A 56,416-nucleotide genomic window follows, 5' to 3' on the forward strand; every position below is an offset into this window, starting at 1 on the left:
CGGCGACATGGGTGCGTCCCACCTCACCGAGGTAGCCGCCGGCAACCACGGCGGCCGAGATTCCCACCAGGTCCCCGGGCCCGACCCGCCCATCGCCCACTGCCCGTCGCCACGGCTGGTCGCGTGAGGTCACCCAGGCGACGTCCTGGTTCGCCGGAGTGCCCCCAGCCCCGGCCATCGCCTGCATCATCGCCCCGGCCAGGGCCGCCTCACCAACCCCGGGCTGCAGTGCGTCCACCGTTGCGGCCAGCGCCGACTCCGCGACGGCGATGGCGCTGCGCAGCGCGGTCAGCTCGTCGGGCGTCTTGATCGCCCGGGCCGCCCGCATAGCCGGTTCACCGTCGACGAGTTCAGCTTTGGGGAAGGCCAGCGGCAGCAGCTGGGCGAACAGCGGTGAGATCGCGTCGGTTCCGACCCGACGCGCGCTGAGAGCGCCCTCGATATGCGCCAGCGCGGCAATGATATTCGTTGGATTGCAGGAGATCTCGTAGAGATTGTCGTGCGGGATGTCGTCGGGGACACCGTCGTCCCAGCTGCTCAGCAGGTGGATGGCGCCCGTTGCGCGCACCAGCACGCAGTTGGGCGAGAACGGCCGGGTGCCGGCCATCCAGCGCTGCGGCGCGCCGGTGACATAGCGGACATTGGCCTGGCGGCCCAGTACCAGCACGTCGAGGTCATGGGCGGCCATCTGGGCCAGCGCACGCTCCCGCCGCCCGCAGCGCAGCCCGGCGACGTCGGCCAGAACGTCAGTGCTCATAGGGCGCAAACGGGTAGTCGGTCAGCGAGATGAAGCCGTCCTCGGTGATCACCACGACCTCTTCGCCGCGGTAACCACCGGTGCCGTCCTCCCACACGATCGGCTCCAGCACCAGCACCATGCCCGGCTCGAAGACGAAATTGCGGTCGAACTCTGCACCCAGGTCGGTGCCGATCTTGGGCATCTCGGTATCGGTCACGCCGATGCCGTGGCCGAGGCAACCGTGCGGCAGCCACGGCCGCACGCCGGCGTTGGCGGCGGTGGCCGCCCGGGCCAGCTCGGCGGCATTGCAGCCCGCGCGGATCACTTCCTGCATGGCCGAGATGATCTCCCGCCACCTCCGGAACTGGGCACGCTGGCGTGACGTCGGTTCGGATCCGGCGATCCAGGTGCGCCCGAGTTCTGAGCAGTACCCGCCACAGCTGATCGAGACCTGGCTCCACAGCACGTCTCCGGCGGTCAGCTCACGCCCGGTGGCCAGCAGTGGCAGCGCCAGCTCACCGTGGGTGGTCCACACCCCGGCGGACCTGCTGGCCGGCATCACTTGCCAGATCGGTTCGAACATGCTGGCGTCCGCGCCCAATTCGAACGCCCGCCGCAGGAAGTGCGCGGACAGGTCGAGTTGGCGGGCGCCGGGCGCCAGCATCGCCTGCGCGGCGGCCATCGCCTGCTCGGTGATCCGGCAGGCGGAGCGGATGTAGGACAGCTCATCGGCGGTCTTGATCAACTTGGCGTCGGAGACCACCTGTATCGCATCGATCGGCCGTCGGCCGGGAAAGAGGTGCTGCTGAGCGCGACGCATGGCACCGGTGCACTCGTCGACGCCGATTGCGGAGCCAGCCGGAATGAGTTCGGCGATCTCCTTGGCGAACTGCGCTACCCCTTCATCGAATTCGAGGTACACCGGCCCGTGCAGGTGATCGGCCGGCAGCTCCGGGTTCTCCGAACCGCCTCGGTGGAACGGCAGGAACAGATGCGGGTGGGGGTCATCGGCGAGGACCACCGCTACCGGTCGGTCCACGTGGGACAGTCCGGCGTCGCCGAGCCGCCGGCTGGTTCCGGTCGCGTAGGTGACGGCGTCGTTGCCCAGCAGCACCAGGGCGTCGATTCCGCGTTCGGTCATCGCCGCACGCAACCGGGCGCCGGTCTCTCGGCGTAACCGGGCGCGGTCCGGGACATCTGCGATCTCAACGCTGCCGGCCGCGGCCGGCAGCGTTGCCGCAGCCGGCCCCATCAGACCCCCAGAAACTTCTTGATGTTGGTGCTCACCACTTTTGCAGCATCCTCGGGCCCCAACGCGTTGACCACGCTGGTCAGTGACTTCTCCGAGTAGCCGAAGGTGCTCTCGTTGTGCGGGTAGTCCGACGACCACATCACCTTGTCCACCCCGATCTCGTCGATGAGCCGCAGGCCCAGCGGATCGACCATGAACGACGCGCTCATGTTGGTGTTCCAGTAGTGCCGGATCGGATGCTCCAACTGGTGGTTGAACATGTGCTGATAAGAGGCGAGCAGATGTTCGGCGTCCTGCAACGCCGAGGGCACCCAGGCGATTCCCCCTTCGAACCAGCCGACCCGCAGGCCGGGGTTCTGGTCGAGGATCCCGCCGAAGATGTACTTGGAGAACATCTCCCGGAACGAGTCGACATTGATCATCATGCCGACGACGACACTGTTGACCTCACACGGGGTTTTCGGCGGGGTCTCGCCGATGTGGTGGGTCACCGGCAACCCGGCCGCCTCGATCTCATCCCACACCGGGCGCATCGTCGCGCTGGAGTAGTCGATGACATTGCCGTCGTCGTCCTTGCCTGGGTTCAGCGGCAACAGAAACGTCTTGAGGCCCAGCGATTTCAGCTCTTCCAGGTTGCGCCGGGTGCCGACCGGATCCCACCAGTTGATCAGGCCGACCCCGTAGAAGCGGCCGCCGGAGCGCTCCTGCAGCTCGGCCATGTGCTCGTTGTAGATGCGGAAGACACGCTCCCGCAGTTCCTTGTCGGGGAAGTGAAACAGCGCCAGCACCGCATTGGGGAACGCCAGCTCCTTGTCGACACCGTCGCTGGCCAGCTCCTGGATCCGGGCCTCGATATTGCTGCTGGCGGCGCCGGCCAGGTCGTCGTACTGCATCAGCACCGCCGAGAAGTCGCCCGGCAGGAAAGTCTGACCCTTGCGCCCGACCATGTAGGCGCCGTCCTCATACCAGATCCGGGGCGCCTTGTCGCGCAGGTCCTCGGGAAAGCGCTGATAGAAGATGTCGTCGGCTATCGAGATGTGGTTGTCGGCGGAGAACACCTCGGTCCCGGCCGGCAGGCCGACATCGCGTCCGGCCTGCCCGCGGCGGTCCTTGGGCGCCCCGTAGCCACCGGGGGGATAGAACGTGGCGTCTCGAGTAGTTGTGCTGGACATGTCAATCCACTCCAATCGGGCGGTTACCAGGTGACGGGGAGTTCGTAGACGCCGTAGGCGAGGCGGTCATTCTTGAACGGGATCTCATCGACGCTCACCGCGAGCCGCAGCGTCGGTATGCGGCGGAACAGCGTGCGGAAGGCGATCACCATCTCGGCGCGCGCCAGCTGCTGGCCCACGCACTGGTGCGGGCCGAACCCGAAGGCCATGTGCTGGCGGGCCGGCCGGGCCATGTCGAGCAGCTCGGGCTCGGGGAAGACGGCGGGGTCCCAGTTGGCCGGCGCCAGGTCGATGATGATGCCCTCTCCGGCGCGGATGGTCTCACCGCCGATCTCGATGTCCTCCAAGGCGACCCGGCGCTGGCCGGTGTGGATGATCGACAGGTAGCGCAGCAGCTCCTCGACCGCATTGGCGATCGCGGCGTCGTCGTCACCGCGGAACACCGCGGTGCGCTCGTCGATCTTGTCGGCCTCATGCAGCAGGGCCACGATGCCCAGGCCGATCATGTTGGCCGTGGTCTCATGGCCGGCGATCAGCATTCCGGTACCGAGCTGGGTGGCCTCGCGTATCGATAGCTCCCCGTCTTTCACGCGCTTGCCCAGGGCGGAGACCATGTCGTCGGCCGGCTCGGCCATCCTGGTCTCCAGCAGCCGGACCAGGTACTTCGACAGTTCGGTGGCGCCCTCAGCGAGGTCGTCGGAGGTGGCGTTGCGGTCCACCCCCATGGTGGCGTGCTGCTGGAAGAATTCGTGGTCCTCGTAGGGAACACCGAGCAGTTCGCTGATCACCAGGGAGGGAATCGGCAGCGCGAATCCCTCGATCAGGTCGGCCGGTTGCGGGCCGGCCAGGATGGCGTCCAGGTGTTCGTCGGTGATCCGTTGCGCCACCGGGGTCAGCGCGTCGACGCGTTTCATGGTCAGGGCCGGGGACAGGATCCGCCGGTAGCGGATGTGTTCGGCGCCATCGGTGGTGAACACCGACTTGGGCCGGTGGTCGACGCTGGCGCGCATCATCTCGTTCCAATGCGGAAAGCCCGGCTGGTGGTCGTCGACGCTGACCCGGGGATCGGAGAACAGCGTGCGCACCGCCTCGTAGCCGGTGATCAGCCACGGCGTGCTGCCGTCCCAGATCCGCACCCGGCTCAGCGGGGCCTGCGCAGCCAGCGCCATAGTCTCCGGCGGCGGGGCGAACGGGCACCGGCCGTCCCGACTCATCGGGTACTCCGGCGTTTCGGTGGCCGCCATGGTGGTTGCGTCGGTCACGCTCTACTCCTCAACGATCTTGATTGCTCGGGACGGACACACTGCGACCGCCTGACGAACGGCGTCGGCCAATTCGTCGGGCGGGTTCTCATCGAGCAGGACGACGACGCCGTCCTCATCACGCTGGTCGAACACCCGGGGTGCCAGTGCGGCGCACTGCCCCGAGGACGCGCAGATGTTCTGGTCGGCGGTGACTTTCATGGCGAACCTCCCTGCACTCCGGTGACCGGCGCCAACCACAACCCCACGATCGCGTCGATGAGGCCGGACCCGGCCTCCGCCCAGCTGATGGACGCCGACGAACCCGACGCCAGCGCACGTTCATGGTCGGCGCAGGTGTGCATCAACAGGTTTCGGGCCATCACGTTGCGGCCCTGGCGGACCGGCACCGGAAGGTCCGGCAGGCAACGGTTGATGCCGTCGATGACCTGCACCAGCGACGGCGAACTGAGCGCGTCCTTCACGACGATGTCGTGGTAGGCCGGATCGGCCATCACCTGTGCGGCGAACCGCGCGTACCAGGTCGGGTTACCCAGCGCGGCAAGGTGGTCGGTGAGCGGCCGAACCAGGCAGGACACCCAGTCGCGCAGTTCGGTGGAATCGGCGGCAGCGGCGACCAGCTGTTCGCGCAACCGCTCGACGGGGGCCCGGTGCCGGCGTTCGATCTCGCGCACCAGGTCGGTCTTGGTGCCGAAGTGGTAGCCGACGGCGGCGTTGTTGCCCTGTCCGGCGGCCTCGCTGACCTGCCGGTTGGAGACGGCGAACACCCCGTGGTCGGCGAACAGCCGTTCCGCGGCGGTCAGGATCGCTTCCCGGGTGGAGTTCGCCCGCTCAGCCCGCACTGCCCTATCAGCGGTGGTCACGGCCGCCAGTCAACCCCGATCCGCCAATTAAGTCAAGTGATTGATTTAACGGGATTGATCGCTGCGGCGGCGAATGGCCTTGCCGGCGACGGTCCCGCCGTCGACCGGTAGCACCACCCCGGTGACATACCGGGATCGTTCGCCGGCGAGGTACAGCGCGGCCTCGGCAACATCGCTGGCGCTGCCCTCGCGCTTGAGCGGCCGGTCGGCGCGCATCGTCTCGCGGATCGCCGCTTCATAGCGCACGATGGCCTCCTCATCCAGATTCGCCGCGGCCGACGACGCCACAAACGGTGTCGGAATGTTGCCGGGGGCGATGGCATTGACCCGGATCTCATAGTGGGCCAACTCGATTGCCGCGGATTTGGTGAACTGGATGACCGCGGCCTTGGAGGCGCGATACGTCATCACCCCACCACCGGCTTGAATGCCGCCGATCGAGGTCAGGTTGATGATCGCCCCGCCGCCGGATTTGGACATCTGCCGCGCGGCGTCGCGGGTGCCGGCCATCACGCCGAGCACGTTGACCGCCATGATGCGGTGAAAGTCGGCCAGGTCGTCATCGAGGAAGCGGTTGTGCATGGTGCCCGATACGCCGGCGTTGTTGACCATGACGTCCAGCCCGCCGAACTTCGCAACGGTGGCCTCGACCAACGCGCCGACTTGGGCCGGGTCGGCGACATCGGCGACCCGGAACGTCGCATCAGCGCCGAGTTCGCGGGCCAGCGCCTCGCCGTGCTCGGGATCCAAATCGGCGATGACCACCCGGGCGCCCTCGGTGAGAAACCGTTCGGCGATGCCACGGCCGAGACCCGATGCTCCCCCGGTGATGATCGCCGTCTTGCCCGCCAGCTCGTTGACCATCTACAGCCCTTCGTCTCGGAGAACACCGCAGCGGTTCGACTCAACCCGCTTCGCCCCGATCAGTCAAGCGACTGCTTTAATTGGCGAATGCTGCTGCGGGTTGCGAAGGTCTGCGGCTCGTAGTTCTCGACCCGTCGGCGATTCGCCCAACCCAGCGCGGTGAATCTGCCGTTCACGTTATCGGCGGCTCCAGTCGCGATGTCGGCCTGCCCACGATTGAAGTTGTGGTCGTCTTCGGCGGCCGCAGTTGCTGGTGCGGCGGCTACAAGTTGTGCCCGCTCGGTGTGAAAAGCACGTTAACGGTTTCTGTGCCGCTGGGGTCAATGTCGGCCTGGCGGTACAGGGTTCCGACCGTTGTTCGCGCGTGGTCCATTCATCGCTGTACATCTGCCACTGCTCAACCGGTGCGCAGCGTTCGAAGACTCCGGAGTCAGACCACAGCTCGGTTGATGGCGGTGGCTCCCTTACTAGAGGCTGTCCGCTCAGCGGCGAAGGACAGCCATTAGCGGGTCGCACCAGGGTGTAGTCCCTGCGTGCGTGCATCGCGGTCACGTAGGTGTCGATGTCGGCTAGCGGGGCCTTGAAAGCCAGTGTGATGTGGTTGTCGGTCTCCATCGGCGCGTTGGTCTGGTGTGCGGTGGCTTCCAACGGGATCAGAGATGCTGGAAGGTGTGCCCATTAGCGGCACCGTTGATCTTCTGCACGGCGTCGTCGATGGGAATGTCTTGAGTGGACACTTTCGCGACGTTGTTGAACCCGCAGGCGGTCGGCACATGAGCAATGAGAAGCGCGACTGTGAGGGTGATCAGCCGTGTGGGTGGCATTAGCGCACCGCGCTTTCAGCGTTGACCGGCGGGTAATTGGTGGGGACAAGAAGGGTTTGAGTGTCGACTTGGGCGTAGCTGGCTGCGATCACCGCGGCACCGAGCGGCGCGGCGATGGCCAACACTCGCATCAGCGCGCCCCGACGGGCTGAAATGCGCACGCCCCGCGAGGACGATCGGGTCAGGGGCGGGGCTCCAAAGTTTCACTTTTCAGTGGCGTGGGTGGGCCCGGCGTTCCATCGACTGCGCGCGTTGCAGCGGTCGGCGCTGGCCGAGGTAATAGGCGGTCAGGTACACCAGAGCGAAGCCGCCAGCCGTGATGACCGACGCTACACCGAACTGTACGAACTGTCTGCGCGCTACCGGACAACGCCCGCTCGCGTCCCCGTATCCGGTGCCGGCAGCCAGCAATGCAAGCAGCGCGGCCACCGTTATCGCGACCCAAACCTCCCCTTTCCCGACCGCGAAGCCATATACGTTCCCGGCGGCGATTGCCGCTATCACCACGAGCATCCACCACATTGTTGCCGGCGTGAGGAGCCCGCTGTACGAATCCGGCGTCGGATCGGTTTCCGGCTCCGTGGAAACGTTCTCAGCGTGAGGCACGACTTCAGCGTCGGGGCGCTGCGCGCCGACCGTCAGTGAGTAAATCTTTCCGCCGATCTTGATATAGGGAGTGGCCACATAGGCCATCACCACCATCGCCGCCAAGGGCAGAATGCCCAGCGTGGCAGCGCCATCCCACGTCGGATACGTCGACATGGCGCCAGCCACTCCTGCTGCGCATGCACAGCTCCAGTAGAGACGCCGCTGCATACTTCTGCTGATGTTGAGGAACGAGAGCATGAATCCGGCAACGAAACACAGGGCCACTACCCAGAAAAGCAAATCGCTCATCATTGACCACCTAGGCCCAACGTCACGAGCTTCTCCCCACCAATACCGCCTGCGACCGCCCCTAGAAGTCCGACAATCAAAGTCCCCTCCGGCCCCACCAACGAGCCCCACGCCGCACCGGCCGCGAATCCTCCAGCGATTCCACCGAGGCTGCGTCCACCAAGTCTGGCAATTTCCTCGCCTTTCGGAGCCCCGTGCTCGATGTTGTCGAAAGTCAATAGAGCGTCGAGTCCGATGCCGGCGTAACCAAGCCGTCGACCGAACATCTCGAGGGCTTGAGCGTCCGCTTTCGACCACACCTGAGCGCTCCCCCAATGCCTGCCGTTCGGCAGAGCCGCACCATGGGACTGCGCGCCGCCGCCCAACGCGCCGCCCCAGCCGGCTGCCCCGGCTCCCGCCTCCCGGATCACCTGCCCGGGTGTCTTTCCGCTTTGCACTTCGTCGAGCGCACGCTGGATCCCGGGCGGAGATACGCCCGCCGCTTCCAGTTGACCGGCGAAACCGCGAAGAACCGTTTCCCGGCCCTGGACCTCAAGCCTGTCGACCATCTGGGTAGCTTGATCCGGCGTTAGTGGTGGGCGGTCTGAAAAGGCTTGCCCGGATTCCAAAAAATCTTGAAGCTGACGTCTGGCTTGGGCTCGGCTACGTGCGTCGCCTCCGAGAACAGGATCGATTGGCAAGTCACCGACGATTTGAGAGTTTCGCAAGTCGTCAAGACGTTCCTGCGCTAACTGCCGCGCCGTCGGGTCCGCGTCGGGATCATTGACGATCGCCAGATCGCGTTGCTCCGCTGGATCAGCAGGATCGGCACCGGCACGCGGCTGCCCGCCATTCCCGCCGTCGGCGCCCTCATCGCCGAAGCTGAACTCGTGCAACCCCGCGCTGGCTGTGGTGAGGTTGCGGGAGATGGCGTCCTCCTCGCCGACGAGCTTGTCGACCTTAGACATGAGGAAGCTCCGGTGGTCCTCAGCTGCCTGTTCGCGTTGTTGGAGTTCCGCGGCGGAGCTGTACCAGGTGATCCTGTCGGTCACCGACCAGTCTTCACCGACGGTGAAGTTGTCGTTCTCGATGTCGTCCACGGTGTCGAGCACCGAACTCTTGTTGCCGCCCTGAGCGTCAGCGCCACGCTCGGCGATCCCCGCGAGGGTGTCGGTGACATCGACGGGCGTGCGGATCTTCACCAGGTCGAGGTAGGCGCGGTCCTGGAATGCTTCGGCACCCGAACCGGTCCAGTCGGTCCCGCCGGGCCGCAGGGAGGATTGGTGCACCTCGGTGAACGCGGACTCCCAGGTGCGCCCGAGGTTTCGCCAGGCGGCGGCGTTGGTCCGCAGGTGGTCCCAGGTGGCAGCGCGGACCTCGGACAAAGTGGGTAGACCAGACATCGAGGGCTACCGGCCTATCCCGAACCCGCCGGCTGCGCCGCCATCGATGCCCGACCCGCGCGGGGCGAGCGGAGTGAAGCCGGGCGGCAGGTCGCCGGCACTGCCGTCGCCGACCGATCCGGCGGGCAGGTGCGAGCCCACCGCGGTGAGTCGCTGCGCGGCGTGGCCTTCCTGGTTCTCGTAGATGCTCGCCGCTTTGGTGAGCTCGGCCCCGTTCGCGGCCATCCGGGATTTGCAGGCGGTGGCGATGGTGTTCATCCCCGCATTTACCGCACTCGTCGCTGCGCCGGTGGACTGCCAGCCGGAGATGGTCACGGTGGACAGAGCCGGTGCGACCGTCGCCGCGAGGGCTTCACAACGCTGCGCCGCGGTGCGCAGACCTTCGGGTGTGACCTTGAGGGTGGGCGAGGTCATGGAGGAACTGTATTTGAAGGAGGCGACGCGGGCCACGTGACCGTCGTCCACGCGCGTGCGGTGCAGGTCGCGGGTCAGGCTTAATCGCATCGGACTCAGAGCTGTACGGTCCGGTCCGATAGAAGTACTCGCCGACGCAGCGTTCGACCGGTTCGCCGCGAAGTCCCCGGGTGTCGTGTGCCGCGGTGTGAAGATCTCTCCGCCGCGGCGAAGGCACCGACGGCCAATACCGTCCTTGACCCATGAGTTGCGGATGTCGTGATGGTGGCCGTCCCGCGTCGACATCTGCTGTGACAGTGCTCGGTTTCGAGGTCGCCTACCCGGATGGATCAAGGGCCTGTGCGCGACCAGGCCGTGTTCCGCCCGTTCTTGCGCATGGCGGTCGTCAGAATCTTCGCTCCGCCTGCGCTTTGAGCGCCTCCGGTATCACGGCACCTTCGGCTTGATCTCCTCGATCACCCACTGGGCATAGTCGAGGTATTCGTCGACGCCGCGCACGGCCGGCAGCGGCACAGCACTGACCGTCACACCCTGTTCGCCCAGCCAGCTCAACCGGTCGATGATCTGCTGTCCGCTCATGCCCGAGCGGGCGTTCGGGTCGTCACGGCGGACATGGCCTTCGCCGACTCGGGTGGTTGCCATCCCGTGCACCACCTCGAAGGCGCGCCCGTCATACTCCGGCTGGGATTTGATGAAGTCCACCCGTTCGCCGATCTTCTCCGGCGGGGTCAGGAAGCTCCACCATCCCGAGGCGAACTTCGCCGCCCGGCGCAACGCCGCATCCGCGTCACCGCCGATCCAGACCGGAAGATGGGGCCGCTGCACCGGCTTCGGCTCGAACGCCACCTCGTCAAAGGACACGTAGCGGCCCGCGAACCGCGGCGCCTCGTTGGTCCACAGCTCGATGATCGCCGACAGATACTCGTCGGCGATCCGTCCGCGTTCGCCGAAAGGCACACCGAGCACGTCGAACTCGCGTTGGAGCCAGCCCACGCCGAAGGTGACCATCATGCGGCCGCCACTGAGCCAGTCTGCGGTGGCGAGCGCCTTGGCGAGCACGATCGGCTGGTGCAGCGGTAGCACGGTGACGCACGAGTTCAGCATGATCCGGTTGGTCGCACCGGCGAGATAGGCCTGAGCGGTCGTCGACTGGAAATAGTGCGGCCCGGACAGCTCCACGTGCTCGCTGGGGATCACGAAGTGCTCCGGGACGGCGATCATGTCGTAGCCCCACTCGTCGGCGCACTTGGCCATCCGGGTTTGGTCGGCCCCGGTGACGTCGGCCTCCCACGGTTGCATCATGGCTTTGAGCCGCAGCATGTGGGGCAGGTTGAATACCAGCTTCATATCGCCGCTGACTCTACAACAGTAGAGACATTGCGGACTAGACTCGCAGAACCATGCGACGCAAGCCCAACCCAGATCAGCGCCGGCGCGAACTCTGCGATACCGCCATCCGGCTACTCGCCGACGACGGGGTCAAGGGGGTCAGCCATCTCAAGGTCGACCGCAAAGCCGGTGTCCCCGATGGAACCACGTCGTTCTACTTCCGCACCCGGTCGGCGCTGCTGCAGGCGGTGGCGGTCCGGGTGTCCGAGCTGGACCTCAAGGACCTGAGCGCAGCGGCGAACGAACCGTCCGGGTTGGCGGCCCTGGTGATGCGTTCGGCCACCGGAACGAGACTGGTCCGGACCAAGGCCCGCCAGGAACTGGCGTTGCAGGCGATCCGAGACCCGTTGCTCGACGAGGCGCTCCGCAGCTATCGCGATCGGTTCCTGGCACTGATCACCGATGCGGTGCTGCGATTACATCCCGCCGGGCATACGCCGGATCGGAGCTTGGCCGACCGGCAGGCCTACGTGGTGATGATGTTCATCGGCGGCGTGCTGCAGGGGTTCGCGGCCGGGGAACGCAGGATTGGCAGCACCGCCGAGCTGGAAGCCTTGATTTCGGGCATCATCGTCGGGCTCGCCTCTTCCGCTGCTCTACGTTCATAGAGTAGCGTGGCGTGGGACATCGGAAGGATTCAGAAGATGACTGCGGTGCAAGATGATTCGGGTGTGCTGGCCGGCGAAGAACGGATGTTCATCGACGGTGAGCTGGTCACCACCGGCAACGGTGCCACCTTCGAAGTCGTACACCCCGCCACCGAGCAGGTGGCCGGAACGGCCGCCGACGGCACCGTCGAGGACATGGAACGCGCGGTCGGCGCGGCCCGGCGCGCGTTTGACGCAGGCGACTGGGCCCACGATGTGGATTTCCGGCACCACTGCCTGATGCAGCTGCACGCCGCGCTGGAGGCCGAGAAGGAGCGGCTGCGCCGGATCCTGATCACCGAGGTGGGCTGCCCGGTCACCGTCACCGGCAGCCAGATCGAGAGTCCGATCGCCGAGGTGAAGCACTGGGCCGATCACGGCCGGAGGTTCGAATACCTGGTGGACACCGGACTGCACGACACCCCGCTGGGCCCGGCGCGCCGCAAACTGCACTACGAGCCGATCGGAGTGGTCGGTGCCATCACCCCGTGGAATGTGCCGCTGTACCTCAACATCGCCGAGACCATCCCCGCGTTGATGGCCGGCAACACCGTGGTGCTCAAACCGGCGCAGCTCACGCCGTGGTCAGGCAGCGAGCTGGGCCGGATCGTGGCCGAACACACCGATATTCCGGCCGGGGTGTTCAACGTCGTCACCTCGAACGCCAACGAGGTCGGCGCGGCGTTGTCGGCGGACCCTCGGGTCGACATGATCACCTTCACCGGTTCCACCGCTACCGGCCGGGCCATCCTGGCGGCCGCGGCACCCACCGTGAAGAAGACGCTGCTGGAGCTCGGCGGCAAATCGGCGCACATCGTGCTCGACGATGCGGACTTCAATTCGGCGCTGCCGATGGCCGCGATGATGGCCTGCGTGATGTCGGGGCAGAGCTGCGTGCTGCCATCGCGGATCCTGTTGCCCCGCAGCCGCTACGACGAGGGACTGGCGGTGCTGAAGGCGTCGATGGAGAACTTCCCGATGGGTGACCCGTGGACCCCGGGCAATATGCAGGGTCCACAGATCAGCGAAACGCAACGGCGCAAGGTGCTGAGCCTGATCGCCTCCGGTCTCAACGCGGGCGCGCGGCTGGTCACCGGCGGCGGCGTCCCGGAGCACCTGCCCACCGGCTACTACGTGCAGCCGACCCTGCTGGCCGACGTCGACCCCGACAGCCAGGTCGCGCAGGAGGAGATCTTCGGTCCGGTACTGACCGTCACCCCCTACGACACCGACGACGAGGCGGTCGCGATAGCCAACAACTCGATCTACGGCCTGTCCGGTGAGGTCAGCAGCGCCGATCTGGACCGGGCGATGGCGGTGGCGATCCGGATGCGTACCGGCAACGTCAGCATCAACGGCAAGAGCCACTTCGGCATCGACAGCCCGTTCGGCGGCACCCGCCAAAGCGGCCTGGGATATCGCAACGGCCCCCAGGGATTCACCGAGTACCTGCACATCAAGACCATCGGAATGCCGGAATGACGCCGGCCGTCCCGGCCGACGACCGGCTGGAGATCTCCGCGCTGCTGTACCGCTACGCCCGCGCGGTCGATACCAAGGACTGGGCGCTGTACCGGTCGGTGTTCACCGACGACGCCGTCATCGATTACTCGTCGGCCGGGGCCATCTGCGGTAGCCGTGATGAGGTGGCCGATTGGTTGGCCGCCGGCTTCACCGCGATCCCGATGTCGATGCACTACATCACCAACATCGAGATCCTGAACCACACCGGCGATTCCGCGCGGGTACGGGCGATGTTCTACAACCCGATGCAGCTACCGGGAATGGCCGAGCTCAGCTACTGCGGCGGCTACTACCACCATGACCTCGTTCGCGCCGCCGACGGCTGGCGCAGCCAGGGCCTGCGCGAGGAGAACCTCTGGTTCACCAATCCGCCGTCAAGACAGGAAGTCCAGCAGTAGTCCGTTGACCTGCTCGGCCTGCTCGATCTGCGGGCAGTGCCCGGCGGCCTCGACGACGGCCGCCCGGCCGGCAGGGATCTGATCGGCGATCTGCGACGCCCAGCCGGATGGCAGCAGCTTGTCGCAGCCGCCCTCGACCACCAGCGTCGGCACCGAGATGCGTTCGTAGGCACGGTTGCTCGACGCCGGCGGCGGGGGCGCGGCGCCCGGCCGGCGGAACCTGGCCGCCGCGATGGCCTCCCAGGCCCCGGGCGCAGTGCTCGATTCATAGCGCCGCCGCACGTAGTCCTCGTCGGCCGGATAGGCCGGGTCGTGGAACAACGCCTCGACGATCCGGCGCATCGCTGGCATCGTCGCGTCATAGTCGTAGAGCGCGGCCATGTGTTCGTTCTGCTGGATCTCGCCGCCGCCGCAGATGGCGACCAGCCGGCGTACCGGCAGCAGCGGTGCGTCCGACGTGGTGTCGACGAGCAGCATGATCGCGCCCATCGAATTGCCCACGAAATCCGCCGTCTCGACACCCAGCTGGGCGCAGAACCGCGCGACGTGGCGGATCCGCATCCCGCGACCGTCGTTGAAGTCGATGACCTTGGCCGAGTCACCGAACCCGAGCAGGTCCGGCGCCAGCACCCGATGGCGGTCGGCCAGCGCGGGAATGGTGCGTTCCCAGCCGATCTCGGCCCCCGCACCGAACTCCCCGCCGTGCAGCAGCACCACCGCCGGGGCGGCCGGATCCCCGGCTTCGAGATAGGAAGTGCTCAGGCCGTCCACGACGACGGTCTTACGCTCGATCGGCAACGTCGGCTCCTCAGTCCGGGATCAGCGGGCCGACCGGCCGGGTCGTGGTGGCGTGCACCAGCAGTTCGGCCAGTTCGGCGGGTCGGCTCAGAAACGGCGAGTGCGAGGCGTCAATGGTCAGCGGCTCGACCCCGAGCCGCCGGCAGACCAGGTCGGCGAGCCAGCGCGGATAAGCGCGGTCCTGCTCACAGCGAATGAAGCTGCGCGGAATATCGGCCGCCCAGAAGTTCGGCACCGACACCGGGGCGACCGTGGTATCGCCGAACCGTTCCGGGCCCAGCCGTTCGAACGCCCATCGCAGCGTGGCGTCGTCGCAGTCGTGGTAGAAGTATTGCCGCGCGCCATCGATGTCGGCGAACGTCATCGCCCCGTCGTCGGCGAAGTGCAGGTAAGACAGCATGTCACCGGCCGCGGTATCGAAGAACTCGGCTCCGTCGCTGCCCATCGTCATCGCATCGGTGTAGCTGCGTCCCTCCCGAGGCAGCGCCGCAGCGAGAAAGATAATGTGGCGCACCAGATCCGGTGCGCTGTCGGCGCCCAGCGTCGCATCGAAGCCGCCGCCGGAGTGGCCGACCAGGACGTCGCCGGGTTGTAGTACCTCTGCGACGGCCTCGCGCCGGTTGGCCAGCGTCGATTCCTCGCCGAGCCGGGCGCCGTGTCCGGGCAGGTCGATGGCGATCGCGCTGTGACCGGTGCGCTCCAGCTCCGCCATGGTGCGCTCCCAGCACCAGGCGGCGTGAAATCCGCCGTGGACGAAGACGAATCGCATGGGGTTTCCTCCGCCGGTCTATTTGATCGCGATCGGGTTCACCGGTGATCCGACGCCACCGGTCACCCGCAGCGGTGGAGCCACCAGTTGGAACTCATAGACGCCGTCCGCGGCGCAGTCGGCGGCCAGCGCGCCGAGATCCCAGTACTCCCCGAGCATCATCCCCATGTCACGCAAGCACAGCATGTGCATCGGCAAGAACGTGCCCTCGACCCCGGAGACCGGGTTCTCCACCATCAGGTTGTCGGCGGCCACCGCGGCGATGTCATGCTCGTGCAGCCAGGTGGCGCACCGCCAGTCCAGTCCTGCGCCCGGCTCGGCGCCGTCACCGGTCTCGGAAAACCTTTGCCACCAACCCGTTCGGACCAGCACGATGTCTCCGGGCTCGATCGTGACCTGCTGGACTCGTGCTACGTCGTCGAGTTCGTCCGGTGTGATCGGGGTGCCGAGCGGCAGGAATGTCTCCGCACCGCGGTGGGCGACCACGTCGAGCAGCACCCCGCGGGAGGTGATGCCCTTGCCGTCGACCTTGTCGATGCCGCAGTGGTAGGCGCCCAGGCTGGTCACCGAGCCTGCCGGGAAACCGTTGTAGAGCTGGTCGTCGTAGTAGACGTGGGACAGCGCATCCCACTGGGTGGCGGCCTGCAGTGGCATGACGACCATGTCGTCGTTGAATCGGAAGGGATTGTCGGTGAAGAACTCACTCACCTGCTGTGCCACGATGTTGCGGTGCCATTCCGGGCCGTATTGCGCCAGCGTGCTCACGTCGCCCCCATCCACGGTCATCACGTGAATCGGGTTGTGCCGGAATTGGAAAGCACCCTGCGGACCCGAGGATCCGAAGTCGACACCGAGCGGGAAGACCTTGCCGTGCCGCACCAGGGCCGCAGCCGCAGCGACTTTGTCCGGTGTGATGAGGTTCAGCGTGCCCAGTTCGTCGTCGTCACCCCAGCGCCCCCAGTTGCGCACCGCCTTGCCGACCCGGCGGAACTCGGTCAGGCCGGCCATGCACACGATCCGTGCGGAAGCGTTGCGGCGGTACGACTGCCGATGTTGCCACCGTCGACCCAGAGCACCTGACCGGTGATGTAACCGGCGGCCGGGCTGTTGAGGAACACCAGCGGTGCGGCCTGTTCGGCCGGGCTGGCCACCCGTCCGAGCGGTTTGGAAATGTCATCGAGGTAGCGCTGCCCGTAGCTGCTGCGCAGCTGATCCAGGATCGGGGTCTCGGTGACACCGGGGGCGGTGCAGTTGATTCGGATACCGCGACCACCCAGCCGTCCCGCGTTGATCATGCCGTAGAGGATGACCGCCTCCTTCGACAGCCGGTAGCCGCCGTCGGCTAGCGCCTCGGGATTCGCCCGGCACCACTGCAATCCGGCGGACATGTCGCCGGTGTGCAGCAGGCCGGCAGTGGTCTGGGCGTTCTCCAGGTAGGCCGCGGCGGCCAACGAGGAGACATTGGCGATCGCCGAGCCGGCCGACATCGCCGGCAGCAACGCCTCGGTGAAGTGGCGCATACCCAGGAAGTTGATCATGACGACCCGCTCCGGATCGCCGATGCCCGACGACACCCCGGCGACGTTGAACAGCGCGTCGACCCGACCGGCCGTTCGGATCGCCGCCGCCGCCTGATCGATCGACGCCGGATCACTCAGATCCAATCGGTGGAATTCGCTGACCGCCGCGGCGGGCTCGGCCAGGTCCAGACCGATCACGTCAGCTCCGAGCTCACCGAGCTGGGCGACCAGCTCCGCGCCGATACCCGACGCGCAGCCGGTGACCACGGTCCGTCGACCGTCGTAGCGCCAAAGCCCGGCCGGTGCGGTCATTTCTGCCCGCGGTCCCGCTCTTCTCGCCCTGCTCGCTCTTGCTTGGCCAACTGCGCAGCCTGCACCCGGCCCTCGTTCATCTCGGCCATCGCCTCGGGGATCTCGGTCGCGGTGAACTTACCACCGCGGCCGGTCGGCAGCCCGCCGAACGAGTAGGACTCGTCGAACTTCGGCGCGGTCGACTCTGTGCGGCGAGCCTCCAGCTTCTCCAGCACCGGCGCGAGCCGCTTGGCCTTGTCGGCGACCGCCTTCTCGTCGCGTTCGATGAACTCGGGCAGCACTTCTTTGCCCATCAGCTCGATGGCCTCCATCGTCGCCTCGTGGCTACGTGGGTTGAGCAGCAGGATGAGCTCGTCGACACCGCTCTCCTCGTAGCCGCGCAGGAACTCCCGCGTGGTCGCCGGGCTGCCGATCGCGCCGCGGCCCGGCCCGTAAGCCAGCGTCGGGTCCTTCTCGACCTCTTCGAGATAGCGCTCCCACACCCGGGTGCGGCCCGGGGTGTGCTCGCCGGTCATGTAGTAGTGCATGATCCCGAACGAGAAGAACCCGCCCCCCACGCCGAGCCGCTGCAACGCCTGTTCGTCGGTGGGGGCCACCATCATCGACAGGTCACCGCCGATGGCCAGGATGTTGGGGTTGACTTGTGGGGTGATCGGGACGCCGTTCTCCTCGAGCTCCTTGTAGTAGCCGTTGACACGTTCGGCCAGCGGTCCCGGGCCGGTGTAGGCGAAACTCAGTGCGCCGATGCATTTCTGGGCGGCCATCTGCACCGAGGCGGGCCGTGTGCAGGCCACCCAGACCGGCGGGTGCGGCTTCTGCATCGGCTTGGGGATGACGTTGCGGGCCGGCATCTGCACATGCTGGCCCTCGAAGCCGGTGAACGGCTCCTCGGTCATGCAGCGGATCGAGACCTCCAGCGCCTCTTCCCACTGGGCGCGTTTGTCGGCCGGATCGATGCCGAATCCGCCGAGTTCGGCGATCGACGATCCCTCACCGGTGCCGAACTCGACCCGGCCGCCCGACAGCAGATCCAAGGTGGCGATCCGCTCGGCCACCCGGGCGGGGTGGTTCACCACCGGGGGCAGGTGCATGATCCCGAACCCGAGCCTGATGTTCTCGGTGCGCTGGCTGGCGGCGGCCAGGAACATCTCCGGCGCGGTCGCGTGGCAGTACTCCTCCAGGAAGTGATGCTCGGTGAGCCACACCGTCGAGAATCCGGCCTTGTCGGCGGCCTCCACCTCGTCGAGACCATCAGAGAAGAGGATGTGCTCGTCGTCGTCGGACCACGGCCGGGGCAGTGCGAATTCGTAGAACAGTGAGATCTTCACGGGTTACCTCCTTGGGGTTTGGTTGCAGTCCGGGCGCCGAGAGGCCGGCGAGTCGCGTGAATATGCCGGGCGGCGACGTAGCCGAAGGTCATCGCCGGTCCGATGGTGGCTCCGGCACCGGCGTAGCTGCGTCCCATCACCGGAGCCGAGCTGTTACCGACCGCATACAGGCCGTCGATCACCGAGTCGTCGGCGCGCAGCACCCGGGCGTGCTCGTCGGTACGCAAGCCGCCCGAGGTGCCCAGGTCGCCCAGGATGATCTGGAACGCGTAGTAGGGCGGCTTGCCGAGCGGATACAAATTGGGGTTGGGCAGGGTCGGGTCACCGTAGTAGTTGTCGTAGGCGCTGTCGCCGCGATTGAAGTCGTCGTCGTGGCCGGATCTCGCCAGCTCGTTGAACCGGTGCGCGGTGCGCTCCAGCCGGTCGGGCGGGACGCCGATCGCGGTGGCCAACTCGGCGAATGACTTGGCGGCCTTGACCACTCCCGAGTCCAGCCAGGCCTGCGGGATTTTGCGCCCGGTGGGCACCGGGGCACCCGGAATCTTGGGGATCGGCAGGTGCCCGGCGACGACGTAGCGGTGGAAGGACCGCTGGTCGGTGATCAGCCAGCACGGGATGTGGGTGACGCCGGATTGCTGACCGGCGATCATGGCGTGCGCGAAGTCCATGTAGGGTGCGGCCTCGTTGATGAAGCGTTCCCCGTCGCCGTTGACGATGAACTGCGACGGCATCATGCGTTCGTTGAGCATGAACTGCAGCCGGCCGTCCGGCCAGCAGATGGCCGGGAACCACCAGGCCTCATCCAGCAGTTCGGTGGCCGCCCCGACGCGTTCCCCGGCGCGAATGCCGTCACCGGTGGCCAGCGGGTTGCCGAAGCTCCAGTCGTGTTCGAGCACCGGCTGGTGCTCCTTGCGCCACGCCATGTCGTGGTCGAAGCCGCCGCTTGCCAGGATGACGCCGTGGCGCGCGGTGATGCGCTGCGGCTGACCGTCGCGCTCGACCACGGCTCCGGTGACCGCGCCGGAGCCGTCGGTGACCAGCTCGGTCATCGGGGTGTCGAGCCAGAGCGGGATGTCGCGTTCGAGCATCGCCAGCCGCAGCCGGGCCGCCAGTGACTGGCCGATCGCCGCCATGCGGTCCCCGAAGACCCGGGCGCGGAACATCCGCCACAGCAGCTTGAGCAGCACCGCCTTGCCGCGCCAGGACTGCCGCACTTGGTAGAACAGCCGCAGATCCTTGGGCCCGAACCAGATTCCCTTGGGCGCCAATGCCAACGGCGCCAGCAGATTCTGCTCCTGATCACCCAGCTTGCGCAGGTCGATCTCCGGCACGTTGATGGTGCTGCCCAGTGCCGATCCGCCCGGCAGCTCCGGATAGTAGTCGGCATAGCCGGGCTTCCAGACGAACTCGAGCCAGCCGCTGGTCTGTTCCAGGAATGCCATCATTTTCGGTGCGGCGTCCACGTATTGCCGCAGCCGCGCCTCGGTGACCAGACCGCCGGTGATCGCGCGCAGGTAGGCAACGACGCCGTCGGGGTCGGGGGCGTAACCCTCCCGGCGCTGCGCCGGTGCGCCGGGCACCCAGATGCCGCCGCCGGACAACGCGGTGGATCCACCGAAGTGCGGCGACTTCTCCACGACCAGGGTCTGCAGGCCGCACGCGTCGGCGGCCAGCGCGGCGGTCATTCCGCCACCGCCGGAGCCGATGACCAGCACGTCGACGATGTGGTCGTTCTCGGTCACGGGCTCACCTCCGCCGGTTGCGCGGTGCGAACGGCGAATCCGGCGATCAACTCTGGGGCCGGCCGATAGTAGTGATTGGCCGTGCGGTAGGGCCCCTGCGCCGCCAACGCACCGAAAGCCGCTGCCCAGGTGCGGATCTCGTGTGCGGATCCCCCACCCGCCTCGCTGATGTACGGATTCGACCAGTCGGCCAGGTCGTCGAGCCGGCCACTGTCGAGCACGGACAGGAACCGTTGATCGAACTCCGGGTTCAGCGGCGCGAGGTCGCTGGTTCCCGCGGCGAAGTCGCGGGCCGCCGCCATGACCGTGTCCTGGCGGGCCTTCCGCTGCTCGGCACTCATCGGGGTGCCGTGCAGGATCCGGTCGCGGGTGACCGGTGGCGCGGTCGCCAGGGTGGGAATCGGCGGATCGTGCGACAGTCCGCCCGATCCCAGGATCAGCACCCGAAGATCCAGGGTGCCCAGGTAGGCACCGACCGCGGCGCCCAGGGTGCGGGCGCGGTGTATCGGCCCCAGCGGGGCGGCGACGGCGTTGATGAAGATCGGGATCACCGGGCATGCGGATGCGTCGCCGAGCAGTCGCTCCAGCGGTTGCACCATTGCGTGGTCGACAGCCATGTGAGCCGAAACTGCGACATCCACACCGTGTTCCAGCACCGCGGCCGCGGTTTCACGGGCGAGGTCGGCGGCGACGTTCAACGGGCCGGCGTAGGTGCCGTAGTCGCCGACACCGTGCGCGGCGGTGCCGATGCAGAACGGCGGCATCAGCTGCAGGAAGAACCCGTTGTAGTGGTCCGGTGCGAACACCACCGTCAGCTGCGGGTCGAAGTCGGCGACGAACGCGGCCGCGTCGTCGACGGCGGCCTCGATGTCGGCCATCAACTCAGGGGGTGGTCCCGGCAGATTCAGCAGCGGGCTGTGGGACATGCAGCACAGGGCTAGTGCCATCGGCGGTATCACCCCCTACGGTCAGCGTCAGGACGTCGGCGAGCCGGGCGCTCATCTCGGCGGCGCGCTGAGCAATGCAGGCCGCGGCGATGCAGCGGTCCGGGCGCAGGAACAACACCGACTCGGTGTGGCGGTCGAACCAGGCTTTCAGCTCTCCGGTGCGGTCGCCGACGATGGTGACGGCCGGGTCGTCGACCTGGCCTGTCGGCGTCCAGTGCAGCTGCGTCAGCGGCCGGACGGCGATGAAGCTCGCTCCCAACGCATTCCACCGCGCGAAGGCGTCCTCCCCGAGCAGGGCACGCGGATTGTTGTTCCAGGCCAGCACCGCGAACCCGGCCCCGATGACCTCGTCGAGGAGCAGATCCGTTCCGGTGCGGGTGTCCACGCGGGGCTGAATGAACAGCGTTCCGGTCGGCGAGTCGGGACGATGCGGCTGGTCGTGGACGACGGCACCGTGGTCGTAGCGCGGCATCGGCTTGAATCGCATCTCCAGCACATAGCGCTTGAGCGTCGGTACCGCCGAGGCGGCCCGGATCACCCGGTCGCGCACCGCGGCGACCCGGCGGTTGGTCGGCGAGATCACCCGGCCCACCATCGTGGAGAGGTCGATCATGGCGCGGGCGTGCTTGCGCCGTTCGGTGTCGTAGCTGTCCAGCAGGCTCGACTGCGCCTGCCCTTGCACCACCGCGGCCAGTTTCCAGCCCAGGTTCATCGCGTCGCGGATGCCGCTGTTGTAGCCCTGCCCCTGCCAGACCGGCATCAGGTGTGCCGCATCGCCGGCCAACAGCAGCCGGCCGCGGCGGAATGCGCCGGCGATCCGGGAGTGGTGGGTGTAGACCCGGTGCCGGATCACGTCGACATCGTGCGGATGCGGTAGGAACGGTGCCAGCATCGCCGCGACGAACTCGGGGTCTTCGGCCTGCTCGTCGGTTTCGTCGGCGTGGATCATGAACTCGAAGCGCCGGATGCCGTGGGCGATCGAGATGGAGGCGTAGGGCCGCGCGGGGTCGGCGCCGACCTCGCTGTTGGGGTGGCCCAGCGGATCGTTGGCGAGGTCGATGACCAGCCATCGGGTCGAGGATGTGGTGCCGTCGAAGGACACCCCCATCAGGCGGCGGGTGGCGCTGCGCCCACCGTCGCAGCCAACGACGTAACGAGCCCGGACGGTTGCCGGGAACTGCTCGTCGGAACCGCCGAGACTCACCGTGACGGCCTCGTCGGTCTCGGTGCACGCGGTCATCGGCCGGCCCCAGGCCACCTCGACGTGGTCGAAGCGCTCCAAGCCGCGCAGCAGTTCGGCGTCGACCAGTGGTTGGACGAAGCCGTTGCGCTTGGGCCATCCGAAACACGCGTCGGCAGGGGCCATCTCGGCGAGCAGTCGCCGGTTACCGTCGAAGAATCGCAGGATCTGGTTGGGCACGGTGTGCGGCAGAATGGCATCCACCAGGCCGATCGCCTGGAACGTGCGCAGCGATTCGTCGTCGAGCCCGACCCCCCGGGGATAGTCGATGAGTGTGGCGCGGTCCTCGACCACCAGGGTCCGGACCCCTTGCAGGCCGAGGATGTTCGCCAGCGTCAAGCCCACGGGCCCGGCGCCGACGATCACCACGTCGACGTCGACGGCTGCACTCTTTTCAGCGGTCACGCTAACGCCCCAGCAGGAATTCCAGGTGCAGGCGGTTGAAGGTCGCGGGGTCTTCGTACTGCGGCCAGTGGCCGCAGCCCGGCATCAGCTCGAACCGGGCGCCCGGGATCATCGAGGCGATCCGCTTGCCCTCCTCGACGTCGGCCGTCGGGTCGTCACTGGTCCAGACCACCAGCGTCGGCGCGGTGATCTTGCCGTAGTCCCCCGGACCCAGCAGATTGCGGGCGCGGATCTCGGGATCCTGCAGCGCCATGATGTCGCGCATCGCGTCGATGAATCCGGGCAGCCGGTAGATCCGCTGCCGGCTGGCCACGATGTCGTCGTAGCCCTTGGACTTGTCGGCCATCAGCCACTTGATGCGGGCCTGCACCGTCTCCCAGTCCGGGTTCTCCACCGCCGCCATCGACAGGGTGATGATTCGCTTCATCACCTCGGGATCGGCCTGGGAACCACCCGCGGTGTTGAGCACCAGGCGCTGCACCCGGTCCGGGTGGTCGATGGCGGCGCGCGCCGCCACCCAGCCGCCGAGTGATTCACCGCTGATGCTGGCCTGCTGCGCACCGATCGCGTCCAGCACATCCATCAGGTGCGCCACGTAGTGGGCAATCTCCAACGGATGACCGGGTTTGCCGGTGTAGCCGTGACCGAGCATGTCCACCGACCAGGTCCAGAAGTGCTCCGCGTGCGCGGCCAGATTGCGGACATATGCCTCGGCGTGCCCGCCGGAGCCGTGCAGCAGCACCAGGACCGGCTTGGTCGGGTCGCCCGCCCGGAGGTAGCGGGTGCGCACCCCACTCGCATCGAGATACCCCTGCTCGAACGCAACGCCCTGAAGATCACTCCAGATGCTCTCGAACTCCGGCACCGGCCACCTCTCCCTGCGCTGTCACGGAAATGCAGTTCTCATTTTCCGGTATTTAAACGTGCTTTTATCGCACATGGATGTACGTTATATTGAAGAGCATCACTCTCAAATGAGTGGATGTCAAGGAGGCCGAGCTGATGACCAGGCTGAAGCCCGACGGTGCCGCCGACGCCGCTCCGGGGTCGCAGACCCTGGCCCGCGGACTGGCCGCGTTGCAGGCGGTAGCTACCGCACCCGACGGGCTGACCATCCAGCAGGTCGCCGACCAGATCGGCGTCCACCGGACCATCGCCTACCGGCTGCTGAACACCCTGACGAGTCACCGATTGGTGGCCAAGGGCGAAGACGGCCGGTTCCGCTCGGCAGCGGCGCTGGCCGTCCTCGGCGCCTCGTTCGACAACAATGTCCGCCAGCTGAGCCTGCCGACGCTGCGCGCGCTCGCCGACGAACTCGGCACCACCGTGTCGCTACTGGTGGCCGAGGGCGACCAGCAGGTGGCCGTCGCCGTGATCGTGCCCACCCAGGTCGGCTATCAGTTGGCGTTCCACGAGGGCAGTCGCCACCCGCTGAGCCTCGGCGCCGCCGGAATCGCGCTGTCGGCCGCCATGCCGCGGCGCCCGGACGAACGCGACATCGTCCAGCAGACCCGTGAGCGCGGCTGGGTGGTCACCCACGGCGAGATCGAACCCGGAACATTCGGTCTGGCGGTTCCGGTCCGTCGCCGGCCTCCCTCGCCGCCCACCTGCATCAACCTGATCTCCCACCGCGAGGACGTCGTGTTGCGCGGTCGGGATGCCGTGCTCGCGGCGGCCGACAAACTGTCTGAGATCCTCAGCTGAATCCGCTGCGCCCGAAAGGAAGACGTCATTGACAGTCGGTGATTGGGACGACGAGTTCGACGTGGTGGTACTGGGTACCGGCGGGGCCGGGCTCACCGCCGCGCTCACCGCAGCGGTCAACGGCGCCTCGGTCGCCGTCTACGAGAAGTCCGCGACCGTGGGAGGCACCACCGCCGTCTCCGGTGGCATCGCCTGGATTCCCGCGCACACCCGGGCCCCCGGTTTGACCGTCGAGGCCGCCCTGGACTACCTGCGGGCGCAGTCGTTCGGCGCGATGGACGACGAGCTGGTCTCGACGTTCGTACGCACCGGCCAGGAGATGGTCGACTTCGTCGAGAAGCACAGCGAGGTGCGCTTCGAGATCGCGTCCGGCTTCCCGGACTATAAGCCGGAGCTGCCCGGCGGACGCCCGTCCGGTGGCCGCTCACTGAGCCCATTGCCCTACGACATCTCCCGGCTGGGTGGCTGGCAGGACCGGATCACCGCGTTCCCTGCCGACTACAGCAATGTCGGATTCGACGCCGAGACCCGCGCCCGGCTGCACGCCGACATCGGCGACCCCGCTGGCAATCTGTGCGTCGCCGGCACCGCGCTGATCGCCGGGCTGCTCAAGGGTGTGCTGGAGGCCGGGGTGACGCCGGCGACGGGCTGTCGTGGCGTCGAGCTCATCGGTGATGGCGGCGATAGCCGTATCGCCGGCGTCCGGGTGAACGCCAACGGGACGTCGCGGCGGGTGCGCGCCCGCCGCGGCGTCATCCTGGCCAACGGCGGATTCGAATGGGACACCGCCCTGGTCGAGGCCTTCCTGCGGGGGCCGATGCGAGGCGCGGTGTCACCGCCGAACAACACCGGTGACGCGTTGCGCATGGCCATGGCACACGGCGCCGACCTGGCCAACATGGGCGAGGCGTGGTGGGTTCCGATCGTCCGGATCCCCGGCGACACCATAGACGGCCAACAGCGCAGCCGCAGTGTGCGACTGGAGCGCACCCGGCCGCGCAGCATCATCGTCAACCGGTCCGGACGGCGGTTCGTCAACGAGGCATGTGACTACAACTCGATGGCCGGCGCCTTTCACTACCTGGAGCCGCGCGGCGGCTACGTCAACGATCCGGCGTGGATCGTCTTCGACGCCGAGCACCTGCGCCGGTACGGGTTCCTCGGCGTCGCCCCCGGCGGTGCGGCGCCGGAGTGGTTTTGCGAGTCGCCCGACCTGGCGGCGCTGGCCGCCCGGACCGGCATCGAGCCGGAGGGTCTGGCCCAGACCGTGGCGGCCTGGAACCGCGGCGTGGCCGCCGGCGCCGATCCCGAGTTCGGGCGCGGCGCCAGCGCCTACGACGGGTACTGGGGCGACGATCAGGCGGATACCCCGGCCGGTCGCACCCTTGGGCCGCTCGACACCGCGCCCTACTACGCCGTACCGCTGTCGGTGGGAGCGATGGGCACCAAGGGCGGTCCGCGCACCGACGCCGACGGTCGCGTGCTGCACGTCACCGGGCGGCCGATCCGCGGCCTGTTCGCCGCGGGCAACGCGATGGCCGGGGTGACCGGCCGGGCCTACGGCGGCGCCGGCGGCACCATCGGACCGGCGATGGTGTTCGGCTTCCGTGCCGGACGCGCGGCGGCCACCGGCGATTCGTGCGTCTGACGAGCAGCACAATCGCCCGCCGCCGCCTAACCGGAAATGCTATTCTTCTCCGCAAAGAATTTGAGTCTTTGGCAGGTGAGCGCACCCGGAGGAGCCCGTGACAACCAGGAAGTTCTCGGCGTCGCCCCTGGTTCTGGGCCTGGCGTTCACCGGCGCGCTTGCCACCGCCGCCCCGGCTCCCGCCGACGACTCGGCACCCCACCGGGTGCGCTACTTGGTCAGTGCGACCGAAACCGCCCAGGCGAACATCTACTACCGCGAGGTTCAGCCGCCCAACTTCGGCGAATACAGCCACAACCCGTACCAATACAGCCCGCGTGCCGACGTCACGATCGGGCCGAACCAGCCCTGGATCTTCGAGACCACCCTGGCCGACCCGCAGAACTGGGCGATGGTGGTGGTGTCGCTGCCGGGGATGCATCCCCAGCTGGCCTCTCCCGGGTTCGTCTGCGAACTGCGCATCGACGACGTCGTCGTCGCCACCGACGCCGGCACCAAGGGGGCGCTCTGCTCGCTCCGCACCTGGTGAGAGACCCGGTGCTACCGTTTCGGAGCGGGCTTGCGAGAGTGCTTGGCCATGTGGGGGACCCTGCCGGAGCTGGGTGGACAACGGACAGGAGGGCATATGCCGTCGCGTGATCCGGCGAAACCGGGTGGTCGTGGAAAGCACGCCGCCAAGCGCACCTCGAAGGATGCGCTGACGCTTGCAGAAGCCGAGGCGAAGGCCGCCGAGGCTGCAGCGGAGTTGGCCCGCGCCCGTGCCGAGCTGCTCAAAGCGCAACAGGGCTCCGAATCGGAACCCAGCCAAGCGGTCGACCTGGAAACCGCACCGGACGTCGAGCCGGCGGGCATCGAAGCCGATGATCTGGCGCCGGGTGTCGACGAAGGTGCCGTCGATGAACGGGCTGAACAACCGCGCGGGTTCATCGGCATCCGCAGACAACTGGGGTGGGTGGCGGCGACGCTGGCCGTACTGGCAATCGGCGGCTTCCTCGCCGTTGATGTGCTGATGCTGTCCCACCATCGCGACGTTGCCCAGCGCCAGCATCAAATGGGCGAGTACGCCGCGGCCGCCCGTCAGGGCGTGGTCACGCTGATGTCACTGAACTACGAGACAGTCGACGACGACGTCAAGGCGATTCTGGACAACTCCACCGGTGAGTTCAAGAAGGATTTCGAAGCCCACGCCGGCGACTTCGCCAAGGTGGCCCGCGAGTCCAAAACCGTCACCTCGGTTGACACGGTGGTCTCCGGCGTGGAATCGATGTCGGACAACGAGGCGGTGGTGCTGGTCGCGGCCACCACGAAGGTCACCAATACCGCCGGAGCCAAAGAGGAACCCCGCAGTTGGCGCCTGACCGTGCACCTGGCCCGCGAGGGCGACCAGGTCAAGATGTCGAAGGTGGACTTCGCGGCATGAGCGAATCCGACAGTGATGACCTGACACCCGAAGCGGTCGAGGACGATTCCGTGACTGCCGACGCCGACGTCGCGCCCGCCGATCCAGCGGCAGCGGAGTCACCTGCCGATCAATCCCAAGCCGGCCCGACGGTCTCAACGTCGCGCTGGATCGCTGCCACCCTGGGCTTGCTGCTGTTGGCGTCAGCGGGGCTGGCCGGCTGGCTGTACTTCGGTGTGCTCCGGGCAGATCAGCAACTCGGACCCGCGGCCGAGCAGGCCGTGATGGCCGCCGCCGCCGACGGTGCGGTCGCCGTACTGACGTACGCACCGAAGACGATGGAGCAGGATTTCGCCGCGGCCGAGAGCCACCTCACCGGTGACTTCCTCTCGCACTACACCGATTTCACCCAGAAGGTCGTCACCCCGGCGGTCAAAGAGAAGGAGGTGCAGACGATCGCGGCAGTGGTTCGCAAGGGCATCGTGTCGTTGCGTCCCGGCTCCGCCGAGGTGCTGATCTATCTCAACCAGACCACGATCAGCAAGACCAACCCCGACGGCTCCTACTCGATGAGCAGCGTCAAGGTCGGCTTGGAGAAGCACGGCGGCCGGTGGCTGATCTCCTCGTTCGATCCGGTGTAGGCCAACCCGCTTGCGGGGGCGCTACATCCGCACCAGCGCGAACGTCCAGGTGTTCACCCCGCCCGGACCATTCATACAGCCCACCTCGAAATGTGATTCGACGACGCCGGCCAGTGTGTTGGCATCCCAGGTGTAGGTGTCGCGGGTCGGCATCGACGGGCCGAACGGGCAGGTCAGACCGTTGGGGTAATCCGAGGTGAACGAGTACTGACCGTCCACCAGTCTGGCGGTGCCGCCGTAGTATCCGCGACCGAAGAAATGCGGTCGGTCGATCGCGCTCACCTCAACACAGCCGGCCGGCAGGTCGTCGAACTTGCCCATCGTCTCGCACGGGTAGGCCGCCCACACCCACGTCGCATCGGTCCACCGGTTGCTCAGCACCTCGTAGTTGCCGTAGCGCATATCGGCCGCGGCCGTCGGTGCCACAGCGGTGGCGCCCGCTGCAACCATCAGCGCGCCGAGCGCTGCACCAACAGTGGTTCGCATCATGGGTCGGACTCCCTCGACTTGCCAGGATTGTTGTGTCGCTAGAGGTCTCCGCGACGCCACCGGGCCTCGCCGTCGGCAACGCAGGCCAAAAAGAGTCCGTCGGGCGCCTGCGCCACCTCGCCGACGTACTCGTCGCACCTGCTGTTCTCCTCCTTGATGCCGTGCATCTCCGGGGAACGGAACCAGCGCGGCTCGTACCGGCGGGGCGATCCGCAGTACACCAGCCTGCCCGGCAGGGTCGACGGCCCTGCGACAGCGGACCCGAAGACGAAGTAGGTGGTGTTGGAGCACGGCGCACCCAGCACGACATTCGGCGCGATTCCCGGTGTGCACGCCGGGACGTCGCACATCGGCACGTAGGGGTCGGCCACCGACGGCGCCGCCGAGGTCACCGCGGCCACCGCCCCGGCGGCCACAGCAGCCGCGGCGAACGCCATCATCACACGGGTGTTCCGCATCGTGTCTCCTACCGCCTAAAGCCGCCGCACGCTCAGCGGCATGGTGATCACCGTGGGCTGGTTGCGTCCACAGGCCCCCGAGACGCCGATCGTTCTGTCGTAGCCGACCAGCAGGTCGATGTTGCGTTTGTCGTACTGGCCGTTGGAGTCGCTGCCCTGGAACTGGTAGCGCTGCCGCCCCGGCGAGGTGGTGCCGTCCGGGCAGGTCTGCCAGTTCTCATGGAAGCGGTCGACGATCCACCGCGAGGTGCGAAATTCCAGCGGCGCGGTCCAGCCCTGGTCGCTGCTGACCTGGCCGGTACAGACGTGCGCGTTCTCGCAACTGGAGCTGAACGTCCACACCGACGAGACGGTGACTTCGTCCATGAACACTTCGTTGGTCTTGGCCCAGTCTCCGCTCGAAGTGACCCGGTAGGGGCCGTTGAGCTCGAAGCCCAGGGCGGCATGCGCCGGCGGCGCCGGGGCCATCCCGGCAACAAGCCCGAACGCCGCTGTCGCGGCGGCTAATTCGCGTACCTGCATGTTATGTCCTCCTTCGGCTAGGACGGCATCAGGTCGGTCCACGTCTTGGGGCCCGAACCGGGCACCAGGTTGGTCTGCTGCTCGTAGCGCCCGTCGGGGGTCATGTACTTGCCGGTGTTCGGGTCATAGGGCAACACCGCCACCGGTGGCCGCTGCTCAGCACTCCCGTCGTGCCCGGCGAACGGCGGCGGCGGCGCCGGAACCTCGGGCCGGGGGGAATCCGGTGATGTCCCCGACGGGGTGGCCCACGGCGGCAACGGGGTGCCCCCGGTCGGGGCGAAGATCCGGTCGTTGAAATCGGCCCGGTCGTCGATCGGGATGCCCTGCTTGAGCAGGTTCGGGTCGATGGGGCCGGGTCCGGTGAGGTGCTGACGCATCGCGATGGGCACGAACCCCTTCGGGTCGTCGCACAGTTCGACCGTGGGCGCGCGCTTACCCGGGTGCTCGATACACGGGAAGTTGCGGGCGCCGCGCACCGACACCGGGGAATCCTGCGGGAGTTTGCAGTACAACCCATCGGGGGTGTCGATCGTGGTGGTGTCGGCCGGGGAGCGCCAGGAGGAGGCCGGCAGAAACCCCACGGTGCACGGGTTGGGGTCACCGAAGGTGAGGGTGAAGTCGCCCTGCGGCAGACCGGTCGGGTTGTTCTTGGGCAGACCGAACGACTGCTGGGCCGCAATGTATCCGGGCAACAGCACCATCAACTGTTCCAGCGATGGGTTGTAGACCATCAACACCTGCCCCAGAGTGTTCAGGTTCGCCAGCAGAATCGGCAGCGTGGGCTTGAGATCCTGCATCAGACCGGACACCTCCTCGGCGAATCCGGGACCGCGCTGCAAGATCGCGCGCAACTGCGGGTCGTTGACGGCGACCTGTTCGGAGATCCCGGCCACGCTGCGCGCCCAGGTCCGGATCGCGTCGGTGCTTTTCTCCTGGGAGTCCAGCAGTGGCGCACCGTCATCGACCAGCTTGCGCACCTTGTCGGCGACCCGGTTGGCGTCACCGCTGATCGTGGTCGCCGAATCCAGCAGTGATTGGAAGTCGTAACCCGCGCCGTCGAAGGCTTGGAAGGTCTCGTCGAGCAAGTCGCTGAGCCGGTCCTTGGGGATGCTGTCGACCAGGGCACTGACCTGATCGAGCATCGGACCGACTTGTTGGGGCACTTGCGTGTCGGACGCCGCGATCACCGAGCCGTTCTGCAGGTACGGACCGCCGTCGCTGCGCGGCAGCAGATCGACATACTGCTCGCCGATCGCCGAAACGCTACGCACCGCGGCGGTCAGATCCGCCGGGATCTTCGGTGATCGACTCAGCGACAACGTGGCGCGCACGCCGCCCGGCGTCAGCTCGACGTTGGTGACCGTGCCGATCTGCACCCCGTTGTAGGTGACGTTGGAGAATCGGTAGAGCCCGCCGGTCTCCGGCAGGTCCAGCTTGACCGTGACCCGGCCGATCCCGAGCAGGGTCGGCACCTGCATGTAGCCGAAGATCATGGCTGAAACGCCGATCACCGATGCTATGAGGAACAGGGCCAGCTGAATGCGTACGAAGCGTGTCAGCATCTATCCACCGCCTCCCGACCCGAGAGTTCCCGGCGGTAAGCCCTGGCTCGAAGCCTGCAGAATCGGTTCTTGCAGCGGGTCGTAGGAATAGTTCAGATACCACGGGTCACCGGGCGCCGGAACGAGTTTCGCATCTTCGTCACCCCACTGGGTGCCGGCGAACAGCGCCCGCTTGAGTCGCGGTTTGGTGAGGTCGAAGACGGCGAACAGATTCAGGAAGTCACCCCGCACGGCGCGCTCGATCGCATTGGGCCCGTACGGGAAAGCCGAGGCGTAGGCGACCGCCGAGTTGAGCTCCGGGCCGATGTTGGCCAGCGACCGCAACGCCGGTTCGATGTGGATGAGGTCGGAGACCAGTTCGCGCCCAGAATCATTGACCAGCCCGGCCGACAGATCGCCGAACTGGCCGAGTTTGGTCAACGCGGTGACGAACTTGGGCCGCTCCTTGATCAAGACGTCGATGGCCGGAGGAATCTTGTCCAACGCACGGTGGATGGTGTCGCGCTGCCCGGCGAATGCCGTGGCCGTCCGGTTCATCTCACCGATCGCCTCGACGATGTTGTTCCGCTGCCGATCCAGCGCACCGGTGAAGTTGTCCAGCCGGACGATCAGATCGCGGATGTCGGCCTCCCGGCCCGCCATGGAGGTGCTGAAGTTGTGGATGATGTCACCGATCTGGCCGAGCCCTCCCCCGTTGACGATTACCGCCAGCGACGACAGGGTCTGCTCGGTGGAGGGGTACGTCGACGAGTCGCTCAGCGGTATGGTCGCGCCGGGTGCCAGCCGCCCCGTCGGCTGCTGCCCGATCGGCGGATTGAGCGCCAGATGCATCGAACCGAGCAGGCTGGTCTGCCCGACGGTCGCCACCGCATTGGCCGGGACCTCGACGCCGGGGTTGACCGCGATGTCGACATTGGCGTGCCAGTCGGTGACGGTCATCTTGCCGACGCTGCCGACCACCACATCGGAGAGCATCACCGGCGAATTAGATTCCAATGTCCCGACATTGGCCAGCCGGACGGTGAAATGCTGCGCTCCGGAACCGCGTCCTTGAACACCCGGCAGCGCCACCGAGTTCAGACCGCCGAAGGCGCAGCCGGTCGTGGTGGCGGCGACCACGAGGGCGAGCGCCGCGCTGCGCCGCAGTGAGCGTAGACCGATCATGGCGAGGGTGTCCCTTCCGCCGGCAACGGACCGGGCAATCCAGGCGGCGGGCCCGGAGGCGGCGGGCCGGGCAACAGCATCCCGTCGAAGGTGGTCGGACTGGGCAGCGGCACACCGGGATTCAGTGGCGGTGTCGCCGCGGCCGGCAATCCGTCGGGCGCAAGGGAACCGCGCGGTTGCAGCGGATCCGTCCAGCCCGGCGGCGGCGGGACGTCGCCGTGCAGCCCGGTGTAGGCCGAGATCGACGGTTCCTGTTCCGGCAGGCTTCCCGGGTGCTCGGCGTGCGGCATCAACGCCGGGTCGGTATAGATCAACTTCTCCGGGCTGGCCGCCTTGGTCAGATACGGAGACATCGGCAACGGCATCCCGTTGAAATTCAGCAACCGCATGGCCGGCCCGAGGTACCCCTCGCACAATTTGCCGGTCTCCGTCGACGTCACGTTGCCGATCGCACCGGTCATCGTGCAGATCGCCTGAACCGGATTGCTGAAGTTCGCGAACGCGAACGAGCCCACCGGGGTCCCGCTGGTCACGTTGTACATATTGAGTGTGTTGGCGATCGCATTCGGGGTGATGTGCAGGATATTGCGGATCGCATTCTTCGAATCCACCAGCGTCTGGCTGACAGCGGCCACACCCCGCAGCGCCTCGGCAGTTTCGGCGCGGCTCCCCGCCACGAAATCCCGCACCGTGTCGATCGCGCCCGCGAAGTCGGTGAGAGCGGCATCCAAGTTGGATCGGCTGTCGTTGACCACACTGGTCAACGTGGCGAGCCGCGACTCGAACACCACGATCTGCTGATCGCTGTCACGCAGCGCCGTCACGAACGTCTGCAGGCCCGTAATGATGTCGACGATGTTTCCGCTGCCCTCGGCGAAGATCCGGGCCATACCGGAGAGTTGAGCCAAGGTCTCGCGCAGTTTGGCGCCGTTGCCGTCCATCGCATTGGCCGCACTGTCGATGAAGCGCGACGCCGACGTTCCCGAAACACCGCTGCGCGGACCCAGTTCCGCGGCAAGCCGGTTCAACTGGGTCTTGACCTCATCCCACTCGACCGGGACCGCGGTGTGCTCACGCGGGATCACCGCGCCGTCAGGCAGGGTCGGCCCGTCGCCTCGATGGTAGGCGGGGGTGAGCTGGACGAACCGCGCCGCCACCAGGTTGGGTGCGACGATGACGGCTTTGGCGTCGGCCGGGATCGGCACCTTGCGGTCGACGCGCAGGGTGAGCTTGGCCTGGGTGCCCTGCGGTTCGATGCTGTCGATGGTGCCGACCTTCACCCCGGCGACCCGGACCTCATCACCGGGATAGATGGCGGTTGCGGTGGAGAAGTACGCAGTGATCTTGGTCGGCTTCAGCACGGTGTGACGGATCAGGATGCCCGCGCCCGCCAGCACCAGCAGCGCCGCCACGGCCGCCGCCGCGATCTGCAGTGATCTACGAGTCTTCATCGCGGCGGCAGGTCTCCTGGTTGCGGAATCCCGTTGATCGGGAACGGCAGTTCGGCACGCGGACCGGCATTGTCCGGCGGTTGCCCCGCGTCGACGCCGCGGCGGAAGCCGAAGATGTAGTCGAAGAACGGCTGGAACAGCTGCGGCAGGAACAGGTTCGGAACATAGGCGCTGTAGTAGGACCCGTTGGACACCGTCTCGCCTTGGGTGAGTTCGTATTTGGCCAGGCCCGGCAGCGCCTTGGCGAGGTTGTCCCGGTTCTTCTCCAGGATCTTGTTCAGCTCGATGATCTTCGCCAGCGTCGGTTTGAGCTGTTCGTTGTTCTGGGCGACGAGTTCAGACAGCTGCCGCGACACCGCCGACGTGCTGACCAGTAGGTTGACGATCGCCTGCCGACGGGTGTTGAGCACATCGACGAGGCTGTCGGCGTCCAGGATCAGCGAGTTGATCTGCTGGCTGCGTTCGGAGAGCACGCCGGTGAGCTCGGCGGCCGATTTCAGCAGGTCGGCGAGGCCCTCGTTGCGGCTGTGGACCGCTCGGGACAGCCTGCTCAGGCCGTCGAACGTCGGCCCCAGCTGCGGCGCGATCTGGTCGATGGTGTCCGACAGGGTGTCCAACGACCGGTTCAGTGATTCGGTGTCGGTGCCGGCGGTATTGGACGTCAGTTCGCCGACCGCGTCGACCAGCGAGTACGGCGAGGACGTGCGGGTGAGCGGGATGACATCCAGCGGGCGCATCTTGTCGCTGCCGGCGGGCTCCACCGTCAGCACCCGCTCGCCGAGCAACGACCCGGTGCGGATGTGCGCGGTGGTCTGCGAGCCCAGCGGGTACTTGCCGGCCAGCGTGAACGTCACCAGAGCGTCGCCGTTGTCGAGTGCGACATCGGTGACCGAGCCGACCTTGATCCCCGACAGCGTGACGTCGGCACCGGTGCTCAGGCCACCGGCTTCGGCGAACCGGGCCTGGTAACGCACGCTGGTGGCCCACTGGATCAACTGCTCGGGCTGCAACCCGATCGCGACGATGAAGGCCACGACCACGATGCCGATCAGGCCCATCCTGCTCAATTGGCTGCCACGGTATTTCAGCATCGGTGGCTCCCCCGCTGTGCCGGCGCAGCGGCGGGCAGCACGCCGCTCAGTCGGTGTCGCTGCATCGGCCCTCCTCCGCTTTGATCCAGGGGAACACCGCCGTCCGGCCCTGGGTGTCGCTGACCCGGACCTGCACCGCGCAGATGTAGTACTGGATGAATCCGCCGTAGGCGCCGAGCCGGATGGCCTTGCGGTAGTTCTCCGGCGCCTTCTGTAGCGACATGTCCAGACCGGCCAGGTCGGCGTTGATCGCGGTGGTCAACCGATCGACCTGGGTGATCGTGTTGGTCAGTGGATCGCGGGCGTTGCCGAGCAGATCGGCCAGCGATGCGGTGCCGCGGTCCAGAGCCGTCACCGCGGTCCCGATCGGGTCGCGGTCGGCTGCCAAGCCGGCGACCAGCTTGCTCAGTCGATCGATCGCCCCGGAAAACCGCTTGTCGCCGTTGGACAAGGTGGCCAGCGTGGCGCGCAGTTGGTCGATCAGGGACTCGATCACCTGGTTGTTGTCCGCCAGGGAGTTCGAGAACGACGATGTCCGAGACATCAGTGAGTCGATGGTGCCGCCCTGGCCCTGCATGATCTGGATCAGCGATGCGGTGAGCGAGTTGACGTCCTGTGGGTTCAGTCCGCGGATCACCGGCTTGAGGCCGTTGAGCAGTAGGTCCAGATCCAGTGCGGGCGCGGTGCGCTCCAGCGGGATCTCCGAGCCGGCCGGCAACAGCCGGGTCGAGCCGGGCCCGTCCGTCAGTTCCAGGTAGCGGTCGCCGACCAGATTCAAGTAGCGCACCGAGGCCTGAGTGCCGGTGGTGAGCGAAATGTTGCGGTCAGCCTGGAATTTCACCAGCACCGTGCCGTCCGGGCGCAGCGCGACGCGACCGACGGTGCCGACCCGAACGCCGGCGACCCGCACGCTGTCCCCGGCTTTCAGCCGGGAGGCGTCGGAGAAGACCGCCTGGTAGCCCGCCGTCGGGCCGGTCCGGACCTCGGCGAAGATCGCGAACAGAAAGATCGTGGCCAGCACCATCACCGCGGCGTAGATCCCGAATTTGAGCAGTGGCCCCATGTCGCGTCTCATCCGGGCATCCCCACCTGGGCGCTGTTGCGGGGCGGTCCGCCGATCGGCCCGAACAGCGCCTGCTTGAGGCCGTCGGAGTTCAGCAGGATGCCTTGGTTGCCGTATTCGTACGGGTTGGCTCCGACGTCGGCGATCAACGCGGGCACCCGGTATTCGGGCGGTACGTCGGGCAGACCCAGTTCCGTGCAGTAGGAGCGGTCGGAGCGGGCCGCCACCTTCGGTAGGTGGTCGGGGTAGCGGTAGCGTTCCTTGGCCAGGGTGAAGCTGGCGGTGATGATGATGCCGGGGACGTTGAAGGGCGGGGATTTGGCGAACGGCACCAAACCGCCGATCGAACAGCCGAGTTCGTCGTTGTATTTGTCCAGCAGTTGAGCGGTCGGCTCCAGCACCCGCGTCAGGTCGGTCAGCCCCTGCCGGTTCTCGCCCAGTACCTCGTTGCCGGTATCGGCCAGGCCGATGGCGCTCAGCAGGAAGGTGTCCAGGCTGTTGCGTTCGGCCACGATGCTTTCACTCATGGTGCTGGTGGCGTTGAGCGCAGCGGTGAGATCGGGCGCCGCATCGGCGTAAGACCGGAACACCGGTGGCATCGTGGCGACCTCGTGTTCGAGGGTGTCCAGGCTGGGCTCAAGCTCTGCCAGTAGCTTGTCGAAGTCGGTCAGCGCCTGACCCAGCTTCTGCCCGCGCCCGTTGAACGCCGTCGAGACGGCGCTGAGCGTTTCGTTCAGCTTCTTCGGGTCGATCTTGTCCAACACCCGCACCAGCTGTTGGAACACCGTGTTGATCTCGACGGTGACGTGCTCACCGGCCAGCACCTGACCGGCGTGCAATCTGGTCGCCTCCGGGTCCGGGGGCGCCACCAGCTCGACGGATTTGGCCCCGAACACCGTCGTGGAGGCGATTCGGGCGGTGACGTTCGCCGGGATCAGCCGCAGCTGGTCGGGTTGCATCTCCAGTCGCAGCACCGCGGTGCCATCCGCCAGCGGCTCGATGGACCCGACCTTGCCCACCTGGACGCCGCGCAGCTTGACCTTGGCGTCGGGGTACATCACCAGACCGGCGCGCTGGGACAGCACCGTGACCGGCACCGTGCGGGTGAAGCTGCCGCGGAACAGCGCGATCGGCAGCGCGACGAGCGCCGCGATCGTCAGGACCGTCAGCAGCCCGATCATCGGCCGCACATAGGCCGGCGACTCTCGCCGCCGGCCGGTGGGCCGATGCCGCCCTGCCGCATCCCCCCGTTGGGTCTGCTCGCCGTCTTCCCGGTCCAGCGGTGGATCGGCGGTCGCCCCCAGCACCATTACCGCACCGCCGCCCGGTTATTGACGGTCACGTCAATGTGGATGGGAAGCGCCGGCGTGCCGCTAAACGCCATCGCCGCCCCCTTCCACGATGGTGACCGCCGCCACCGCTGTTGGCCCTCCGATGTTGTGCGCCAAGCCGATCCGGGCACCATCGACCTGATTGACCGCTGTCCCGCGCAACTGCTCGAAGAGTTCTACGCACTGTGCCACACCGGTCGCCCCCGGTGGGTGGCCTTTGGACTTCAAACCACCGCTGGGATTGACCGGCAACGCGCCACCGACACTGGTCACCTCGGCTTCGAGCAACTTGTGGGCTTCGAACCGTTCGGCGAAGCCGAGGTCTTCGTAGCTGATCATCTCCACACCGGTGAAATAGTCGTGCACCTCGGCGACATCGATGTCCGACGGCGTCAGCCCTGCCATGGCGAAGGCCTGCTTGGCGGCGCGCAATGTCGCCGGAAACGTCGTCATGTCGCGTTTGTGCTGATGCATCACCGCGTCCAGACCCAGCCCCACCCCGCGGATCCACACCGGCCGATCGGTGAAGCGATCCACCACGTCCTCGGCGGCCAGCACCAGGGCGGCGGCGCCGTCGCTCTGCGGGGCGCAGTCGTACACCCCGAACGGGGAAGCCACCATGGGCGCTTCGAGGGCCTGCTGCATGGTGATCTCGAAACGCAGCCGCGCGCGCGGGTTGCTGGCCCCGTGCCGGTGGTTCTTCACCGCCACCATCGCCAGGTGCTCGCGGGTAGCGGGCGACTCGTGCAGGTAGCGCCGTACGTGCAGGGCGAAACCGGCCGGCGCGACCAACCCGAGCGGGTAGTCCCACGCCATGTCGCGCGCGGTCTCCTCCCAGGCCCAGAGCATGTCCTTGGTGGCGGTCTCCCGCAGCTTGTCGGCACCGATCACCAGCGCCACGTCGACCGCCCCGGACGCGACCCCGAACAACGCGTTGCGGACCGCGTCATTGCCGGTGGCGCAGGAGTTCTCCACCCGCGTGACCGGTAGGTCGGGCAGTCCCAAGGTGTCGGCCAGGATCCCGGACGGAAAGCCGTCGGTGGTGCCCAGCGCCCCGAACCAGGCCGCCTGCACATCGGTTTTGGCCAGGCCCTTGTCCACGCTGGCGGCACACTCGGCGAAGGCCATCGGCAGCAGGTCCTTGATGCCCAGCGCGAAGTGCTCCCGGAACGGCGTCATCCCGGCGCCGACGATGGCTACCCGTTTCATGCCACCGCCTCGGGTTGTTCCGACGGGTCGAAGGGCTCGAAGGCGTACCCGTAGTCGGGCACCCCGGAGCGCACCGCGATCCGGCGCAGCACCAGCCGGCCCCGGTCACCGATCCAGGCGCTGCCGGCCGGCGCTCCCGTCACCTTCACCAGCGCGCGGACCGCCACGTCATCGAGCTCGACGATGACCAGCGAGTAGGGGGTGGTCAGCCCGGGCACCGGGATCTGTACGGTCACCTCGGTATAGACCGTGCCGACGCGGGGCAGCTCCACCAGCTCGTAGTTGGTGCTCAACGTCGAGTCCTCGCCGACGCGGTAACGCGGCGGGAAGTCGAGTTCGTCGCTGCCCGGGTGTTTGCCCGCCTCCCAGCGGACCTTGGCTTCGAAGGCACGCTCGTAGGCGGCCAGCGAGATCGGCAGGTCCGCGCCGGGAGTGTGCACCCGCTCGGGGACCGGCCGGGCCGCCGGTTCGTGCCGGTGCACCGGCGCCTCGCCTTCGACCACGGTGATCCCGGACAGGTTGGCCTGCTCGGCCGCCAGCAGCGGACCCACCGTCTGCGTCTCGGCCAACACCGCCAGCGCGAACAGCCCCGAGCTGGCACCGGTGGTCGGTAGCGGAGCGGGTTTACCGGTGCAGAGTTCGACTGCGCGGTCATGTTCCACCCCGGCGAGCATCACCGGCGTCTCCGCCCAGGCGGCCACCAGCGACGCCACCACGCCCCGCTCGTAGAGCAGCCGCGGGTCGCCGTAGTCGTGCACCACCCCGTCGTTGCGGGTGCGCACCGGCAGACTGCGGGCGATACGGGCTGCGGTCCGGATACGCAGGCCGTTCTCCGCGGTGAGCACCGCCGCGGCGCCGGCCGGGTCCAGGTCCACCCCGATGATCAGGGTGCGCGGCCGGGCCGAGCTGAGCGCGTCCAGGGCGGCCGGGGCGCCGCCGAGACGCTCGACCACCTCGAGTTCGGGATCGAGGCCCAGGCCGGCCAGCAACACCGCGGCGTTGCTGCTGTCGGTCAGCGGAAAGTCACGACTGACCACCACCAGGCGCTCCACCGCGCCACCGCCGGTCAACGCCGCACGGCCGGCCTCGACAGCCAGCGTGATGGCATCCTCGTCGTCACCGATCAGCCGGCGCTGGGGGGTTCCCCAGCACGGCAGATAGGTACCGATCGAAGCTACGTGCGGCATCGCGTGGCCTAGGTGACCGCGCCGGCGGTCTTGAGTTCGATGATGCGGTCCCAGTCCAACCCGAGTTCTTCCAGGATCTCGTCGGTCTGCTCGGCGAACCCGGGCGCCGGGCCGGCCGCCGGGGCGGCCACGTCGAACTGCACCGGGTTGGCGACCAACTCGAGTTCGCCTGCCTGCACGATGTATTCGTTGGCACGGATCTGCGCGTCCTGGGCGGCTTGCAAGGTGTCCTGGACCGGCGCCCACGGTCCGGCCAGCGTGGCGAAGCGCTCACTCCACTCGGGCAGCGTCCGCTTGGACATCGCCTCGCGCAGGATTTCCACCGCCGCCGGGGTGTGCTCGGCGAACGACTGCGCGGTGGCGAACCGGGGATCGTCGATGTAGTCGTCGAGTTCCATGTGTCGGCATACATCCGCCCAGAACTTGGTGGGCTGCATCATGACGAACGAGATGTAGCGCTCGTCGGCGGTCGCGTAGACCCCGACCAGCGGGTTGATCGGCGAGCCGTGAACCCCGGGCGGCTGTTGGACCAGCCGCTCGCCCAGATGACTGGTCAAGGCGACGGTGTGGCCCATGGCCCACAGGCCGCTGCCCAGCAGGGACACGTCCACCACCGACGGCTCACCGGTGCGCTCGCGCTTGAACAGTGCCGCCGCGATACCACCGGCCAGATTGGTGCCCGAGATGGTGTCACCGTAGGCCGGTCCGGGCGGCGCGATCATGCCCTCGATACCGGGCGGGGTGATGGTCGCGGCGGTGCCGGCGCGACACCAGAAGGCGGTCATGTCGTAGCCGCCCTTCTCCGATTCGATGCCGCGGGGACCCAGCGCGCTGCCCCGGGCGTAGACGATCTTCGGGTTGACCGCGCGGATGTCGTCGACGTCCATGGCGAACTTGCGGCGGTGACCGGGAAGGAAACTAGTGAGGAAAACGTCGGCGCGCTTTGCCAATTCGAGCAGCACCTCGCGGCCCTCGGGCGTCGACACGTCCAGCCCGATGCTGCGCTTGCCGCGGTTGGCGTGCTCGATGTTGGGGTTGGGGTCGCCCTCCACCCGCAGCATGCCGGTCTGCCGCAGCCCGCGCTGCGGGTCACCGGTCACCGCATGCTCGACCTTGATCACCTCGGCGCCCCACTCCGCCAGTACCGCACCGGCCGACGGGACGAACCCGTACATCGCGACCTCCAGGACGCGGACCCCCTCCAGTGGCCTCATTCGGCGGCTCCCACGGGTGCGGCGAAGGTCTTGGACTCCATGAACTCTTCGAGCCCGGCGACGCCCATCTCGCGGCCGATGCCGGACTGCTTGTACCCGCCGAACGGCGCGTCCGGGCTGAAGTAGTTGCCGCCGTTGATCGAGAACGTTCCGGTGCGGATCCGGCGCGCCACGGCCACCGCCCGGTCCTGGCTGCCGAAGACCGCGCCGGACAGCCCATAGATCGAGTTGTTGGCGATGCGTACCGCGTCGTCGTCATCGTCGTAGCCGATGACCGCCAGCACCGGCCCGAAGACCTCTTCCTGAGCGATCTCGCTGTCCGGATCGACTCCTGTCAGCAGCGTTGGGGTGTAGAAGAAGCCGGGATCGACCTTCTCGCCCCCGGTCACCAGGGTGGCGCCCGCGGCCACCGCGCGCTGCACCATGCCGTCGACCTTGTCGCGCTGCTTGGCGCTGATCAGCGGACCCATATACGTCTTGGGGTCGGTCGGGTCGCCGTAGCGCACATGCGAGAAGTTGGTCTTGATCAGCTCGACGATCTCGTCGTGATGACTGTTGGGCACCAGCAACCGCGACGTCAGTGCGCAGCCCTGGCCGGCGTGGGTGACCATCGAGAACGAGGCGAAGACCGCGGCCATGTTGAAGTCGGCGTCGTCGAGCACGATCGCCGCCGACTTGCCGCCCAACTCCAGGAAGACCCGTTTGAGGGTCGCGCTGGCCGCGGCCATGATCGCCCGCCCGGTCGGGGTGGCACCGGTGAAGGTGACCATGTCGACGCCCGCGTCGGTGGTCAGTGCCGCGCCGACCGCAGGGTCCGACGAACTGAGCACGTTGACCACCCCGGCCGGGATGTCGGTGTGGTTGGCGATCAGCTCGCCGAGCGCCAGCGTGATCAGCGGGGTGTCCGGAGCGGCCTTGAGCACCACGGTGCACCCGGCGGCCAGCGCGGGGGCCAGCTTCGCCAAGGCCAGCTGGTTGGGGTAGTTGTAGGCGATGATCGCGGCGACCACGCCGGCGGCCTCTTTCTCAACCCAGCGGTGGTGCAGCATGCCGCGACTCTCGATGTTGCCGAGGTCCTCGGTCATCGGATAGTCCTTGAGCAGATCGGCGTAGTAGCGCACGATCGCGATCGGCTGGTCCAGCTGCGCGCCCTGGGTCAGCGCCGGGGTGGCGCCGACCTCGGCGATGGTCAACGCGGCGAATTCGTCGCGGTGCTCGATCAGTGCCCGGTGCAGCTGATCCAGGCAGCGCACCCGCAGCGCGACGTCGGTGGCCCAGTCGCCGGTGTCGAACGCCCGCCGCGCCGCCTCGACCGCCGCTCCGGCCTGCTCGACACTGGCCTCGGGGGCGTAGCCCAGGACTTGCCCGGTGGCGGGGTTCAGCGAGGGGTAGGTCCGGTCCGCACCCACCAGCTTGCCGTCGACCAGCAGGTGCCTGGCAGCGACGTGCTCGGCGGCCTGTGCACCGCCGGGACCATCGGTTTCATTCGGCGGTCCCAGCTTCGGCTCTCCTCCGTCGAGCCTCGCTGAACCGCCAGCGATGGTCGCTGCCGTTTCCTGCGAACCCATGCAAGCCTCCCGCCGGGTAACTACATTCTCATGTGCGGCGAATCATACATCTCAAGAGGGAGAACTCAAGCCGGAAATGCGAGCCGTCCGTACCGCAGAACTGCACCACGGCAAGCCCGCGATACGGCATCATCCCTGTTGAGAGGGGTTTTGCCGGAACCTTGCCAGAAACAGTTGTACGAGAGTACGATTCTCACGACTTGAAAAGGAGATTCTTTGTGGCCGAGACCGACCTCGTGAGAACGGCTGTCGTGACCGGGGGCGCCTCGGGCATCGGCGCGGCGGTGGTGAACCGCTTACGCGCTGCCGGCCACCGGGTGGCGATCATCGATCTCAAGCCGGGCGATCAGGAGCTGGCTTTCGCCGCCGACGTCACCGATCGCGGCCAGATCGACACCGCGCTGACGCAGATCCGCGAACAACTCGGGCCGGTCGGCATCCTGGTCAACGCCGCCGGGCTGGACGGCTTCAAGAAGTTCCACCACATCAGCTTCGAGGATTGGCAGCAGGTCATCGACGTCAACCTCAACGGCGTCTTCCACACCATCCAGGCGGTGCTGCCCGACATGGTGGCGGCCGGCTGGGGACGCATCGTCAACATCTCCTCGTCGAGCACCCACTCCGGAGTTCCCTATATGGCGCACTACGTTGCCGCCAAATCCGCGGTGAACGGCCTCACCAAGACGCTGGCCCTGGAATATGGACCCAGCGGGATCACCGTCAACGCCGTGCCGCCCGGCTTCATCGACACCCCGATGCTGCGCAATGCCGCCAGCCACGGATTCCTCGGCAACATCGATGACAACATCGCCCGAACCCCGGTGCGCCGCATGGGCAAGCCCGAAGACATCGCGGCAGCGTGCGCCTTCCTGGCATCCGAGGAGGCTGGCTACATCACCGGGCAGATCCTCGGCGTCAACGGCGGGCGCAACACCTGACACTGCCGATACCGACGGTGCATCAACGAAAGGAACAGCTGTGGGACGCGTTGCCGGAAAGGTCGCATTCATCACGGGGGCCGCTCGCGGGCAGGGGCGCAGCCACGCGCTGCGACTGGCCGAGGAAGGCGCCGACATCATCGCCGTCGACCTGTGCCAGGACATCGAGACCATCGGCTACCCGATGGCCCGGCCGGAGGACCTCGAAGAGACCGCCAAGCTGGTCGAGAAGACCGGGCGCGGCATCGTCACCGCGCAGGCCGACGTGCGCGACGCGGCGGCGCTGAAGACCGCGCTGGAGGCCGGGCTGGCCGAATTCGGCAAGCTCGACATCGTCGTCGCCCAGGCCGGTGTGGCCGGCATGAAGGGCAACCCGCCGCTGCAGGCCTGGATCGACGTCATCAACACCAACCTGGTCGGCACCATCAACGGCATCCAGGTCGCGCTGCCCCACCTGGGCGAGGGCGCCTCGATCATCGCCACCTCGTCGGCCGCCGCGCTGATGGACGCTCACCAGAAGGCCAACCCCGGCAACGACCCGGGCGGCATGGCCTATATGACCTCCAAACGCCTGATGGCGCAGTACGTGCACGACCTGGCCACCGAGTTGGCGGTACGCGGCATTCGCGCCAACGTCATCCACCCGACCAACTGCAACACCGACATGCTGCAGAGCGAGCCGATGTACCGCTCCTTCCGGCCGGATCTGGACCACCCGACGCGCGCCGACGCCGAGCCGGTCTTCTACGTGCAGCAGGCGATGAAGGTGCCGTTCATCGAACCCGAAGACATCTCCAACGCGGTGCTCTGGCTCGCGTCCGAGGAGGCCCGGTACGTCACCGGCATGCAGTTGCGGGTGGATGCCGGTGGATATCTCAAGTGGTACGACTACCACGTCTGAGGCGTGACTGACGCAGATTCGCCCGTGTTCGATAGGAGCAGCATGAAAGTTTGGGTTGACCCGGAGCGCTGTCAGGGCCACGGCCTGTGCAAGATGATCGCGCCGGATTCCTTCGACCTCGACGACATCGACGGTCACTCCACTGCCGTCAGCGAAGACGTCGTCGCCGGACAACAGGAAGTGGTGATCGAAGCCATGCGATCGTGCCCGGAACGCGCGATCTTCGTCGACGGAAAGGACTCCACCGGCCAGGTCGCAACCGGTGCGGGGCAGCCAGATTGGACTGCGCAGTGAACGAGCAGAAGAAGCAGCGCTACTACTACTTCGACCGCCATGCGCCGGAATACCGTGATCGGTTCCTCGACATCACCGACGAGATGCAGGCCAAGTGTCCGATGGCCTGGACCGACACCTACGACGGCCACTGGGTGGCGGCCGGCGCCGCGGAGGTATTCGAACTGGCCCGGTGCCCACATGTCTCCAACGACCACGACATCAACAACGAGCGTCGGGGCTACAAGGGCATCTCCATCCCGCCGGCGAAGCGGGCACAGGCCCGCGGCGGCGTGCTCGAAATGGACGGCGAGGAACAGCAGTTCTACCGCGAGCTGCTCAACCCGTACATGTCGCCGGCGGCCATCAAGCGATGGATTCCGTTCATCGACGAGGTCACCCGCGCCGCGATCAACGAGAAGATCGAGGAAGGCCAGATCGACTTCGTCGATGACCTGGCCAATGTGGTGCCGGCCGTCTTCACGCTGGCGATCCTCGGTATCCCGCTGAAGAACTGGACGATCTACTGCGAACCGGTCCATGCGGCGGTGTACACCCCCGAGCACGACCCGGACTCGGTGCGCGTGGCCGAGATGCACCGGCAGATGGGCTTGGACCTGGCTACCAACTACTTTGAGGTCAAGCAGAATCCACGGCCGGGAATCGTCCACGCGCTCACCCAGGCGGTGCGGAACGGTGAACCGATTCCCGACATCGACGGCCTGTCGATGGTCGGCGTGGTGATCGGGGGCGGATTCGACACCACCACGGCGCTGACCGCCCACAGCCTGGAGTGGCTGGGCGAGCACCCGGAGGAACGGGAGCGCCTCAGTCGCGAGCGGGAGAAGCTGTTCAACCACGCCACCGAGGAGTTCCTGCGCTACTTCACGCCGGCCCCCGGCGACGGGCGCACCTTCTCCGACGATGTCGAGGTGGCCGGAGTGCAGGTCAAGGAGGGCGAACGGCTGTGGCTGTCCTGGGCGATGGCCAACCGTGACCCGTCGGTGTTCGAGGACCCCAACCGCCTCATCATGGACCGGAAGGGCAACCGGCACTTCAGTTTCGGTCTTGGTGTGCACCGCTGCATCGGCTCACACGTCGCCCGTGCCGTGTTCAAGTCGATGATGCTCGCGGTGCTCGACCGGATGCCGGACTACCGCTGCGATCCGGCCGGCGCGGTGCACTACGACACCATCGGCGTCATCCAGGGCATGCGCCACCTGCCGGCCACCTTCACGCCCGGCAAGCGCATCGGCCCGGGACTCGACGAGACGCTGGAGAAGCTGCAGCGGATCTGCGACGAGCAGGAATGTGCCCGCCCGATCACCGAGCGCAAAGAAGCTGTCGTTATCGACTGAGTCCCCTTCGCACGAGCAGTCGCCAAAGCCCCCGATTCCCAACGATTTCGGGGGCTTTTGCGACTGCTCGCCGGGGAGAACTAACCGCGCGGCAGCCCCAGCACCTGCTGGGCGATGAGGTTGCGGTGGATCTCCGAGGTACCGCCGGCGATGGTGCCCGAGAAGCTGCGGGCATGACGCTCGAACCAGCTGGCGAAATAGCTGTCGAGGTTCATCGGCGCATACGGCCCTGAATTCGCCGGATGGACCAGGCCCGCCGCCCCGACCGCGTCCAACGCATGGCCGGAGGCGAACATCTCGGCTTCGGAGCCGAGCAGCTTGAGCACCGACAGCGCGGGCACATCCTCCTCGCCGCGCGAGGCCCGCGCCAGCGCCCGCGACCCCAGCAGGCGCAACGCCTGGTAATCCATGATGGCCGTGGCGAATTGGTCGCGCTGCAACGCATCGGTGGGGCGAAAGTCGGCGATCACGTTGTCGAGCCGATCGGCGAAGCCCAGCCACATCATGGTGCGTTCGTGCCCGAGAGATCCGTTGGCCACCCGCCAGCCACCGTTGAGCGGGCCGACCAGATTGTCGGCCGGCACCCGCACATCGGTGAAGAACACCTCGTTGAAGTCTTTGTCGTCGATACCGCAGATCGTGGGGAACGGGCGACAGACCACGCCGGGCGTGTCGGTGGGGATCAACAAAACGCTGATGCCCTTGTGTTTGGGAGCATCGGGGTCGGTGCGCACGAACGTCAGCAGCACATCGGCGTCGTGTGCCCCCGAGGTCCACACCTTCTGTCCGTTGACGATGAAGTCCTCACCGTCACGGTCGGCCCTCGTCCGCAACGACGCCAGGTCCGAGCCGGCGCTCGGCTCGCTCATGCCCAGCGACGCGGTGATCTCGGCACGCAGAATCGGCACCGCCCAGCGCTGCTTCTGCTCGTCACTTCCGAAGGAAAGCAAGGAGGCCGCAATGATGTTGACGCCCTGCGGATTGAAGCTGTGATAGATCCGGCGCCGGCAGAGCTCCTCCAAATGGACGAACTGCTGCAGCAGCGTGGCGTTGCGACCGCCGAATTCCGGTGGGTTTCCGGGCAGCAGCCAGCCGTTGTCGAACAGCAACCGCTGCCAGCGGCGCGCCCAGTCGGGCATGTGGGACACCGACCGAGGCCGCTCCGCGGTGTCCGCCTCGTCGGGCAGATTCGTGTCGAGGAAGGCCGCGAATTCGGCGCGGAACTCCTCGATCTCGGGGTCAAATGTGAGTTGCAAGGTATTCCTCGGCGATGGTCGCGCGATGCTGTGCGGCACCGCCCAGCATCAGCTCACCGGCTTTGGCTCGCTTGAGCGCGAACTGCAGGTCGTTCTCCCAGGTGAACCCCATCGCGCCGAACAACTGCAGCCCGTGCCGGAATACCACCGACTGGCATTCTCCGGCGGCCGCCTTCGCCATCGCCGAGGCCATCCGGCGCCGCGGGTCGTCCGCCGCGATCGTGAGCGCCGCGAAATACGCCAGCGCACGGGCCCGCTCGATCGCGACATGCATGTCGGCCGCCTTGTGCTGGACGGCCTGGAACGAGCCGATCGGCACGCCGAACTGCTGACGGCCGCGTACGTGCTCGAGCGCCAGGTCGAGGATGCGCTGACAGGCGCCGACCATGGTCATCGCCATCCCGGTCAGCGCGACATGGCGCGCCCGGTCGATGTCGACCCGCATCCGGGCACTGTCGGGCACCTCGACCCCGGCGAAGGACACATCGGCCACGTGCAGCGTCGGGTCGAACACCGCGGACTTCCGCGTGGTCACCGCGGCGGCGTCCACCACGAACACCCCCGCGTCGGCGACCACCGCCAGCCGATCGGCCCGGTCACCGTCCAGTACGTGCAGTGCGGTTCCGTCCAACACCCAGCCGGCGGCATTGCGGTGGGCGCTCACGCCGCCGAGAACCGCCGCCCCGGTGGAGCCGTCCGGTCGATGGTGCTCGCCGACCAACGGCGCGAACTGGGTCATGGTGGCCAGAAACGGCGTGGGATCGGTGGCGCGGCCGAGTTCTTCGAGAACGATCGCGAGCTCTACCGCGGTTTCCGGCTCGTGCAACTCGGTCCAGCCCAGATCGACATAGACCTTCCACAACGAGTCGACGGCACTGTCGTCTCCACCCTCGGCGACACCGCGCACCAACGACGGCGAGCACTGCTTGCCCACCACGTCGCGCACCGTGCCCTGCCACAGTCGCTGATCCTCGTCAAACTCCAACAGCATTGCAGTCACCTCCTCCACAACCCGATCGAGAATAACATTCTCGTTAGTGAATGTAATGATCTCGTCGCGAGATACCGCGCTATCACAACGTATCGCGCGGTTACCGTAGCCGTGGCGGCGCCCGCCTGCACCGGCTCCGCGACAAGACTGCGAGAATCCAGTTCTTGCAAGCAAAGAATACAGCTATACAATGGTCGGCATCGGGACTCGGGTTCCCGGTGACTCTGCACGGCGCGCCCCGCGGCGGGCGCGGACTCGGGCGATACGGCGAAGGGCGGCGTTGATGATCGAAAACCCGGACGGCAGCCGCACCCCCGTCATCGACGCCAGCGTGCACATCTTCGCCGCATCCAACAAGGACCTGCGCGGTCACCTGCGCGAGCCGTACCGCAGCCGGGGATTCCCGGACTACGAGATGGACTGGTACGGAGCGCCGGGCGGCGAGTACGCTCCCGGCACCCAGGGGCCCGACGGCCAATACCCAGGCTCGGATCCCGAGGTGGTCGCCCAGCACCTGTTCGCCGATCGCGGGGTCGATGTGGCGGTGCTGCACCCGATGAGCCGCGGCGTCATGCCGGATCGGCAGCTGGGGTCGGCGCTGGCCGCGGCGCACAACGAGATCCTGGTGTCGCGCTGGTTGGACCACAGCGTGCACGGCGAGCGCTTCCGCGGCACCATCCGGGTCAACCCCGACGACATCGCCGGGGCACTACGCGAGATCGACCGGTGGAAGGACCATCCCCGGGTGGTGCAGATCGGCGTTCCGCTGCAATCGCGGGAACTCTTCGGCAAACCCCAGTTCTGGCCGTTGTGGGAGGCCGCCATCGACGCGGGCCTGCCGGTGGCCGCACACATCGAGGTCGGCTCCGGCGTCGCCGCCTCACCCACACCGTCCGGGGTGCCCCGCGTCTACGAGCACTACGTCAGCTTCATGGCGTGCAACTACCTGTACCACCTGATGAACATGATCGCCGAGGGCGTCTTCGAGCGGATGCCGTCGCTGAAGTTCGTCTGGGCCGACGGCGCCGCGGATCTGCTGACGCCGTTCATCTGGCGGATGGACACCTTCGGCAGGCCACACCTGGAGCAGACGCCGTGGGCGCCGAAGATCCCCAGCGACTACCTGCCCGACCACGTGTTCTTCGTGCAGGGCGCCATGGACGGTCCCGGGGACACCGACTTCGCCGGCGAGTGGTTCGGCTTCACCGGCAAGGACGACATGGTGATGTACGGGTCGAGCTATCCGCACTGGCAGCGCAACGAAGTGAGCGTGCCGAGCACGTTCAGCGCCGAGCAACGCGACAAGCTGTGCTGGCGCAACGCCAGTCGGCTCTACGGCATCGACGTACCGGCCCCCGCGGGCGCACACTAGAGAACAGTTGGGATCAAGGGAGATCACCATGACCGTGACAGCCACAGAGCGCAAACCGGCGGCGGAGCGCATCGCGGTGCGGTGTGTGGACTCCGATGTCCACCCGGTGCCGCGGCGCGGCGAACTGACCCAGTACATCCCGGAACCGTGGCGCAGCAAGTACTTTCTGACCCGGCGCATCGGTGAGCAGATCTACTACGACGCACCGGACTACGCGCACGCGTTCGCCATGCGCGTCGATGCGTTCCCGGCCGACGGCGAATTCCCGGGTAGTGACCCGGAGTTGGCGTTCAAGCAACTCATCATGGAGGCGGGATCGGACTTCGCGATCCTGGAGCCTGCCGCCTACCCGGCCCGCTTTCCCGAAGCCCAGCATGCGATGTCGTGTGCACTCAACGACTGGCAGGCCAATCATTGGCTGGACAGTCATAACAACTGGCACCAGCGGTGGCGCGGCTCGATCTGCATCGCCATCGAGGACCCGGCGGGGTCCGTCGCCGAGATCGAGAAGTGGGCCGGGCACCCCTACATGGCCCAGATCCTGATCAAGGCCGAGCCGCGGCCGTCATGGGGCGACCCCAAGTACGACCCGATCTGGGCGGCGGCCACCAAACACGACATCACCGTGAGCTGCCACCTGTCGCGTAGCCACCATGAAGAGCTGCCGATGCCGCCGGTGGGCATGCCCAGCTACAACCACGATTTCATGGTCACCTACTCGCTGCTGGCGGCCAACCAGGTGATGAGCCTGGTGTTCGACGGCGTCTTCGACCGCCACCCGAACCTGCGCATCGTGCTGGTCGAACACGCCTTCACCTGGATCCTGCCGCTGATGTGGCGGATGGACGCCATCTATGAAGCACGCAAGTCGTGGCTGGACATCAAACGCAAGCCCAGCGAGTACGTCAAGGACCACATCAAGTTCACCACCCAGCCGCTGGACTACCCCGAGGACAAGACCGAGTTGACCCGGGCGTTCGAGTGGATGGAGTGCGAGAAGATCCTGCTGTACTCCTCGGACTACCCGCACTGGACCTTCGATGATCCGCGCTGGCTGGTCAAGCATCTACCGAAGGCGGCTCGCGAAGCGGTGATGTTCAAAAACGGCCTCAAGACCTACCACCTTCCGGACACGGTCCCGGCCCTCGAGGGTCAGGTGCGGGTGTTCTGAATGAGCGAAGAGAAACAGCGGCCCCGGCTGGCCCAGGGCCGCGAGCACATCGTTGCCACCGTCGACGAAATCCCGCCCGGCACGCGTAAACTCGTACCGATCGGCCATCACGGAGTCGGCGTCTACAACATCAACGGGACGTTCTACGCGATCGCGAACTTCTGTCCGCACCAGGGCGGCCCGTTGTGTTCCGGGCGACTGCGCGGCCGCACCGTCGTCGACGAGAGCGCGCCGGGTGACGCCGCCATGGTCCGCGACCTCGAATACATCTACTGCCCTTGGCATCAATGGGGTTTCGAACTCGCCACCGGCACCACCGCGGTCAAACCCGAGTGGAGCATCCGCACCTACCCGGTGCGGGTGGTGGGCAACGACGTCCTGGTCCAGGCCTAACACACAGGAGCAATCGGTGGCCTCTGTCGAAATCAACGGCGGAAACGTCGTCTACGAGATCCTCGGCGACACCGGCGATCTGATCGTACTGACCCCCGGCGGCCGGTTCTCCAAGGAGATTCCCGGCCTACGCCCGCTGGCCGATGCGCTCGTTGCCGGCGGCTACCGGGTGCTGTTGTGGGACCGCCCCAACTGCGGGGCCTCCGATGTGCAGTTCTACGGCCAGTCCGAATCGCATATGCGAGCCGAGACGCTGCACGGCCTGCTCACCGCCCTGGACACCGGGCCTGTCATCCTGGCCGGTGGCTCGGGTGGTGCGCGGGACTCGATGCTGACCACCATGCTCTACCCCGAATTGGTCACCAAGCTGGTGCTGTGGAACATCGTCGGCGGCATCTACGGCACCTTCGTACTGGGCTCCTACTACGTGGTACCCAGCATCCTGGCGGTGCGCGGCGGCGGCACCCAGGCGCTGCCGGCCATGCGCGAATGGCAGGAACGCATCGAGGAGAATCCGGCCAACAAGCAGCGACTGCTCGACCTGGAGAGCGACGCGTTCCTCAAGGTGATGCTGCGCTGGCTCAACGCGTTCGTGTCCAAGCCGGGCCAGACGATTCCCGGAGTCGACGACGAGATGTTCGACCGCATAACGGTTCCCACACTGATCATCCGGGGCGGCGAGAACGATTGGGACCACCCGAAGCGCACCTCACTGGAGGTGAATTGCTTGATTAAGGGATCCGAGCTGATCGACCCGCCATGGCCGGAGGACGCCTGGGAGCGGGCCGCCGAAGAACGAGCCGCGGGAAAAGTAAGTCACTTCAACATGTTCGACACCTGGGTGCTGGCCGCCCCGGCGATCCTGGAATTTTTGGGGCGCTGATGGCCTCAACGGATGTGGATGTGAACCTCGCAGTTCAGCGACGCCTCCAGCGCGGTGTGGATACGGCTCTCGCCGACCCGCGCCACGTCGGCATCGGCCAGCGTCACATGGACGACGTCGAGGCCGTCTGCTCCCGGGGTGCGGCCGATCTCGCCGGTCAGTCCCAGGCCCGCGAGCACCCCGAGCGCGTCGTCATCGGTACCCCGGCTCACATAGGTCACCACGCCGGGCACTGGTTCGGTACCGAACGCTTTGGCGCACAATCGCATTCCGATATCGATGATGTCGGCGTCGGTGCCGGCGATCAACAATCGAACGTGGCGCCGCCCCGCCGGCATCGCCGCAACGTCAGTCTCGACCAGGCCGGCACCGGCCGGCACCACCAGATCGCGCAACGTCGCCATCCCGGCCCTCAACTGCTGTTGTGTCAGTTGTCCGGCCGGGTCGACGTCGATGCGCACTACCGCGGTTCTCACGACCGCGAGCCTAACCAAACGAGGTGGCAATGACGACAACTGCGGCAAGCCCGGACATCACCGTCGCCGCCTGGCCGGGCAGCGAGCCGCGACTGCTGCGCAACGGCGTCGAGGACGGCGCGGCCTACGCCGCCGCCGGCGGCTACCGGACGCTGGCTGATGCCGACGCATTCCTCGACGAGGTGGACCGCAGCGGGTTGCTCGGGCGCGGTGGCGCCGGGTTCCCGCTGGGGGTCAAGTTGCGCTCGGTGCGCGCCGCCGCCGCCCGCCGCGGCCTCGACGCCGTCGTCGTCGCCAACGGCGAAGAGGGGGAACCGGCCTCGATCAAGGACCGCTGGCTGCTGCGTAATCGCCCGCACCTGGTACTCGACGGCTTGCGGCTGGCGGCCGCAGCCGTGGCGGCCACCCGCACCTACGTCTACGTCTCCGACCCGGCAGCGGCCCGCAGCATCGAGGCCGCGCTGGCCGAGATCAGCACCGAAACCATTGCCGGGCCGCCGGTCAGCGTGTTCACCGTCGACGCCGGCTATGTGGCCGGCGAGGAGACCGCAGCGGTGCGTGCCATCAACGGCGGTCCGGCCAAGCCGACCGACAAACCGCCGCGGCCCTACCAGCGGGGGGTCGCCCAGCGCCCGACCCTGGTCTCCAACGTCGAGACGTTGGCGAATCTGCCGTTCCTGCAGCGCCACGGCGCAGCGGCGTTCCGCTCAGCAGGCACCACGTCATCGCCGGGAACCTTCCTGGCAACGGTGACCGGTGGCGGCCTGGCCCCGGTGCTCTACGAACTGCCGCATGGTGTCGAGATCCGCGAATTGCTCGAGTTCCACGGGATTCCGCTCGACCAGGTGCGCGGGCTACTGATGGGCGGTTACTTCGCCGGCCTGCTCAACCGCGACGGATTGGCTGCCACCCTGGACCACGAGACCCTGCGCGCCGGTGGCAGCGGCCTGGGCTGCGGGGCGGTCGCCGTTCTCACCGACGATTGCCCGGTGGCGGTCGCCGCCTCGGTGCTGGCCTATTTCGGGCGGGAGAACGCCGGACAGTGCGGGTCGTGTTTCAACGGCACCGTGGCGATGGCAGCAGTGGCCGAAGCGCTGCGGGACGGGGTCGCGACCGCGCAGGACGTCGAGCGACTGCAGCGGTGGGCCGGGGTGCTGCCCGGGCGCGGCGCCTGCGGGACGCTGGACGGTGCCACCACGGTGGCGGCCAGCCTGCTCACCCGGTTCCCGGAATTGGTGGCCGAGCACCTTGCCGACAGCTGCGACACCTGCCGCGGCGGCGCCTACCGGGCCGAACGTCCCTACGCGATCGAGGAGGTGACGGCATGAAGATCCGACTGGATCGCACGATGTGCGACGGGTTCGGCTACTGCGCCAAACACGCGCCGAAGTACTTCTCGCTGGACGACTGGGGCTATGCGTCGCTGACCGGCGACGGCACCGTGGACGAGGCGGATGAGCGTGACGTCATGCGTGCCCTGCTGGACTGCCCGGTGCACGCCATCATCGAGATCACCGAGGACGACGACCAGTGAGCGCACCGGGACGACCGCTGCCGACGCTCACCTTGGACAACGAGTTCTTCTGGACCGCGGGCGCCGACGGAGTGCTGCGGATGCAGCAATGCCGGGACTGCGCCGGCCTCGTCCATCCGCCGCAACCGGTCTGCCGCCACTGCCGTAGCCAGAACCTGGCAGTGCGCGACCTGTCCGGGCGGGCCACCCTGGCCGGCTTCACCGTCAATCACCGGTTCAGCCTGCCCGGTATGCCGGCACCGTACGTGGTGGCACAGGTGGCGATCAACGAGGATCCCCGAGTTCGCCTGACCACCAACATCATCGATTGCGATCCAGACGGCCTCGAGCTCGGCCAGCAGGTGGAGGTCGCCTTCGAAAATATCGACGACGTGTGGCTGCCGCTGTTCCGGCCGGTGCCGGCCGGAGCAGACGGCCCGGCAGGTGCAGCGCCCAAGCCGCTGCCCGAGGACGAGATCGCACCCGAGGACTTCGCGCGGCATGTGCGCCCGATGGTGACCACCGAGAAGTTCGAGGACAAGGTGGCGCTCACCGGCATCGGCATGTCGACGCTGGGACGCCGGCAGCTGGTGCCGCCGCTGTCGTTGACGGTGGCGGCCTGTAATGCGGCGATCGCCGACGCCGGGCTGAGCATCGACGACATCGACGGCCTGTCGACGTATCCGGGCGGCGGTCTACCGGGCCCGTTCGGCGAGGGCGGGGTGACCGCGCTCGAGGCGGCGCTCGGCGTCCGGCCGACCTGGCACAACGGCGGCATGGAGACGTTCGGTCCGGGCGGATCAGTGATCGCCGCCATGCTGGCGGTCGCCACCGGGCTGGCGCGGCACGTGCTGTGCTTCCGGACGCTGTGGGAAGCCACCTACAACGAACTGATGAAGCAGGGCAAGGTCGCCCCGCTGGGCGGCGCTCGCACCGCGAGCTGGCAGATGCCGTTCGGGGCGATCTCGGCGGCGCACACGCTGGCACAGAACGCCCAGCGGCACTTCCACCGCTACGGCACCACCCGCGAGACGCTGGGCTGGATCGCGTTGAACCAGCGCGCCAATGCCGCCCTGAACCCGACGGCGATCTACCGCGACCCGCTGACCATGGACGATTATCTGTCCGCCCGGATGATCACCACGCCGTTCGGGCTATATGACTGCGACGTCCCGTGCGACGGCGCCGTCGCGGTGATCGTGTCCGCGGCCGACGCGGCCCGTGATCTGGCCAAGCCGCCGGTACTGGTGGAGGCGGTCGGCACTCAGATCCTCGAGCCGATCGACTGGGACCAGAGCACGCTGACCCATGAGCCGCAGGTGCTGGGGCAGGCCGCGCACCTGTGGTCGCGGACCACCCTGCGCCCGTCCGATGTCGACGTCGCGGAGCTCTACGACGGGTTCAGCTTCAACTGCCTGTCGTGGATCGAGGCACTGGGCTTCTGCGGCATCGGCGAGGCCAAGAGCTTCCTGGACGGCGGGGCCAACATCGCCCGCGACGGGGTGCTTCCGCTGAACACCCACGGCGGGCAGCTCTCCCACGGCCGCACCCACGGGATGGGGCTGATCCACGAAGCGGTCACCCAGTTGCGGGGCGAGGCCGGTGCACGCCAGGTGAGCGGCGCCCGCGTGGCGGTGACCAGCAGTGGCGGGCTGACTCCCAGCGGGGTGATGTTGCTGCGGGCCGACTCGTGAGGGCCGCCCGATGAGCCACCCCATTCGGCCGCGCACGGTCAATGCCGACGGGATACCGATGTCGGCGCTGCTGGCCGAAGTTGCCGATCCGCGTGCCGTGGTCGTCGCCCTGCACGGCGGCGGCACCACTTCGCTGTACTTCGACTGCCCGGGACAACCCGAATTGTCGCTGTTGAGAACCGGTGCGGCACTGGGTTACACGGTGATCGCACTGGACCGGCCGGGCTATGGCACCTCGGCGCTGTACCCGGAGGCGGTGACCGACCCACAACAGCGTGTCCGGTTGGCCTACCTGGCCGTCGATGCCGTCCTCGGCGACCGGCCGCGAGGCGCCGGGCTGTTCATCCTGGGTCACTCCAACGGCTGCGAGCTGGCGATGCGGATGGCGGTCGACGCGCGCCGCGCCGAGTTACTCGGGCTCGAACTGGCCGGCACCGGACTGCATTACCGGGGCGCCGCACGGCAGGCCTTGAGTTCGGCTGGACCGGGGCAGCGTCCGGTCGGTCTGCGTGAGTTGCTCTGGGAGCCGGCAACGCTGTATCCCGAAGCGGTACTGCGCGGGACCACCAGCTCATCGCCGGGGTCACCGTATGAAGCCGCCATGGTGGCCGATTGGCCGCGGCACGATTTTCCCTCGCTGGCCGCTCAGATCCGGGTGCCGGTGCGCTTCACCTTCGCCGAACACGAGAAGATCTGGCAATCAGATGCGGCTGCACAGCGCGACATTCGCGCCCTCTTCACCGCCACAGCCGGCTTCACCACCAATCACCAACCCGAGGCCGGCCACAATCTCAGCCTCGGCTTCAGT

The 56,416-nt window shown here is 67.3% G+C and carries 55 protein-coding genes and 2 pseudogenes (1 of these 57 cut by a window edge); 20 read left to right on the top strand and 37 right to left on the bottom strand.

The genetic code is table 11. The features are described 5' to 3' along the window. The 12 genes from DQP56_RS05315 to DQP56_RS05365 all read right to left on the bottom strand — a co-directional run. Positions 1 to 757 (bottom strand): M24 family metallopeptidase (locus DQP56_RS05315; protein WP_112683940.1); only part of this gene is annotated, 757 nt, incomplete at its 3' end. After that, on the bottom strand, positions 747 to 1,991 hold the full coding sequence (locus DQP56_RS05320; protein WP_013830361.1) for a M24 family metallopeptidase: 1,245 nt from the start codon (positions 1,989 to 1,991) through the stop codon (positions 747 to 749). The genes DQP56_RS05315 and DQP56_RS05320, both read right to left, overlap by 11 nt. Continuing rightward, positions 1,991 to 3,163 carry an amidohydrolase family protein gene (locus DQP56_RS05325; RefSeq protein ID WP_013830362.1) on the bottom strand — a complete coding sequence of 391 codons (1,173 nt, stop codon included), beginning with the start codon at positions 3,161 to 3,163 and terminating at the stop codon, positions 1,991 to 1,993. Before DQP56_RS05325 ends, DQP56_RS05320 begins: the two co-directional genes overlap by 1 nt. Positions 3,164 to 3,186: 23 nt before the next feature. Continuing rightward, on the bottom strand, positions 3,187 to 4,407 hold the full coding sequence (locus tag DQP56_RS05330) for a cytochrome P450 (protein ID WP_112683985.1): 1,221 nt from the start codon (positions 4,405 to 4,407) through the stop codon (positions 3,187 to 3,189). A gap of 21 nt (positions 4,408 to 4,428) precedes the next feature. Then, complete coding sequence (locus DQP56_RS05335; protein WP_013830364.1) at positions 4,429 to 4,626, bottom strand: ferredoxin; 198 nt, start codon at positions 4,624 to 4,626, stop codon at positions 4,429 to 4,431. Further along, the gene (locus DQP56_RS05340) at positions 4,623 to 5,288 is read right to left on the bottom strand and encodes a TetR/AcrR family transcriptional regulator (RefSeq protein ID WP_112683941.1); all 666 of its coding nucleotides are present in this window, start codon (positions 5,286 to 5,288) and stop codon (positions 4,623 to 4,625) included. The genes DQP56_RS05335 and DQP56_RS05340 overlap by 4 nt, the downstream gene beginning before the upstream one ends. 45 nt (positions 5,289 to 5,333) lie before the next feature. Further along, positions 5,334 to 6,152, bottom strand: a complete 819-nt coding sequence (locus tag DQP56_RS05345) for an SDR family NAD(P)-dependent oxidoreductase (RefSeq protein ID WP_112683942.1) — start codon at positions 6,150 to 6,152, stop codon at positions 5,334 to 5,336. Between the two features lie 823 nt (positions 6,153 to 6,975). Next, positions 6,976 to 7,107 carry a hypothetical protein gene (locus DQP56_RS25555; protein WP_286167707.1) on the bottom strand — a complete coding sequence of 44 codons (132 nt, stop codon included), beginning with the start codon at positions 7,105 to 7,107 and terminating at the stop codon, positions 6,976 to 6,978. Between the two features lie 79 nt (positions 7,108 to 7,186). Continuing rightward, positions 7,187 to 7,873: a hypothetical protein gene (locus tag DQP56_RS05350; protein WP_133258887.1), complete on the bottom strand. Its 687-nt coding sequence runs from the start codon at positions 7,871 to 7,873 to the stop codon at positions 7,187 to 7,189. Continuing rightward, positions 7,873 to 9,237 (bottom strand): hypothetical protein, encoded by a 1,365-nt coding sequence (locus DQP56_RS05355; RefSeq protein ID WP_112683944.1) that lies wholly within the window; start codon positions 9,235 to 9,237, stop codon positions 7,873 to 7,875. The genes DQP56_RS05350 and DQP56_RS05355 overlap by 1 nt, the downstream gene beginning before the upstream one ends. A 24-nt stretch (positions 9,238 to 9,261) precedes the next feature. Continuing rightward, on the bottom strand, positions 9,262 to 9,669 hold the full coding sequence (locus tag DQP56_RS24625; RefSeq protein WP_165824906.1) for a type VII secretion target: 408 nt from the start codon (positions 9,667 to 9,669) through the stop codon (positions 9,262 to 9,264). 426 nt (positions 9,670 to 10,095) lie between these two features. Beyond that, positions 10,096 to 11,016, bottom strand: a complete 921-nt coding sequence (locus DQP56_RS05365) for a TIGR03619 family F420-dependent LLM class oxidoreductase (protein ID WP_112683946.1) — start codon at positions 11,014 to 11,016, stop codon at positions 10,096 to 10,098. 53 nt (positions 11,017 to 11,069) lie between these two features. Here DQP56_RS05365 and DQP56_RS05370 point away from each other — a divergent pair, with 53 nt between their 5' ends. The 3 genes from DQP56_RS05370 to DQP56_RS05380 are packed head-to-tail and all read left to right on the top strand — an operon-like array spanning position 11,070 to position 13,627. Beyond that, the gene (locus DQP56_RS05370; protein ID WP_112683947.1) at positions 11,070 to 11,666 is read left to right on the top strand and encodes a TetR/AcrR family transcriptional regulator; all 597 of its coding nucleotides are present in this window, start codon (positions 11,070 to 11,072) and stop codon (positions 11,664 to 11,666) included. Positions 11,667 to 11,702: 36 nt separating this feature from the next. Then, positions 11,703 to 13,187: an aldehyde dehydrogenase family protein gene (locus DQP56_RS05375; protein ID WP_112683986.1), complete on the top strand. Its 1,485-nt coding sequence runs from the start codon at positions 11,703 to 11,705 to the stop codon at positions 13,185 to 13,187. Then, a complete protein-coding gene (locus tag DQP56_RS05380; protein ID WP_112683948.1) occupies positions 13,184 to 13,627 on the top strand; it encodes a nuclear transport factor 2 family protein in 444 nt (147 codons plus the stop codon). The genes DQP56_RS05375 and DQP56_RS05380 overlap by 4 nt, the downstream gene beginning before the upstream one ends. Here the strand turns inward: DQP56_RS05380 and DQP56_RS05385 are convergent. The 9 genes from DQP56_RS05385 to DQP56_RS05425 are packed head-to-tail and all read right to left on the bottom strand — an operon-like array spanning position 13,604 to position 23,553. After that, entirely contained in the window at positions 13,604 to 14,425 is an 822-nt protein-coding gene (locus DQP56_RS05385) for an alpha/beta fold hydrolase (RefSeq protein ID WP_112683949.1), read from the bottom strand. The two genes, DQP56_RS05380 and DQP56_RS05385, sit on opposite strands and share 24 nt — an antisense overlap. Before the next feature lie 10 nt (positions 14,426 to 14,435). Next, on the bottom strand, positions 14,436 to 15,194 hold the full coding sequence (locus DQP56_RS05390) for an alpha/beta fold hydrolase (protein WP_112683950.1): 759 nt from the start codon (positions 15,192 to 15,194) through the stop codon (positions 14,436 to 14,438). Between the two features lie 18 nt (positions 15,195 to 15,212). Next, positions 15,213 to 16,202, bottom strand: a complete 990-nt coding sequence (locus DQP56_RS05395) for a cyclase family protein (RefSeq protein WP_112683951.1) — start codon at positions 16,200 to 16,202, stop codon at positions 15,213 to 15,215. Beyond that, complete coding sequence (locus DQP56_RS05400) at positions 16,190 to 17,026, bottom strand: coniferyl-alcohol dehydrogenase (protein ID WP_112683952.1); 837 nt, start codon at positions 17,024 to 17,026, stop codon at positions 16,190 to 16,192. The genes DQP56_RS05395 and DQP56_RS05400 overlap by 13 nt, the downstream gene beginning before the upstream one ends. Next, positions 17,023 to 18,354, bottom strand: a complete 1,332-nt coding sequence (locus DQP56_RS05405; protein WP_112683953.1) for an LLM class flavin-dependent oxidoreductase — start codon at positions 18,352 to 18,354, stop codon at positions 17,023 to 17,025. The genes DQP56_RS05400 and DQP56_RS05405 overlap by 4 nt, the downstream gene beginning before the upstream one ends. After that, positions 18,351 to 20,096: an FAD-binding protein gene (locus DQP56_RS05410; protein ID WP_112683954.1), complete on the bottom strand. Its 1,746-nt coding sequence runs from the start codon at positions 20,094 to 20,096 to the stop codon at positions 18,351 to 18,353. The genes DQP56_RS05405 and DQP56_RS05410 overlap by 4 nt, the downstream gene beginning before the upstream one ends. Then, positions 20,093 to 21,022: a 3-carboxyethylcatechol 2,3-dioxygenase gene (locus DQP56_RS05415; RefSeq protein ID WP_435673820.1), complete on the bottom strand. Its 930-nt coding sequence runs from the start codon at positions 21,020 to 21,022 to the stop codon at positions 20,093 to 20,095. The genes DQP56_RS05410 and DQP56_RS05415 overlap by 4 nt, the downstream gene beginning before the upstream one ends. Beyond that, a complete protein-coding gene (locus DQP56_RS05420; protein WP_112683956.1) occupies positions 20,979 to 22,688 on the bottom strand; it encodes a bifunctional 3-(3-hydroxy-phenyl)propionate/3-hydroxycinnamic acid hydroxylase in 1,710 nt (569 codons plus the stop codon). Before DQP56_RS05420 ends, DQP56_RS05415 begins: the two co-directional genes overlap by 44 nt. 1 nt (position 22,689) lies before the next feature. Further along, a complete protein-coding gene (locus tag DQP56_RS05425; RefSeq protein WP_112683957.1) occupies positions 22,690 to 23,553 on the bottom strand; it encodes an alpha/beta fold hydrolase in 864 nt (287 codons plus the stop codon). Between the two features lie 137 nt (positions 23,554 to 23,690). Between DQP56_RS05425 and DQP56_RS05430 the strand changes: the two genes are divergently transcribed. The 5 genes from DQP56_RS05430 to DQP56_RS05450 all read left to right on the top strand — a co-directional run bounded on the left by DQP56_RS05430 (position 23,691) and on the right by DQP56_RS05450 (position 28,080). Beyond that, a complete protein-coding gene (locus DQP56_RS05430; protein WP_112683987.1) occupies positions 23,691 to 24,392 on the top strand; it encodes an IclR family transcriptional regulator in 702 nt (233 codons plus the stop codon). 28 nt (positions 24,393 to 24,420) lie between these two features. Then, entirely contained in the window at positions 24,421 to 26,040 is a 1,620-nt protein-coding gene (locus DQP56_RS05435) for an FAD-dependent oxidoreductase (RefSeq protein WP_112683958.1), read from the top strand. Positions 26,041 to 26,137: 97 nt separating this feature from the next. Next, complete coding sequence (locus tag DQP56_RS05440; RefSeq protein ID WP_083037612.1) at positions 26,138 to 26,569, top strand: Rv2576c family protein; 432 nt, start codon at positions 26,138 to 26,140, stop codon at positions 26,567 to 26,569. A gap of 96 nt (positions 26,570 to 26,665) precedes the next feature. Continuing rightward, complete coding sequence (locus DQP56_RS05445; RefSeq protein ID WP_112683959.1) at positions 26,666 to 27,460, top strand: Rv1363c family protein; 795 nt, start codon at positions 26,666 to 26,668, stop codon at positions 27,458 to 27,460. Next, on the top strand, positions 27,457 to 28,080 hold the full coding sequence (locus DQP56_RS05450) for a twin-arginine translocation pathway signal (RefSeq protein ID WP_112683960.1): 624 nt from the start codon (positions 27,457 to 27,459) through the stop codon (positions 28,078 to 28,080). Before DQP56_RS05445 ends, DQP56_RS05450 begins: the two co-directional genes overlap by 4 nt. 21 nt (positions 28,081 to 28,101) lie before the next feature. On the opposite strand, the gene DQP56_RS05455 is transcribed toward DQP56_RS05450, so the two are convergent. The 13 genes from DQP56_RS05455 to DQP56_RS05515 all read right to left on the bottom strand — a co-directional run bounded on the left by DQP56_RS05455 (position 28,102) and on the right by DQP56_RS05515 (position 42,389). Further along, on the bottom strand, positions 28,102 to 28,566 hold the full coding sequence (locus DQP56_RS05455) for a hypothetical protein (RefSeq protein WP_234825515.1): 465 nt from the start codon (positions 28,564 to 28,566) through the stop codon (positions 28,102 to 28,104). A gap of 41 nt (positions 28,567 to 28,607) precedes the next feature. Beyond that, positions 28,608 to 29,027, bottom strand: a complete 420-nt coding sequence (locus DQP56_RS05460) for a hypothetical protein (RefSeq protein ID WP_112683962.1) — start codon at positions 29,025 to 29,027, stop codon at positions 28,608 to 28,610. Between the two features lie 15 nt (positions 29,028 to 29,042). After that, on the bottom strand, positions 29,043 to 29,549 hold the full coding sequence (locus tag DQP56_RS05465) for an Rv2253/PknI dimerization domain-containing protein (RefSeq protein WP_112683963.1): 507 nt from the start codon (positions 29,547 to 29,549) through the stop codon (positions 29,043 to 29,045). A 17-nt stretch (positions 29,550 to 29,566) separates the two neighbouring features. Further along, on the bottom strand, positions 29,567 to 31,111 hold the full coding sequence (locus DQP56_RS05470; protein ID WP_083037606.1) for an MCE family protein: 1,545 nt from the start codon (positions 31,109 to 31,111) through the stop codon (positions 29,567 to 29,569). Next, the gene (locus DQP56_RS05475) at positions 31,112 to 32,275 is read right to left on the bottom strand and encodes an MCE family protein (protein WP_112683964.1); all 1,164 of its coding nucleotides are present in this window, start codon (positions 32,273 to 32,275) and stop codon (positions 31,112 to 31,114) included. Further along, the gene (locus DQP56_RS05480; protein WP_112683965.1) at positions 32,272 to 33,726 is read right to left on the bottom strand and encodes an MCE family protein; all 1,455 of its coding nucleotides are present in this window, start codon (positions 33,724 to 33,726) and stop codon (positions 32,272 to 32,274) included. Before DQP56_RS05480 ends, DQP56_RS05475 begins: the two co-directional genes overlap by 4 nt. Beyond that, complete coding sequence (locus DQP56_RS05485) at positions 33,723 to 34,817, bottom strand: MCE family protein (RefSeq protein ID WP_083037603.1); 1,095 nt, start codon at positions 34,815 to 34,817, stop codon at positions 33,723 to 33,725. Before DQP56_RS05485 ends, DQP56_RS05480 begins: the two co-directional genes overlap by 4 nt. 46 nt (positions 34,818 to 34,863) lie before the next feature. Beyond that, complete coding sequence (locus DQP56_RS05490) at positions 34,864 to 35,892, bottom strand: MCE family protein (protein ID WP_112683966.1); 1,029 nt, start codon at positions 35,890 to 35,892, stop codon at positions 34,864 to 34,866. Then, positions 35,889 to 37,190 (bottom strand): MCE family protein, encoded by a 1,302-nt coding sequence (locus tag DQP56_RS05495; RefSeq protein WP_435673821.1) that lies wholly within the window; start codon positions 37,188 to 37,190, stop codon positions 35,889 to 35,891. Before DQP56_RS05495 ends, DQP56_RS05490 begins: the two co-directional genes overlap by 4 nt. Before the next feature lie 63 nt (positions 37,191 to 37,253). Continuing rightward, positions 37,254 to 38,420: a thiolase C-terminal domain-containing protein gene (locus tag DQP56_RS05500; protein ID WP_112683967.1), complete on the bottom strand. Its 1,167-nt coding sequence runs from the start codon at positions 38,418 to 38,420 to the stop codon at positions 37,254 to 37,256. Further along, positions 38,417 to 39,607 carry an OB-fold domain-containing protein gene (locus tag DQP56_RS05505; protein WP_112683968.1) on the bottom strand — a complete coding sequence of 397 codons (1,191 nt, stop codon included), beginning with the start codon at positions 39,605 to 39,607 and terminating at the stop codon, positions 38,417 to 38,419. The genes DQP56_RS05500 and DQP56_RS05505 overlap by 4 nt, the downstream gene beginning before the upstream one ends. Before the next feature lie 8 nt (positions 39,608 to 39,615). Then, positions 39,616 to 40,821, bottom strand: a complete 1,206-nt coding sequence (locus tag DQP56_RS05510; RefSeq protein ID WP_083037599.1) for a CaiB/BaiF CoA transferase family protein — start codon at positions 40,819 to 40,821, stop codon at positions 39,616 to 39,618. Continuing rightward, on the bottom strand, positions 40,818 to 42,389 hold the full coding sequence (locus tag DQP56_RS05515) for an aldehyde dehydrogenase family protein (protein ID WP_165824907.1): 1,572 nt from the start codon (positions 42,387 to 42,389) through the stop codon (positions 40,818 to 40,820). The genes DQP56_RS05510 and DQP56_RS05515 overlap by 4 nt, the downstream gene beginning before the upstream one ends. A gap of 236 nt (positions 42,390 to 42,625) precedes the next feature. Between DQP56_RS05515 and DQP56_RS05520 the strand changes: the two genes are divergently transcribed. The 4 genes and pseudogenes from DQP56_RS05520 (at position 42,626) to DQP56_RS05535 (ending at position 45,859) form a co-directional block, all read left to right on the top strand. Next, positions 42,626 to 43,327 carry an SDR family NAD(P)-dependent oxidoreductase gene (locus DQP56_RS05520; RefSeq protein ID WP_112683990.1) on the top strand — a complete coding sequence of 234 codons (702 nt, stop codon included), beginning with the start codon at positions 42,626 to 42,628 and terminating at the stop codon, positions 43,325 to 43,327. Between the two features lie 40 nt (positions 43,328 to 43,367). After that, the gene (locus tag DQP56_RS05525; protein WP_083037597.1) at positions 43,368 to 44,228 is read left to right on the top strand and encodes a mycofactocin-coupled SDR family oxidoreductase; all 861 of its coding nucleotides are present in this window, start codon (positions 43,368 to 43,370) and stop codon (positions 44,226 to 44,228) included. 42 nt (positions 44,229 to 44,270) lie between these two features. Continuing rightward, positions 44,271 to 44,456 (top strand): annotated as a pseudogene (locus tag DQP56_RS05530) (ferredoxin); the annotation flags it as partial. Positions 44,457 to 44,518: 62 nt separating this feature from the next. Continuing rightward, complete coding sequence (locus DQP56_RS05535) at positions 44,519 to 45,859, top strand: cytochrome P450 (protein WP_112683969.1); 1,341 nt, start codon at positions 44,519 to 44,521, stop codon at positions 45,857 to 45,859. A gap of 80 nt (positions 45,860 to 45,939) precedes the next feature. Here DQP56_RS05535 and DQP56_RS05540 read toward each other — a convergent pair whose 3' ends face one another. Beyond that, positions 45,940 to 47,115, bottom strand: a complete 1,176-nt coding sequence (locus tag DQP56_RS05540) for an acyl-CoA dehydrogenase family protein (RefSeq protein ID WP_112683970.1) — start codon at positions 47,113 to 47,115, stop codon at positions 45,940 to 45,942. Further along, complete coding sequence (locus tag DQP56_RS05545) at positions 47,099 to 48,106, bottom strand: acyl-CoA dehydrogenase family protein (protein WP_112683971.1); 1,008 nt, start codon at positions 48,104 to 48,106, stop codon at positions 47,099 to 47,101. Before DQP56_RS05545 ends, DQP56_RS05540 begins: the two co-directional genes overlap by 17 nt. Positions 48,107 to 48,389: 283 nt before the next feature. Here DQP56_RS05545 and DQP56_RS05550 point away from each other — a divergent pair, with 283 nt between their 5' ends. The 4 genes from DQP56_RS05550 to DQP56_RS05565 are packed head-to-tail and all read left to right on the top strand — an operon-like array spanning position 48,390 to position 51,925. Continuing rightward, positions 48,390 to 49,478: an amidohydrolase family protein gene (locus tag DQP56_RS05550; RefSeq protein ID WP_205868804.1), complete on the top strand. Its 1,089-nt coding sequence runs from the start codon at positions 48,390 to 48,392 to the stop codon at positions 49,476 to 49,478. A 28-nt stretch (positions 49,479 to 49,506) separates the two neighbouring features. After that, a complete protein-coding gene (locus DQP56_RS05555; RefSeq protein WP_112683991.1) occupies positions 49,507 to 50,649 on the top strand; it encodes an amidohydrolase family protein in 1,143 nt (380 codons plus the stop codon). After that, complete coding sequence (locus tag DQP56_RS05560) at positions 50,650 to 51,042, top strand: Rieske (2Fe-2S) protein (RefSeq protein ID WP_013830413.1); 393 nt, start codon at positions 50,650 to 50,652, stop codon at positions 51,040 to 51,042. It abuts the gene before it with no gap. A 16-nt stretch (positions 51,043 to 51,058) separates the two neighbouring features. Further along, entirely contained in the window at positions 51,059 to 51,925 is an 867-nt protein-coding gene (locus DQP56_RS05565; RefSeq protein ID WP_112683973.1) for an alpha/beta fold hydrolase, read from the top strand. A 5-nt stretch (positions 51,926 to 51,930) separates the two neighbouring features. On the opposite strand, the gene DQP56_RS05570 is transcribed toward DQP56_RS05565, so the two are convergent. Next, positions 51,931 to 52,401 carry a hypothetical protein gene (locus DQP56_RS05570; protein WP_112683974.1) on the bottom strand — a complete coding sequence of 157 codons (471 nt, stop codon included), beginning with the start codon at positions 52,399 to 52,401 and terminating at the stop codon, positions 51,931 to 51,933. Positions 52,402 to 52,430: 29 nt separating this feature from the next. Between DQP56_RS05570 and DQP56_RS05575 the strand changes: the two genes are divergently transcribed. The 4 genes and pseudogenes from DQP56_RS05575 to DQP56_RS05590 all read left to right on the top strand — a co-directional run. Continuing rightward, a complete protein-coding gene (locus tag DQP56_RS05575; protein ID WP_112683975.1) occupies positions 52,431 to 53,729 on the top strand; it encodes an NADH-ubiquinone oxidoreductase-F iron-sulfur binding region domain-containing protein in 1,299 nt (432 codons plus the stop codon). Continuing rightward, positions 53,726 to 53,920 (top strand): annotated as a pseudogene (locus DQP56_RS05580) (ferredoxin); the annotation flags it as partial. The gene DQP56_RS05575 and the pseudogene DQP56_RS05580, both read left to right, overlap by 4 nt. 11 nt (positions 53,921 to 53,931) lie before the next feature. Further along, positions 53,932 to 55,608 (top strand): thiolase C-terminal domain-containing protein, encoded by a 1,677-nt coding sequence (locus tag DQP56_RS05585; protein WP_112683976.1) that lies wholly within the window; start codon positions 53,932 to 53,934, stop codon positions 55,606 to 55,608. Between the two features lie 10 nt (positions 55,609 to 55,618). Then, positions 55,619 to 56,416 carry the 5' portion of an alpha/beta fold hydrolase gene (locus DQP56_RS05590; RefSeq protein ID WP_165824908.1) on the top strand. 81 nt of this gene lie beyond the right edge of the window, so 798 of the gene's 879 nt are visible here — the first part of the coding sequence; the start codon lies at positions 55,619 to 55,621; the stop codon falls past the right edge of the window.

Origin of the sequence: Mycolicibacter senuensis (genome assembly GCF_003284925.1) — a bacterium.
GTDB lineage: Bacteria > Actinomycetota > Actinomycetes > Mycobacteriales > Mycobacteriaceae > Mycobacterium > Mycobacterium algericum_A.

What these genes read in the sequence shown, in the direction of transcription:
- DQP56_RS05510 (WP_083037599.1), bottom strand. Translation starts at nt 40,821, where the DNA reads ATGAGGCCACTGGAGGGGGTCCGCGTCCTGGAGGTCGCGATGTACGGG.
- DQP56_RS05480 (WP_112683965.1), bottom strand. Translation starts at nt 33,726, where the DNA reads ATGAAGACTCGTAGATCACTGCAGATCGCGGCGGCGGCCGTGGCGGCG.
- DQP56_RS05485 (WP_083037603.1), bottom strand. Translation starts at nt 34,817, where the DNA reads ATGCTGAAATACCGTGGCAGCCAATTGAGCAGGATGGGCCTGATCGGC.
- DQP56_RS05475 (WP_112683964.1), bottom strand. Translation starts at nt 32,275, where the DNA reads ATGATCGGTCTACGCTCACTGCGGCGCAGCGCGGCGCTCGCCCTCGTG.
- DQP56_RS05450 (WP_112683960.1), top strand. Translation starts at nt 27,457, where the DNA reads ATGAGCGAATCCGACAGTGATGACCTGACACCCGAAGCGGTCGAGGAC.
- DQP56_RS05335 (WP_013830364.1), bottom strand. Translation starts at nt 4,626, where the DNA reads ATGAAAGTCACCGCCGACCAGAACATCTGCGCGTCCTCGGGGCAGTGC.
- DQP56_RS05460 (WP_112683962.1), bottom strand. Translation starts at nt 29,027, where the DNA reads ATGCGGAACACCCGTGTGATGATGGCGTTCGCCGCGGCTGCTGTGGCC.
- DQP56_RS05365 (WP_112683946.1), bottom strand. Translation starts at nt 11,016, where the DNA reads ATGAAGCTGGTATTCAACCTGCCCCACATGCTGCGGCTCAAAGCCATG.
- DQP56_RS05345 (WP_112683942.1), bottom strand. Translation starts at nt 6,152, where the DNA reads ATGGTCAACGAGCTGGCGGGCAAGACGGCGATCATCACCGGGGGAGCA.
- DQP56_RS05395 (WP_112683951.1), bottom strand. Translation starts at nt 16,202, where the DNA reads ATGGCCGGCCTGACCGAGTTCCGCCGGGTCGGCAAGGCGGTGCGCAAC.
- DQP56_RS05500 (WP_112683967.1), bottom strand. Translation starts at nt 38,420, where the DNA reads ATGAAACGGGTAGCCATCGTCGGCGCCGGGATGACGCCGTTCCGGGAG.
- DQP56_RS05455 (WP_234825515.1), bottom strand. Translation starts at nt 28,566, where the DNA reads ATGCGAACCACTGTTGGTGCAGCGCTCGGCGCGCTGATGGTTGCAGCG.
- DQP56_RS05515 (WP_165824907.1), bottom strand. Translation starts at nt 42,389, where the DNA reads ATGGGTTCGCAGGAAACGGCAGCGACCATCGCTGGCGGTTCAGCGAGG.
- DQP56_RS05545 (WP_112683971.1), bottom strand. Translation starts at nt 48,106, where the DNA reads ATGCTGTTGGAGTTTGACGAGGATCAGCGACTGTGGCAGGGCACGGTG.
- DQP56_RS05560 (WP_013830413.1), top strand. Translation starts at nt 50,650, where the DNA reads ATGAGCGAAGAGAAACAGCGGCCCCGGCTGGCCCAGGGCCGCGAGCAC.
- DQP56_RS05380 (WP_112683948.1), top strand. Translation starts at nt 13,184, where the DNA reads ATGACGCCGGCCGTCCCGGCCGACGACCGGCTGGAGATCTCCGCGCTG.
- DQP56_RS05350 (WP_133258887.1), bottom strand. Translation starts at nt 7,873, where the DNA reads ATGAGCGATTTGCTTTTCTGGGTAGTGGCCCTGTGTTTCGTTGCCGGA.
- DQP56_RS05415 (WP_435673820.1), bottom strand. Translation starts at nt 21,022, where the DNA reads ATGTCCCACAGCCCGCTGCTGAATCTGCCGGGACCACCCCCTGAGTTG.
- DQP56_RS05430 (WP_112683987.1), top strand. Translation starts at nt 23,691, where the DNA reads ATGACCAGGCTGAAGCCCGACGGTGCCGCCGACGCCGCTCCGGGGTCG.
- DQP56_RS05505 (WP_112683968.1), bottom strand. Translation starts at nt 39,607, where the DNA reads ATGCCGCACGTAGCTTCGATCGGTACCTATCTGCCGTGCTGGGGAACC.
- DQP56_RS05555 (WP_112683991.1), top strand. Translation starts at nt 49,507, where the DNA reads ATGACCGTGACAGCCACAGAGCGCAAACCGGCGGCGGAGCGCATCGCG.
- DQP56_RS05390 (WP_112683950.1), bottom strand. Translation starts at nt 15,194, where the DNA reads ATGCGATTCGTCTTCGTCCACGGCGGATTTCACGCCGCCTGGTGCTGG.
- DQP56_RS05325 (WP_013830362.1), bottom strand. Translation starts at nt 3,163, where the DNA reads ATGTCCAGCACAACTACTCGAGACGCCACGTTCTATCCCCCCGGTGGC.
- DQP56_RS05370 (WP_112683947.1), top strand. Translation starts at nt 11,070, where the DNA reads ATGCGACGCAAGCCCAACCCAGATCAGCGCCGGCGCGAACTCTGCGAT.
- DQP56_RS05375 (WP_112683986.1), top strand. Translation starts at nt 11,703, where the DNA reads ATGACTGCGGTGCAAGATGATTCGGGTGTGCTGGCCGGCGAAGAACGG.
- DQP56_RS05465 (WP_112683963.1), bottom strand. Translation starts at nt 29,549, where the DNA reads ATGCAGGTACGCGAATTAGCCGCCGCGACAGCGGCGTTCGGGCTTGTT.
- DQP56_RS05470 (WP_083037606.1), bottom strand. Translation starts at nt 31,111, where the DNA reads ATGCTGACACGCTTCGTACGCATTCAGCTGGCCCTGTTCCTCATAGCA.
- DQP56_RS25555 (WP_286167707.1), bottom strand. Translation starts at nt 7,107, where the DNA reads ATGCGAGTGTTGGCCATCGCCGCGCCGCTCGGTGCCGCGGTGATCGCA.
- DQP56_RS05490 (WP_112683966.1), bottom strand. Translation starts at nt 35,892, where the DNA reads ATGAGACGCGACATGGGGCCACTGCTCAAATTCGGGATCTACGCCGCG.
- DQP56_RS05400 (WP_112683952.1), bottom strand. Translation starts at nt 17,026, where the DNA reads ATGACCGCACCGGCCGGGCTTTGGCGCTACGACGGTCGACGGACCGTG.
- DQP56_RS05575 (WP_112683975.1), top strand. Translation starts at nt 52,431, where the DNA reads ATGACGACAACTGCGGCAAGCCCGGACATCACCGTCGCCGCCTGGCCG.
- DQP56_RS05320 (WP_013830361.1), bottom strand. Translation starts at nt 1,991, where the DNA reads ATGGGGCCGGCTGCGGCAACGCTGCCGGCCGCGGCCGGCAGCGTTGAG.
- DQP56_RS05445 (WP_112683959.1), top strand. Translation starts at nt 26,666, where the DNA reads ATGCCGTCGCGTGATCCGGCGAAACCGGGTGGTCGTGGAAAGCACGCC.
- DQP56_RS24625 (WP_165824906.1), bottom strand. Translation starts at nt 9,669, where the DNA reads ATGACCTCGCCCACCCTCAAGGTCACACCCGAAGGTCTGCGCACCGCG.
- DQP56_RS05495 (WP_435673821.1), bottom strand. Translation starts at nt 37,190, where the DNA reads ATGGTGCTGGGGGCGACCGCCGATCCACCGCTGGACCGGGAAGACGGC.
- DQP56_RS05330 (WP_112683985.1), bottom strand. Translation starts at nt 4,407, where the DNA reads ATGGCGGCCACCGAAACGCCGGAGTACCCGATGAGTCGGGACGGCCGG.
- DQP56_RS05550 (WP_205868804.1), top strand. Translation starts at nt 48,390, where the DNA reads ATGATCGAAAACCCGGACGGCAGCCGCACCCCCGTCATCGACGCCAGC.